This window comes from Sphingobacterium multivorum (genome assembly GCF_900457465.1).
GTDB classification, from domain to species: domain Bacteria; phylum Bacteroidota; class Bacteroidia; order Sphingobacteriales; family Sphingobacteriaceae; genus Sphingobacterium; species Sphingobacterium multivorum.
This window is the reverse complement of record NZ_UAUU01000009.1, coordinates 346028-403698: the sequence shown is the minus strand read 5'-3', so window position 1 is coordinate 403698 and position 57671 is coordinate 346028. Positions and strand designations below refer to the sequence as shown.

43 protein-coding genes, 5 pseudogenes and 1 riboswitch (2 of these 49 running past the window's edge) are annotated in these 57671 nt (G+C 40.9%); of the genes and pseudogenes, 24 read left to right on the top strand and 24 right to left on the bottom strand.

Annotated features, from left to right (window positions below; translation table 11 throughout):
* Positions 1–570, top strand: partial view of a cupin-like domain-containing protein gene (locus DTA23_RS13320; RefSeq protein ID WP_046673643.1) — the 3' portion only. 300 nt of this gene lie to the left of the window's left edge; only the last 570 of its 870 coding nucleotides appear in the window; its start codon lies off the left edge, out of view; its stop codon occupies positions 568–570.
* Between the two features lie 108 nt (positions 571–678).
* Here the strand turns inward: DTA23_RS13320 and DTA23_RS13315 are convergent, their stop codons facing one another.
* From DTA23_RS13315 to DTA23_RS13305, 3 genes are read right to left on the bottom strand one after another with little or no spacing between them, the layout of a single operon-like run.
* A complete protein-coding gene (locus DTA23_RS13315; protein ID WP_112375030.1) occupies positions 679–3558 on the bottom strand; it encodes a PD-(D/E)XK nuclease family protein in 2880 nt (959 codons plus the stop codon).
* Positions 3559–3565: 7 nt separating this feature from the next.
* On the bottom strand, positions 3566–4360 hold the full coding sequence (locus tag DTA23_RS13310; RefSeq protein WP_146753075.1) for a hypothetical protein: 795 nt from the start codon (positions 4358–4360) through the stop codon (positions 3566–3568).
* Between the two features lie 4 nt (positions 4361–4364).
* Positions 4365–6917: a UvrD-helicase domain-containing protein gene (locus tag DTA23_RS13305; RefSeq protein WP_112375028.1), complete on the bottom strand. Its 2553-nt coding sequence runs from the start codon at positions 6915–6917 to the stop codon at positions 4365–4367.
* 442 nt (positions 6918–7359) lie between these two features.
* On the opposite strand from DTA23_RS13305, the gene DTA23_RS13300 reads away from it, so the two are divergent.
* From DTA23_RS13300 to DTA23_RS13280, 5 genes are all read left to right on the top strand, one after another.
* Positions 7360–7881, top strand: a complete 522-nt coding sequence (locus tag DTA23_RS13300; RefSeq protein WP_070570321.1) for a 30S ribosomal protein S16 — start codon at positions 7360–7362, stop codon at positions 7879–7881.
* A 119-nt stretch (positions 7882–8000) separates the two neighbouring features.
* Positions 8001–8525, top strand: a complete 525-nt coding sequence (rimM, locus tag DTA23_RS13295; RefSeq protein ID WP_046673647.1) for a ribosome maturation factor RimM — start codon at positions 8001–8003, stop codon at positions 8523–8525.
* Positions 8526–8624: 99 nt separating this feature from the next.
* Positions 8625–9476: a hypothetical protein gene (locus tag DTA23_RS13290; protein ID WP_146753074.1), complete on the top strand. Its 852-nt coding sequence runs from the start codon at positions 8625–8627 to the stop codon at positions 9474–9476.
* Between the two features lie 229 nt (positions 9477–9705).
* A riboswitch (SAM riboswitch) is annotated at positions 9706–9808 on the top strand.
* 70 nt (positions 9809–9878) lie between these two features.
* Positions 9879–10835, top strand: a complete 957-nt coding sequence (locus DTA23_RS13285) for a methylenetetrahydrofolate reductase (protein WP_046673648.1) — start codon at positions 9879–9881, stop codon at positions 10833–10835.
* 243 nt (positions 10836–11078) lie between these two features.
* The gene (locus DTA23_RS13280) at positions 11079–14108 is read left to right on the top strand and encodes a glycosyltransferase family 117 protein (protein WP_070570319.1); all 3030 of its coding nucleotides are present in this window, start codon (positions 11079–11081) and stop codon (positions 14106–14108) included.
* Between the two features lie 144 nt (positions 14109–14252).
* Here the strand turns inward: DTA23_RS13280 and DTA23_RS13275 are convergent, their stop codons facing one another.
* From DTA23_RS13275 to DTA23_RS13250, 6 genes are all read right to left on the bottom strand, one after another.
* Entirely contained in the window at positions 14253–14918 is a 666-nt protein-coding gene (locus tag DTA23_RS13275) for an OmpW/AlkL family protein (RefSeq protein WP_070570317.1), read from the bottom strand.
* A gap of 456 nt (positions 14919–15374) precedes the next feature.
* Positions 15375–17045, bottom strand: a complete 1671-nt coding sequence (locus tag DTA23_RS13270; RefSeq protein WP_172462415.1) for a glutamine--tRNA ligase/YqeY domain fusion protein — start codon at positions 17043–17045, stop codon at positions 15375–15377.
* Positions 17046–17310: 265 nt separating this feature from the next.
* A complete protein-coding gene (locus tag DTA23_RS13265) occupies positions 17311–18846 on the bottom strand; it encodes an IS1182 family transposase (RefSeq protein WP_112375026.1) in 1536 nt (511 codons plus the stop codon).
* 129 nt (positions 18847–18975) lie between these two features.
* Positions 18976–19623: a carbonic anhydrase gene (locus DTA23_RS13260; protein WP_046673652.1), complete on the bottom strand. Its 648-nt coding sequence runs from the start codon at positions 19621–19623 to the stop codon at positions 18976–18978.
* A gap of 209 nt (positions 19624–19832) precedes the next feature.
* Positions 19833–21374, bottom strand: a complete 1542-nt coding sequence (locus DTA23_RS13255; protein WP_046673653.1) for a SulP family inorganic anion transporter — start codon at positions 21372–21374, stop codon at positions 19833–19835.
* Positions 21375–21598: 224 nt separating this feature from the next.
* The gene (locus DTA23_RS13250; RefSeq protein ID WP_239468770.1) at positions 21599–21937 is read right to left on the bottom strand and encodes a hypothetical protein; all 339 of its coding nucleotides are present in this window, start codon (positions 21935–21937) and stop codon (positions 21599–21601) included.
* A gap of 167 nt (positions 21938–22104) precedes the next feature.
* Here DTA23_RS13250 and DTA23_RS13245 point away from each other — a divergent pair, with 167 nt between their 5' ends.
* The 3 genes from DTA23_RS13245 to DTA23_RS13235 all read left to right on the top strand — a co-directional run bounded on the left by DTA23_RS13245 (position 22105) and on the right by DTA23_RS13235 (position 25474).
* Positions 22105–23646, top strand: a complete 1542-nt coding sequence (locus DTA23_RS13245) for a helicase HerA-like domain-containing protein (RefSeq protein WP_046673654.1) — start codon at positions 22105–22107, stop codon at positions 23644–23646.
* 133 nt (positions 23647–23779) lie between these two features.
* Positions 23780–24691, top strand: a complete 912-nt coding sequence (locus DTA23_RS13240; protein WP_046673742.1) for a sugar phosphate nucleotidyltransferase — start codon at positions 23780–23782, stop codon at positions 24689–24691.
* A gap of 99 nt (positions 24692–24790) precedes the next feature.
* Positions 24791–25474, top strand: a complete 684-nt coding sequence (locus DTA23_RS13235; RefSeq protein ID WP_112375439.1) for a TIGR02117 family protein — start codon at positions 24791–24793, stop codon at positions 25472–25474.
* Positions 25475–25583: 109 nt separating this feature from the next.
* Here DTA23_RS13235 and dnaK read toward each other — a convergent pair.
* The 3 genes and pseudogenes from dnaK to DTA23_RS13220 all read right to left on the bottom strand — a co-directional run bounded on the left by dnaK (position 25584) and on the right by DTA23_RS13220 (position 31183).
* A pseudogene (gene dnaK / locus DTA23_RS13230) lies at positions 25584–27486 on the bottom strand (molecular chaperone DnaK).
* Between the two features lie 132 nt (positions 27487–27618).
* Positions 27619–28503, bottom strand: a complete 885-nt coding sequence (locus tag DTA23_RS13225) for a GLPGLI family protein (RefSeq protein ID WP_112375025.1) — start codon at positions 28501–28503, stop codon at positions 27619–27621.
* The gene (locus DTA23_RS13220) at positions 28496–31183 is read right to left on the bottom strand and encodes a TonB-dependent receptor (RefSeq protein WP_112375024.1); all 2688 of its coding nucleotides are present in this window, start codon (positions 31181–31183) and stop codon (positions 28496–28498) included. Before DTA23_RS13220 ends, DTA23_RS13225 begins: the two co-directional genes overlap by 8 nt.
* Positions 31184–31410: 227 nt before the next feature.
* Here DTA23_RS13220 and DTA23_RS13210 point away from each other — a divergent pair, with 227 nt between their 5' ends.
* From DTA23_RS13210 to DTA23_RS30415, 5 genes and pseudogenes are all read left to right on the top strand, one after another.
* The gene (locus tag DTA23_RS13210) at positions 31411–31965 is read left to right on the top strand and encodes a thioredoxin family protein (RefSeq protein WP_070570305.1); all 555 of its coding nucleotides are present in this window, start codon (positions 31411–31413) and stop codon (positions 31963–31965) included.
* 500 nt (positions 31966–32465) lie between these two features.
* The gene (locus tag DTA23_RS13205; RefSeq protein WP_046673659.1) at positions 32466–32828 is read left to right on the top strand and encodes an MmcQ/YjbR family DNA-binding protein; all 363 of its coding nucleotides are present in this window, start codon (positions 32466–32468) and stop codon (positions 32826–32828) included.
* Between the two features lie 145 nt (positions 32829–32973).
* Positions 32974–33351 carry a hypothetical protein gene (locus tag DTA23_RS13200; protein ID WP_146753073.1) on the top strand — a complete coding sequence of 126 codons (378 nt, stop codon included), beginning with the start codon at positions 32974–32976 and terminating at the stop codon, positions 33349–33351.
* An 8-nt stretch (positions 33352–33359) separates the two neighbouring features.
* Positions 33360–34169, top strand: a pseudogene (locus tag DTA23_RS13195) (PCMD domain-containing protein).
* Positions 34169–34930 (top strand): annotated as a pseudogene (locus tag DTA23_RS30415) (porin family protein). The pseudogenes DTA23_RS13195 and DTA23_RS30415 overlap by 1 nt, the downstream one beginning before the upstream one ends.
* Before the next feature lie 150 nt (positions 34931–35080).
* Here the strand turns inward: DTA23_RS30415 and DTA23_RS13180 are convergent.
* A pseudogene (locus DTA23_RS13180) lies at positions 35081–36572 on the bottom strand (IS1182 family transposase).
* A 198-nt stretch (positions 36573–36770) separates the two neighbouring features.
* Positions 36771–37730, bottom strand: a pseudogene (locus tag DTA23_RS13175) (isopenicillin N synthase family dioxygenase).
* Positions 37731–38005: 275 nt separating this feature from the next.
* On the opposite strand from DTA23_RS13175, the gene DTA23_RS13170 reads away from it, so the two are divergent.
* From DTA23_RS13170 to DTA23_RS13135, 10 genes are all read left to right on the top strand, one after another.
* Positions 38006–38446, top strand: a complete 441-nt coding sequence (locus DTA23_RS13170) for a MarR family winged helix-turn-helix transcriptional regulator (protein WP_046673745.1) — start codon at positions 38006–38008, stop codon at positions 38444–38446.
* Between the two features lie 40 nt (positions 38447–38486).
* A complete protein-coding gene (locus DTA23_RS13165) occupies positions 38487–40916 on the top strand; it encodes a 3-hydroxyacyl-CoA dehydrogenase/enoyl-CoA hydratase family protein (RefSeq protein ID WP_112375019.1) in 2430 nt (809 codons plus the stop codon).
* 30 nt (positions 40917–40946) lie between these two features.
* The gene (locus tag DTA23_RS13160) at positions 40947–42122 is read left to right on the top strand and encodes an acetyl-CoA C-acyltransferase (protein WP_070570298.1); all 1176 of its coding nucleotides are present in this window, start codon (positions 40947–40949) and stop codon (positions 42120–42122) included.
* A 134-nt stretch (positions 42123–42256) separates the two neighbouring features.
* Positions 42257–44038 (top strand): acyl-CoA dehydrogenase FadE, encoded by a 1782-nt coding sequence (locus tag DTA23_RS13155; RefSeq protein WP_112375018.1) that lies wholly within the window; start codon positions 42257–42259, stop codon positions 44036–44038.
* A gap of 122 nt (positions 44039–44160) precedes the next feature.
* The gene (locus DTA23_RS29130; RefSeq protein WP_256603688.1) at positions 44161–44511 is read left to right on the top strand and encodes a hypothetical protein; all 351 of its coding nucleotides are present in this window, start codon (positions 44161–44163) and stop codon (positions 44509–44511) included.
* 1 nt (position 44512) lies between these two features.
* Complete coding sequence (locus DTA23_RS13150; RefSeq protein WP_256603686.1) at positions 44513–45418, top strand: YeiH family protein; 906 nt, start codon at positions 44513–44515, stop codon at positions 45416–45418.
* Between the two features lie 502 nt (positions 45419–45920).
* Positions 45921–46091 carry a hypothetical protein gene (locus tag DTA23_RS27145; RefSeq protein WP_172462413.1) on the top strand — a complete coding sequence of 57 codons (171 nt, stop codon included), beginning with the start codon at positions 45921–45923 and terminating at the stop codon, positions 46089–46091.
* 64 nt (positions 46092–46155) lie between these two features.
* Positions 46156–48753 (top strand): TonB-dependent receptor, encoded by a 2598-nt coding sequence (locus DTA23_RS13145; protein ID WP_112375017.1) that lies wholly within the window; start codon positions 46156–46158, stop codon positions 48751–48753.
* 142 nt (positions 48754–48895) lie between these two features.
* Positions 48896–49444, top strand: a complete 549-nt coding sequence (locus DTA23_RS13140; protein WP_070570290.1) for an RNA polymerase sigma factor — start codon at positions 48896–48898, stop codon at positions 49442–49444.
* Complete coding sequence (locus DTA23_RS13135) at positions 49434–50141, top strand: energy transducer TonB (RefSeq protein WP_174890603.1); 708 nt, start codon at positions 49434–49436, stop codon at positions 50139–50141. The genes DTA23_RS13140 and DTA23_RS13135 overlap by 11 nt, the downstream gene beginning before the upstream one ends.
* Before the next feature lie 72 nt (positions 50142–50213).
* On the opposite strand, the gene DTA23_RS27755 is transcribed toward DTA23_RS13135, so the two are convergent.
* The 10 genes from DTA23_RS27755 to DTA23_RS29125 form a co-directional block, all read right to left on the bottom strand.
* Entirely contained in the window at positions 50214–50576 is a 363-nt protein-coding gene (locus DTA23_RS27755) for a hypothetical protein (protein ID WP_218565386.1), read from the bottom strand.
* A complete protein-coding gene (locus DTA23_RS27750; protein ID WP_218565384.1) occupies positions 50569–50964 on the bottom strand; it encodes a hypothetical protein in 396 nt (131 codons plus the stop codon). Before DTA23_RS27750 ends, DTA23_RS27755 begins: the two co-directional genes overlap by 8 nt.
* Positions 50922–51158, bottom strand: a complete 237-nt coding sequence (locus tag DTA23_RS27745) for a hypothetical protein (RefSeq protein ID WP_218565383.1) — start codon at positions 51156–51158, stop codon at positions 50922–50924. Before DTA23_RS27745 ends, DTA23_RS27750 begins: the two co-directional genes overlap by 43 nt.
* A gap of 32 nt (positions 51159–51190) precedes the next feature.
* A complete protein-coding gene (locus tag DTA23_RS27740; RefSeq protein WP_218565382.1) occupies positions 51191–51436 on the bottom strand; it encodes a hypothetical protein in 246 nt (81 codons plus the stop codon).
* A gap of 77 nt (positions 51437–51513) precedes the next feature.
* Positions 51514–53382, bottom strand: a complete 1869-nt coding sequence (locus tag DTA23_RS27735; protein ID WP_218565381.1) for a TonB-dependent receptor — start codon at positions 53380–53382, stop codon at positions 51514–51516.
* Positions 53383–53591: 209 nt separating this feature from the next.
* Positions 53592–54155 (bottom strand): nitroreductase family protein, encoded by a 564-nt coding sequence (locus DTA23_RS13125; RefSeq protein WP_239468769.1) that lies wholly within the window; start codon positions 54153–54155, stop codon positions 53592–53594.
* A 17-nt stretch (positions 54156–54172) separates the two neighbouring features.
* Positions 54173–55435, bottom strand: coding sequence for a peptidase T (gene pepT, locus DTA23_RS13120; protein ID WP_112375015.1), 1263 nt, complete (start codon positions 55433–55435; stop codon positions 54173–54175).
* A 436-nt stretch (positions 55436–55871) separates the two neighbouring features.
* A complete protein-coding gene (locus tag DTA23_RS13115) occupies positions 55872–56687 on the bottom strand; it encodes a DUF4197 domain-containing protein (RefSeq protein ID WP_112375014.1) in 816 nt (271 codons plus the stop codon).
* 231 nt (positions 56688–56918) lie between these two features.
* A complete protein-coding gene (locus DTA23_RS13110; RefSeq protein ID WP_256603678.1) occupies positions 56919–57587 on the bottom strand; it encodes an endonuclease/exonuclease/phosphatase family protein in 669 nt (222 codons plus the stop codon).
* On the bottom strand, positions 57553–57671 hold the 3' portion of the coding sequence (locus tag DTA23_RS29125) for a hypothetical protein (protein ID WP_256603676.1). It continues 85 nt past the right edge of the window; the window shows 119 of its 204 coding nt (coding positions 86–204); the start codon falls outside the window, past its right edge — the gene reads right to left on this strand; it ends in the stop codon at positions 57553–57555. The genes DTA23_RS13110 and DTA23_RS29125 overlap by 35 nt, the downstream gene beginning before the upstream one ends.

Genomic DNA, 57671 nt, shown 5'->3' with positions numbered 1-57671 from the left:
AATCTGCTCAAAATACGTCCTGAACTGAAAAACGATGTTATTTATAATGATGTCACGGGAGGTAAGGTCTTGCAATGGTTGCCATTTATGTTCTTTGGTGGAGAGGGGTCAAGTACCCGTAATCATTTCGATATCGATATGTCACACGTATTTATCTCTCAATTTCAAGGATTAAAACGTATTTGGCTTTTTCCGAATGATCAATCTGATTTGATGTACAAATTGCCCTACAATTTTCATAGTATTGCCAACCCAAAATATAGTAGTGAAGAGGAATATCCCGGGATTAAGTACCTAGAAGGTTATGAAGCGGTCATTCATCCTGGCGAAACCTTATATATGCCAGCAGGCTGGTGGCATTACATTCAATATGAGACAGAGGGCTATTCGATTTCTGTTAGGGCATTAGCAAATTCGATCAGTGAAAAGTTGAAGGGGGCGCGTAATCTGTTTATCACGAGACATTTTGACAATACCATGCGAAAGATCTTCAAAGACCATTGGTTCCACTACAAAATCAAAACGGCGAAACGCCGAGCCAATAATGCAATCAAAAGAAACAAACGTTAAAATAGAAAGGGGAATGTAAATTCCCCTTTTGTTTTTAAATACAATTTATGTACCACTGATGTACCGCATTTAGTTTTATCTCTCCTAATTAAAAAGCCTTTGTTGTACTTATTCTTCTGCATCAGCCCATTTACTCGCTTCCCGGTAGAATAGTGTATAAGGGTCGCTTGGATAAACTACCGTGTCCGGATTATGTCGAAATGGAATAGCCGGATTAAAGATTTCCTGAAGAGTATCCCGCAAGAATTCGACAAAATTCTCTTTCTGGAAAGCAAGGAATTCATCGGTCAATACCCCTTCTTTACCACTGAATAATGTGCCCTCTTCCCGCATTTTACGCGCAACATAGAGATGGGGTTCAAGTTGTTTTCTTCCTGTCTTCTGTTCGAATACATAGGCATAAAATAGGGTTTGGACCATCGCCTTATTTTCGGTGTTTGGCGCAAATACCTGATCAATTCCTTTAAACATGATCGAATCACCACCTGTTTTGTAATCGACAATTCTACTGATAATACGATCGTCGTGTGTTACGACCTCGTCTACCCGGTCAATAATACCGTAAAGTGTGACCTGTTGTTCTTCTCCATTGATCTGAATAGGAAAGGGCAGTACATAATCGTTGTCGTTCTCGAGTTCAATAATCCGAAATGCTTTGTAGTTGTTGATGTCATATTCGAGATACATCTTGACATACTCGCCGGCAATTTTCAGCATGATCCGCTGCAAGCTGTTTAAATCATTTGTTGCCTTTAATTCGATCTGATATTGCAGGCCTATTTCACGGATCACCTGTGCCTCTACCTTGTCGAACTGCTTCTGCAAGACACTTGTGGGCGTAAAGTCCTGTTGTCCTTTGAACGGTAGGAATATCTTCTCCATCACATTGTGGATGACAGTTCCCAGTTTATTCATCTCAAATTCCTGAGAGATGGAAGGGGGCTCTTTAATGCCGGCAATATGTTTTAGAAAAAATTGCAACGGGGACTGCAGATAAGTCGTCAGTGCCGTTGCAGATATCCGTTTCTGGTTGACGATAAAGTTCTGGTACATCTTTTCCCAAACCTCGCCACGCTTCTCAATAACAATTTCTTGGGCTTTATCCGCAAATTGAATGGTCTGTTGCTGAATTTTTCGGTCAAATCTAAATTTACTTTCAAACTCCAGCTGTTTGATAAAGCGACTTTCTTCGCCAGTAGAACTTTCGTCAACCAAGCCATTGTAGAAAATATGTATTCCTTCACTGTATTGAAAATGGCGATAAAATAAATAGGCCGACAAGGCATCCTGATTTTCTAATATGGGAAGCCCATAAGCACTTCTTAGGCTGTTAGGAATAAAAGTAGGTGAATTTGACGTTTTGGGTAGAATGCCTTCATTTGCTCCTAGAATATAGACGTTGTCAAAATTTAAACAACGACTTTCCAAGAGCCCCATTATCTGAATACCTTCTAGGGGATCACCTTCTATGGCCGAATTTATTGGGGCGATGGCTTTTTTAATCAAGCCGATTTGGAAGCTGATACTTAATGGAGCAACAGTTTCAAAGCCCAATAGCAGCTGATTCAATGTTTTCTTTGTTTCAATCAGGAGGTTGTTGTCAATTTGGCGGATACGCTCCTGAGAAGAAATACTGTGCAGCAGATCATCAACGAGCAGGATGAGCGAGGGTATCAAATAGGCTGAATTGTCAATCGGTACAAAAAATTGAGGCAAAGAGCTTTTGATATGAAGTTCCTCCAATGCGATCTCAAAGAGCTGTTTATCGGCAATCTCCTTCTGAATCTGAAGTTTGTCGGCTAAAGAAACCATACTGAGCGGATGGTTGATGAAGGTTTCTATTATCTGATAAGGAATCTTCCGTTTCTTGAACTGGGATATCTCCAAATGGACTTCCAGCCATAGGTCTAGTATTCCGTAAATAGGAGACTGTGTCAAGGGATATCCTGTTGTGATATTGGGTTTGACCTCGGGTAGACTTTGCAGCAAAGGGACAAGTAGGTTTTCATCCGCTAGGAGAATGGCGGATGTTTGTTCCATTTTATTATTGCGTTCGAGAATGTCATACAGCAATTTTGTTTGGCTGATCTTTCCGGTGCTGGCATATAGATTTACGGTTGAGGTCCTATTGCCAATAATATTCGGGCTATCGCCTAAAGCGTTGACCAAACCTGTTTGAAAAATATTACGTCGAATAAAAAGGCCGGCCTCTTGCATCGTGTCTTCGAGGTAATAGGCATCGGCATCAAAGTAGAATAATGCACGGCCTTCATCCTGCCATTGTTTAAATAATTTTGTTTCGGCCTTGTTCAGTGCATTGAAACCGACAAAAAGGATGCGCTGGAAGGAAGATGCAAACTGCTGATGCGTAGCCTTACCTTCAACCAGATCACGGTAGACTGTCGGATAGTTTGTTTGGCCCTCTGTTTTAAGCTTTTCTTTGAATCGATCATATAATACGGGCAGTCTTTTCCAAAGTTGAAGAAAACGTTCTTGTACTCCACTATGCCCCGCAATAGAAAAAGACTGCCAAAATTGACGGATAAACCCTTGCTGCTCTTGTGTGAGATGTTGGAAAGCGATGTCGATTTTGGTATTGTCATAAAGTTCTAAATAAATCTGCTCGATGGGGACGAGGTCGTAATCCAGTTGGCCGAAGTCGCTCAATATAATTTCGGCAATCGGATAAAATTCTTCCAGCGCTTCTGGTAGTTTGCCTTCAGCGACCAATAACTCATTATGAATATTAAACAGGTGGAAAAATTGGGTTAAAGGACTGGCTTCGGTATCGTCGGTCGAAAGCCTAAGAAACTCTTGGATCGTAAAGAACTGTGGCGACCAAATGGCCTGTCCGTACACTTCAGAAAGATGTTTTTTGAGATAGGTAATTGGCCGTTTATTATTAAACACGATGGCTATTTCACTCAGGTCGTTTCCAAAACGCTTTTGAATGTCTGCTGCTACTAATTTTAGAAAGGCTGTTTGCATCGTGCTGTTATTTTACTTCAGTTAATTGATTTGATTTCGCATAGTAGAGATAGGCTTTAACGTTGCTGTAGCCCAGGTTCTCCAAATTCTTTTTATAATTGTCGACTTGATATTTGTGTCCGATATAATCTGTCTGTGTGAATTTAAAATCCAGTACAATTGTTTCCTCTTTGGAAGTGAAGACTTTATCAGGACGAATGGTCTCTCCTTTGGCGGTAATGATGCTCGCTTCGTTCCAGATTTTATAGTTTCCTGTGAGCCATTTATTGATCATGGGGTGCTGCCAGATCTGATTGATTTCCTGCATGAGAAAAGGCTCTTCTTCCTTGGAGAGGATGCCTTCCTGAATCAGCTGGCGTACCAGTTTGTGGATATCTTCTTCCTTTGAAATTTGGGCCATAATATCGTGGGCCAATATGCCGTACTGCGCGGCTTTCTCCAGCATCATAATATCGTTGATGTTGCGCGTACTGGATTTTTCTAAGGCCATTTCCAATTCTTTGGAAATGGGATAATGGCGAAGGGAAATAATATTGTTTTTTTGAGCCTGACTTTTTTTTCGTTCGATTATCTGATCGATATATATGCCTCTTTCTTCCAGTGTAAACGGGGATGTTGAAGTCTCTAAGACCTGATAGAGTACATCGCTGATATATTCATCTTTGATATCATAACCAGTAATTTCGCCCGTCTTCTTGTCAACAGATTCTTTGAAGGAAGGTGCCGTAATATAGAGGTGTTCAACAGCACGTGTTGTTGCTACATACAATGTATTGAGGGCATCCATGTAGTTGAACAGCATCTCTTCAAAATATTGCTTGAAAAATACTGATTTGCCGACCGTGGAAGTATATTTTATTGGAATTTTTCCCAATTGGGCAAAAGGGGTATCTGATGTCTCGATCCAAAAAATCGCCATTAATCATGCCGTCAAGATCCCACGAACAGAATGGAATCATCACAACATCATAAGCCAGGCCTTTTGATTTGTGGATTGTCGTTACTTCGATCGCATCAATTTCTCCGTTGGAAGGGAGCACAGCTCGATTGCCATCCTCTTCCCAAAATTCCAGGAACTGTATAATGCCACGTTCGCCATTGGTGGAGAAAGCTGAGATCATATCCTTGAAAGCTAGGAGGTAGGGGAGGTGGATATTGTCTTTGGTTGTAAAACCGTAGATTTCAATAAGTTTCTCAATTAAATGGACTAAAGGCTGCTTCTGTGCCATTTCCCAGGAGTCAATCAGCGCCTCAGGGAGATAATCTTTCAGGGTACGGATGTCATTGCTAGCAAATTTTAACCATGCATTTTGATCGATTGTCTTATTTTGAATATGCTGGTAGAGATAGACCATCTTTGCTTTATGGATGGTATGTTTGTCCGAATTATAGACTAAAGCCTTCAACGTTTCGATCAATAATCCTACAGCATCATTGCTCGCTAGGGATAATGCATCGCCTGATATCACTTCAAATGTAAGCTGTTGCTCTTTTTTGAAATCCATGAGCTTTTGGATCACCAATTTAGCCTGCGCATTACTCCGTACCAGGATACCGATCTGCTGCGCCTGATAACGACCGCTGCCGATCCAGTCGCCTATTTTTTGACATAGCTGCAGGAGCGATTCTTCAACAACCTGATTTCTTCGATAGCGTCCATCAGTGACAGGAATGTAGGAGATTTCAATAGATCCTAACTGGTCAAGTTTTCCTTTTTTATGCTCAGGGACCTCTTGTTGACTGTTTTCATAAGCTTTGACCAACATGTTGTCATTGCCGGCAGAAATCCACCACTGTTTACCTTCTTCATCGAGGTTTTCGGATACTTTTTCATTCAGTACCTGCTGTAGATGTTGGGGAATACTACTAAAGAGGTAGTTGTTTAAATGAATGATATTTGGAAGACTTCTAAAGTTGGTGTCGAGGCTTCCGTTTTCGATAAAGGTTGTTTTGCTATCCTCGTCCAGGTGAAAGGTATGACCAATCTGTTGTTCTACCTGTTGGAGTAAAATTCGCCAATCACCATTTCGCCAGCGATAGATACTTTGTTTGACATCCCCAACAATGAGGTGTTCGCTCACTGTGCCCTTGGCATCGGCCAATGCATTAATCAAAAGCGGACTATAGTTTTTCCACTGAATACGCGAAGTGTCCTGAAATTCGTCAAACAAAAAGTAGTTAAAACGATTGCCAATCTTCTCCCAGATAAATGTTGGATCGCTATTTTCATCCAATCCGAGTTTGTTTAATAGAATTTGTGAGTCAGAGATTAATTGAGCGCCATTGTCCCGTCGCCATTGCGTCAGTAAGTCGCTCATTTCCTTGAGCAGGCGTAGATAATAGAGATTATTTTGTACCGCTTGATACGCAATGTAAGCGGATAGATTATCATGTAGCTTCTGGAAAGATGCCAGGATGGGGCTGAGTGCGGCGATAAGATCATAACGTATATTTTTGTCACTATCTGTAAAAGCATCCTCATTATCGATCAATTGGAGGTATTTTTCCAATACTTTGGCGATTTCAGAAGCGCTCAGTTTTTCCGTTTTTTTGTTGGTTTTGCTTGCGGAGATTATTTTGTTGCGCGATTTGCCTTTCAGGTCATTTTCGGAGATGTTAAAATTTTTGAACGTTTCACTAAACGCTTCAATCGTCATGGAGAGCGCTTCGGTAAAGGAGTTTATCTTCTGTTCAACCTCCTGATTCAGGAGATTAAAAACCTCCTTGGGATTAGCAGAGTTGATATAGCCGTCAAATTCCTGGAAGTTTTCAGAGAAAATAAGGCTTGCCAAACTCATTAATTGTTGGCGGTAGTTCCAATTTTCATTTTTTGCTATTTTCTTTTCCGCATACGCTATAATCCAGTCAAGTAAGTCGGGGCGTTCATCCAGCAATTGATTAAGCATGACTGTTAAGTCATTTTTCACTTTATTGACATTCATTTCAATCTTATAAGCTGCATCAAGATTGAGTTCATAAGTAAATGCACGAATGACTTTTTGGGAAAAACCATCAATTGTACTTATGGTAAAATGACTATAGTCATGTAGGATACGACGGTAGACACGGTAAGCTTTCTCTTGTATTAGATGCGGGTTCCAATCTGGCTGTTGCTCGAGAAGAAGCTTTCTGAAATCTTCAATTTTAGGGCTACGATCGCCTGTTGCCAAGCCATGGAGTACCGAAAGGATACGTTCCTTCATCTCAGCGGTTGCCTTATTGGTAAATGTGACCGCCAAAATCTCCTTATAGCTATTCTCGTTGGATAGTAGGAGTGTGAGATAGTGTAAAGTTAAGCTAAAGGTTTTTCCTGAACCGGCCGAAGCTTTGAGTATTTTTAATGGCGCAACAGATTTCATAGAATGAAGGTAGAAAGTAAAAAGTGAATTGGCAAAAATGTCAGTGACTATTTCGAAGGGAAAGTACACAAACGGTTCATCCTGTTTACATTTGGTAAAATAGCTTTTTTTTGAAAGTGTCTTATTTTATTGGCTAGAAAAAACTTTCAGTTTGCTATCATTGCTGTTGGTATCTGCGAAGTCACGAAAGTTTTGAAGAAAAGGGCTATTTTGTACACTGATTTTTTGAAAGACTTGTTTCACCTACAGTATGGTAAGAGCAAAATCTTAACGTGCGTAGGACGTGTTTAACCTGAAAGTGGTTACTGAAAGAAGCTAACCCTGTCGTTTTCAGTGAAGTTTTATTAAATTATAACGCTGATTAAAAAAAAATAACTATCTTTGCATCCCCTCTAGTATGAAGCTCGGGGGATATGTTGAATACATAAAATAAAATTAAAAAATGGCAACTAAAATCAGATTGCAAAGACACGGTAAAAAAGGACGTCCTTTTTACCACGTAGTCGTAGCGGATTCTCGCGCTCCACGTGACGGTAAATTCATCGAACGTATTGGTTCTTACAACCCAAACACAAATCCAGCAACTATCGTTTTGGATTTTGAAAAAGCTTTGGATTGGATGAATAAAGGTGCTCAACCAACTGACACTGCTCGTGCTATCCTTTCTTACAAAGGTGTTCTTTACAAAAAACACTTGCAAGGTGGTGTGAAAAAAGGTGCTTTTGATGAAGCTGCTGCTGAAGCTAAATTTACAGCTTGGACTGACGCTCAAGAAGCTAGAATCTCTGGTAAAAAAGATGGTTTAGCACAAACTAAAGCTGAAGCTAAAAAAGCTGCTTTAGTGGCTGAAGCTAAGAAAAAAGAAGAAAAAGCTGCTGCTGTTGCTGCTAAAAATGCTCCTGTAGCAGAAGAAACTGCTGCTGAAGAGACTGAAGCTCCTGCATCAGAAGAAACTGAAGGTTAATTCTTTCATAAAGTATTCGAGAAAGCCGACTCAATCTTGAGCCGGCTTTTTTTGAAACAGCCAATAGGCTAATCGTTTGCCAAATCATGTCTCACAGCTAATCGCCAAATAAGAAAAATATGACTATTGATCAATGCTTTTACATCGGTTACATCAGTAAAACAAGAGGTCTTAAAGGAGAAGTACAACTGTTTTTTGAATTCGAAGAATACGAGAGTTTGGATATCGATGTTGTCTTTGTGGAAGTGAACAAAAAGCTTGTTCCTTATTTTGTTGATGCCATTAAATTTCAAAAAAATAGCACTGCTTATGTAACATTTGAGGATGTGGATCATATCGATAAGGCTCAGGTACTCGTTCGTAAAAAGCTATATCTTTCCAATGATAAAATGCCCGAGCGCGACCCGGATGATTTTAGATATACTGATTTAATCGGATTTTTAGTGATCGATGAAAACCATGGCGAACTGGGGCAAATAACAGATGTTCAGGAATTCCCACAACAATTTGTCGCCACAGTAGATATGGATGGCAAAGAACTGATGTTTCCGCTGTCCGACGATTTGATCTTAGGAATTGATGGCGAAGAGGAGATCATTGAAGTTGAATTGCCTGAGGGATTGGTCGATCTGTATAAGGAATAGGCATATCCCCAAGCTTATTCAATTGAATATCCTATACTTACTATTGCAGTAATTTCTTATCTTGGTCCTTATACTATTGGCCATAATTATTAATTGATTTTGAAACCGTTATTACTGCTGTTATTCACACTCTCATTGTCTTCGTGTACTTTCTTTGGGAAGAAAAAGGAGTTTCCTGAAGGTAACTACCAAATGATATTGGGCTATCCAAATGATGAGTATCATAAATTAAAAAGAGAATCTCCCCAAAATGTGGAGGCAGATACCTATGGTAATGATCCTATTCTATACCGATCCTTTCTTTCGCTTCATGATAAGGACCAGTTTGTCATGGCGATTGATGATATCTTACTCTTTGGTAAGTACAAATTTGACGGTGATAGATTAGAATTGACGGATGAGAAAAAAGGTAGTGTCGCTTTGGATATTGTTAAAATAAAAAAAGATTTTGTTCAGCTGAGAGGTGATTTTGGACAGTTTAGCTCAGCACGTATACCCACTAGTGAAAGACTTTATATCAACTTTGTGTTAGATAAAACCCTTATCCGGGAAACGCCCAGTAAATTTGATAGCCAAGTGAATTTATGGCGAAATGCTCCGGAAAAATCAGAAAGTGAAAAGGAGATAAAAGCGAGGGCCTTGAATTTCGTAGATTATTCTATCGCTTATTTCCAACACATATCAAGCTCTGGCACCCATCACGATTATCGAATGGATGGTGTCGAATCACCAATTATTTATGCCGAGAATGGCATTGTGCTCAAGGCATGGGCAGATGTTCCTGATTCTTGGAAGGAATTATTTTACAACGAAAAAGAGGCATTAGTCGCCTATCACTATTTATTTGACGGATTTAAATATGGATCGAAAGAAGAGTACCATGTTCGGGGACTCTTATTGATCACATTTTATCTCAAAAATTTACGGAATTCTTTGGCAGCTAATCTTTAGCCAATGTTCTTGTGGCATAGTCAATCTCTTCGCTGTCTATGATCCTCGATCGTTAATTCTACTGGTTTTTCTAGGTCTTTAACTCTTGGTAGGGCGAAGAATCCTGTCGTTGCATGGACACAAAGCTAAAGTGACGTTGAAACATCGTTTATTGAAGTCTTTTTGCTGCTATTTTTGCCTTTTCGAAAAAATATTTTTGTCTTTTGATTTTTTAAAACGATATTAGCAACGCTTATAGAGAAAGGCCGAGGGAATAGACCCGTTGAAGCCTTAGCAACCTGTATTGTTCAAGGTGCTAAATTCTACCCTACTCCATGTGGGAAAGATAAGTTACATGTAGATAAACGATTCCTCGACGTGTGCGTTTCGATGTAAGCCAACCAAACTAAAAACAGTTTTTTAATGAAGATTATCGATCATATCCAGAATGCCAAAGGAAAAACATTGTTTTCTTTTGAGCTATTGCCACCGGCGAAAGGGCAGGGCATCCAAAGTATTTTTAAAACCATGGATGAACTGATGGAGTTTAAACCTCCTTTTATCGACGTCACCTACCATCGGGAAGATTATATCTATAAAGAGCATGCGAGTGGATTACTGGAACGTGTTTCCTATCGTAAACGTCCTGGGACAGTGGCGATATGTGCGGCCATCATGAATAAATATAAAGTGGATGCGGTGCCACATTTGATATGTGGGGGTTTTACAAAAGAGGAAACTGAAAATGCATTGATCGATTTGAACTTCCTGGGGATAGATAACGTTTTGGTGTTGCGGGGTGATGCACGTAAGGGCGATGCCGATTTTATACCAACCGATGGTGGACATGCTTTTGCAACAGACCTATTGGAACAGGTAACCGATATGAATAAAGGAAAGTATCTGCATGAAGACATTATCACGTCGGAAAAGACTGATTTTTGCATCGGAGTAGCCGGGTATCCCGAAAAGCATTTTGAATCTCCAAATTTCAATACTGATTTTAAATATCTGAAACAAAAAGTCGATATGGGAGCAGAGTTTATTGTGACTCAGATGTTCTTTAATGTTGAAAAATACAAGGAATTTGTAACAAAATGTAGGGACAATGGAATCCATGTGCCCATTATTCCGGGATTAAAACCACTGACAACAAAAAAGCAATTGGTGACCTTGCCAAGAATTTTTCATTTAGATATTCCAGAGGAACTGAGTGACGCTGTCGCGGCATGTAAAACGAATGCCGACGTCAGACAGGTAGGTGAAGAGTGGTTGGTACAACAGTGTCAGGAGCTGATTAAATTTGGCGCTCCGGTATTACATTTTTATACGATGAGTAATCCTGGTCCAACAAAGAAGATTGTTGAAAAACTAGCCTAACTCATAAAATGATAAAAAAGGGAGCAGATAAGCTCCCTTTTTTATGATAATATTCATTGTGAAAGCCTGAAATAGGTTGAAAGTCTCGGCAGCGTGGTTTAGGTCGATCTCTATATTCAGTGTTGAATAGCCTGTTTACAGTCAGGTACTGGTGTTAAATAGTGTTAATTCGTGTGTCGGAGTCAGGATAACTTTTTAACTTAAAGTGCTAAAAAGGATTTTAACAATAGACCAATTGACCTTATGACGTACAATAGATTAAATTCTCTACTCGGTTTTGCTTGCGGACTAATTGCCACCTGTGTATATATCGCTACAGTTGAAAAGACGGTAAGCTGGTGGGATTGCGGTGAATTTATAGCCTGTGCCTATAAATTGGAGGTGGCACATCAACCGGGAGCACCATTGTTTCTTCTTATTCAGAATATATTTTCTAATCTCGCTTTAGGGAATAAGGGGCAGATCGCCTATTGGATGAATATAGGTTCTGCAGTTTGCAGTGGAATTACTGTTACCTTTTTATTTTGGACAATAACCGCCATTGCTAAAAAGCTACTCAACAAAGACAAACAAGCTTCTTTGTCAACCTACCTGCAGATCTTCGGCGCAGGAGTTGTCGGTGCAATGGCATTTAGTTTCAGCGATTCATTTTGGTATTCGGCAGTAGAATCTGAAGTTTATGCAATGTCTTCCTTATGTACAGCAGTTGTATTTTGGGCAATTTTAAAGTGGGAAGTCCGTGCAGATGAAGACGGTAGCGATCGTTGGCTGGTTTTTATTGCTTTTGTTATGGGGCTTTCGATCGGAGTGCATCTATTAAATCTTTTAGCAATCCCGGCTATCGCGATGGTTGTTTATTTCCGAAGAGCGAGACAGGTTAATGCGAAAGGGACAATAAAAGCTTTCCTCGTCGGAGTGCTGATCTTGGGGGCCGTTTTGTGGGGAATTATTCAATGGTTAGTCGGTCTAGCGGCTAAAGTGGATCTCGTATTTGTGAACTCATTGGGAATGGGATTTGGTACCGGAATTTTTTTCTCGTGCCTATTATTGGGGGGATTGATAATTTACGGTCTATATTATTCCTATAAAAAGCAGAAATATACACTCAATACAGCCTTGCTGGTTCTTTGTTTTGTTTTATTTGGATACAGTTCCTACACCATGGTCATGATCCGAGGGAAAGCAAATCCATCCTTGAACAATAATGCGCCGGATAATGTATTTTCTTTTTTAGGATATTTGAGCCGTGAACAATATATACGGGAACCGTTACTCAAAGGACCTTATTATGACTCGCAAGTGGTTGGCGTCGATAGTAAGACGAGCTATCGGAAAGATAAGTCGGAGTATGTTCCCTTCACACAGGTAGACAAATATCAATTTGATAAGGAAACCTTTTTCCCGCGTATCTATAGCCAAGATGGAAGCCATCAAGCTTATTACAGAAGTTACCTCAATTTGAAAGAAGGGCAACAGCCAACGTTTTCCGATAATTTTAAGTTCTTTTTTAATTTTCAACTGGGAGATATGTATACCCGATATTTCTTATGGAATTTTGTGGGTAGACAGAATGACAGGCAAGGATATGGGACCTATAGTGACGGCAACTGGTTGTCGGGGATCAGACCATTGGATAATTGGCGTTTAGGGGGGCAAGATAAAATATCTCGATCGCAGGAGCATGACCCGAGCCGGAACACTTATTTTTTTCTTCCACTGCTACTCGGAATAGCTGGTGCGATCTGGTTGTACCGAAACAATAAACCTTATACCTTGGTACTGACCTTGCTGTTTGTGTTTACGGGGGTAGCGATCGTAGTTTATCTCAACCAAACTCCTATGCAACCCCGGGAACGAGATTATGCTTACGTGGGGTCTTTCTATGCTTTTGCGATCTGGATTGGGCTGGGAGTAATAGCATTTGTTCGGTTTTTCAACCGTTTTGTACAAACACGTTACGCTTTAGCGACAGGTATTTCTTTTGCGCTGTTGGGAGGCCCTATTATTTTGGCTCATCAAAACTGGGATGATCATAATCGGTCCGAAAAATCGTTGGCAAGGGATATGGCACGCAATTATTTGGAATCCTGTGCTCCAAATGCTATTCTATTTACCTATGGCGATCATGATACATTTCCTGTATGGTATTTGCAAGAAGTAGAGGGCGTACGTCCGGATGTTCGGGTTGTCGTGTTAAGCTATCTCACAGGCGATTGGTATATGCAACAGGCCAAACAACCCACGTATCAAGCGGCAGGGCTCCCCGTGACGATTCCCGCTGAAAAGACGAAAAAAGGCGTTCGTGATTATATCCCTTTCGTAGATAGACAACTTGACAATGCGGTAGATATACAGCAGTTATTGCAGTTTGTCACATCGGATGATCCGGAGTATAAAGTTCAGCTGAATTCCGGTGATATGGAAAACTATTTCCCTTCCAAGAAAGTCCAATTGCGCATTGATAAAGACGAGGTGGTTAAGAAAAATGCGGTTCCGGCGTATTTTCAGGGAGCTATAGTTTCTGCAATGGAATGGGAAATTCCGAATGATCATCTGACCAGGTCGGATTTAACCCTGTTATCCGTGCTTGAAAATAATCATTGGGACAGACCGATATATTTTTCGAATATGCTGCCAAGTGATATTAAGTTGGGACTGGATAAATACCTGGTCAATGAGGGCTTTACTTCTCGATTGATGCCTGTCACTGCTACAGATCAGTCGACAGGAAAACGAAGTGAGCAGGGTGGGCTAGTTAATATGGAGGCGTTATATAGCAATATTATGCATACGTATCATTGGGGTAATGTTAAAAATGCACAATACTTGGATACAGATTCGTTCCGCTTTGCAAGCATGTACGCCCGTGATATATTTGGAAAAGCTGCCCGAATGCTTTTAGCCAATGGCCAGGTCAAACAAGCTGGGGAGGTGGCAAAAAAAGCATACGATCAATTGCCCGATCGCGTATATGCGATGTCGGACGCCATCAATTATGCCGATATTATCGATAGTCTGTATCGCTCGGGGCAACCTCAGCTGGCCAACAGGATGATGGACCGTAACCTTGACTATGTCGCTGAAAATATGGAATACCTACATCAATTGGTAATGGATAAGAAAAACCTGAGCTTTGAGTGGAATGATATTCAGACCGGCTTGGACTCTGTAGACCGGTATAAGGCTATTTTATTGGAAGCAAAGGATACCAAACGATTGGCACGTGTTGAGCAGTTGAGGCAGCAATATCAAAATTGGTACGGCGTAGAATAATTTTGATGATGAACTGAACCAAATTACCAGGCACGCCTAATGGGGCATTGGATTAACGTATTTGAGATAAGAAACCAGATGAGGCCTCTTCTAAAATATTGGAAGAGGCCTCGATACATATAGGATAGGGAATGAGCCGAGTTATTAAAATTTCATGCCGACTCCAAAGCCGAGCAGGAAGGGGTTGATGTCAACTTTTGCCGGTATGGATAGGTTGGGGGCGAGGTTTGACGCATCCACATTGACATCGGTCTTTAAAAGAATATACTTAGCATCTAAATTCACGAAATATTTTTCAGATAGCTTAAAATCAATTCCCAGTTGAGTCGCAAAGCCGAAAGCATTATCATATTTTACATTTTTAACCGTTTGCCCCGCATTGACGCTATAGAATATGGTGTAATTTATTCCCGCTCCTACATAGGGTTTAATGGCACCGTCGGGGAGGAAGTGATATTGCGCTGTCAGTGTGGGAGGGAGGAGCCATACACTCCCAAGATCCACATTGCTGGATGGACTGCCACCAATGGCAGTTAAATTTGAACCTGTTGTATTAACTTTATGTTTTGTAGTCCCAAGGATCAATTCCGCCGCAATGTTTTTTGTGAAGAAATAGGTGAAGTCAAGTTCAGGGATAAATTTCGTATTGATGTCGACGTCTCCGCCTATGGTATTAATCTTGGCCGATTCGTTTGGCATGACTGTCACACCTCTGAGTCTCATTTGCCAGCGTTGATTAGGGATTGTTTGTGCCTGTAAACTTAGTGCGCCTAGGGTAAGTGTTAGTGCAATTAAAAGTAGCTTTTTCATATCATTAAGGGTATTTTGTTTGCTGTAAAACTATTGCTAAAATCAGGGCAAAAGAGTGACGATAATCAGGTTGAAAAATGAATGATACGATGTTTTTCCTATTGCAGATGATGTACCTTTATAAATTACTGTTGTAAAAAATAGGAAAGTATGGGTAGGTGTAAATCCGCTGTAATAGTTTTTCAAGCCACATTGGGATAATAGGGCTATTACACGCATTTGTCTCGCCTGAGGACGAGCAAACGTTATGAAAGTATGTCATTCGCGCAACTGCGGATTGTGCACCAGAATAACTGCTAGGAGAGTTGGGGGCAAGTGGGGGACTGGAGTCTCGTTTAGCAGGGCTAATGGGGATACAAATCCGGTATGTCAATGCATATTGAATGGAATAGGAACGCTCCTAAAATAGAACAGGTCGGAATGAATCCGACCTGTTCTATTTTAGAAGTTACGGTTTTACGCATTTTTCTTCACTTCCTTACCCCAGGAGTCTTTTAATGTAACCGTACGGTTAAAGACTAGATGGTCTGGCGTTGACTGTGTGTCTAATGTAAAATAACCCAATCGTATAAATTGATATCCCTTTCCAGGCGTAGCGTTAGCCAGATCCGGTTCAATGTAAGCACGTTGGATAATATGTAAACTTTCAGGGTTGATCGATGCTTTAAAATCTTCTGCAGCGGCAGGATTTTCATCATTGAACAATCTGTCGTACAATCTTACTTCGGCTTCTTTCGCATGTGGAACCGAGATCCAATGGATTGTTCCTTTAACTTTTAATCCTGAAGTATCTTCTCCTGATTTTGAGTTTGGAACATAGGTACAATGAACTTCCGTCACGTTTCCGTTTTCATCTTTCACAAAATCATGACAGGTAACGATGTAAGCATGTTTCAAACGTACGGAAAGCCCAGGGCCCAAGCGGAAGAATTTTTTTGGTGCATCTTCCATAAAATCATCGCGCTCTATCCAGAGCTCTTTTGAAAATGGAATGGAGCGTGAACCTTCACCGCCTTCGACTTCAGGGTTATTCTCACCAATAAGATCCTCTACCTGACCATCAGGATAGTTTGTGATCACCAATTTGATTGGATCAAGGACAGCCATTCTGCGCCATGCCGTTTTGTTGAGATCCTCACGGATACAGAATTCCAAAAGACTGACATCGATCATGTTTTCACGTTTTTGAACACCGATTTTTTCACAGAAGTTGCGGATACTCGCCGGTGTATACCCCCTTCTGCGCAATCCTGAGATCGTAGGCATGCGCGGGTCGTCCCAGCTTTCAACAAACTTATCATTGACCAGTTGCAGTAATTTACGTTTACTCATGACAGTATAGGTCATATTCAAGCGTGCAAATTCGTATTGTTTGGAAGGGAAAATCTCCAATTTATCTATACACCAATCATAAAGTGGGCGATGTGGAATAAATTCCAATGTACAGATGGAGTGTGTAATTTTCTCAATGGAGTCTGATTGGCCATGTGCAAAATCATACATCGGATAGATACACCATTGATTCCCCGTTCTGTGGTGATGAGCGTGCTTGATGCGGTATAATAAAGGGTCGCGCAAGTGCATATTTGGGCTAGCCAAATCAATCCTTGCCCGAAGTACTTTTTCGCCATCTTGGTATTTACCGGCGCGCATATCTGCGAATAAGGTCAAATTTTCTTCAATAGACCTGTCGCGATATGGTGTCGGAACACCGGGTTCTGTTGGGGTACCTTTTGCTGCTGCAATTTCTTCAGCAGTGCTGTCGTCCACATAAGCTAGACCTTTTTTTATTAGCTCAACGGCATAACGATATAGTGTCTCAAAATAATCTGAAGTATATAATTCCTCTGCCCACTGGAATCCAAGCCATTGAATATCTTTCTTGATGCTTTCAACATACTCGGTATCCTCAGTGACAGGGTTAGTGTCATCAAAACGTAGATTAGTCTTGCCATTATACTGCTGTGCTAATCCAAAATTCAAGCAGATGGATTTGGCGTGACCAATGTGGAGGTAACCATTTGGCTCAGGAGGAAAACGTGTCAATACACGTCCGCCATGCTTTCCTGTTCGAAGATCCTCTTCGACAATTTCCTCGATAAAATTTAATGATTTTTCTTCACTCATAATACAAAGTTAATTATTCGTAGCGAGATATTAGCTAGGAGATCGTAGATATTCGCCTTAGTATGAGTGATTGAATGTGCTGGCTGTATCGGTAAGAATGGGAAGACGTAATAAGGTTTGGACCCACAATAAAAAAGAAGCTGTCTCAAATTTATTGAGGCAGCTTTTTTTATTAAATATGGCTATGCGATAGATTTGTGAGTTGTTTGTTGATTATTTCACAGAACTGTTCATTTGGGAAGAAAAAAGAACAAAAAGTAGCTTTTTAAGCTGCTTTTTTCCTTAGATTTTGCGCTATAGCCAATAAACCCCATTCTATGGACACTTTTTCCTTACCGCGGAGCATAAATCTTCGGAACCCGTGGTTCTGTTTTATGTTTCCAAAGACTGGTTCGACATCGTGACATCGCTGTTTTCTTTTGGCTATACCGACATCGCTGTTAAGCAATCCGTATGCTCTATCTTTATAAGCCTCAAGCTGTTCATTTATCTGGATGATTCTATTGCCCTGTGATTTGTGGCAAGTACCGTTCAATGGGCAGTTTGTGCAGTTTTTTGCCTGATATCTTTTTATTTTTTGCTCGAAACCTGTGGAGGTCTTTTGTGTAAATAGACCTATGCAGTTCATTTCCTGTCCCATTGGACAGATATAGCAATCTTTTGCAGGGTTATAATGTAGTTTATCAACGGAGAATGGCTTCTTGCCCGAATAACTCTTTTTCTGCTCCTTGTCAAACATACCATATTTCACATAGGCCCCAATGTTTTTCCCTTCTAGTAACGCATAGTTCTCCTGGCTGCCATAGCCAGCATCTGCGGTAATGGTTTTCAGTATTTCCCCAAAGCTCGCCTCATGTTGTGCCAGATGACCGGGTAGCGTTGTGGTATCTGTGGGGGTGGGATGTATGGTGTAATTGACGATGTATTGATTGGAAGTAGATATCTGAATGTTATAACCTGGTTTGAGCTGGCCATTTTTCATATGATCCTCTTTCATGCGCATAAAAGTAGCATCGGGATCTGTCTTGCTATAACTATTTCTATCTCCAAGCGTTACTTCCTGCTCTTCATATTGAACAATCTTGGCCGGGTAGTTTTTAGTCGCATAGCGCAACTTTGCCCTCATCTTCTTGCTTACCGAAGGTTTATCGGACAAGACCCGGTTCAGGTTATCGACCGTAGCCTGAACTTTTTCGCGGTCAATTGTTGTCAGATCGGGAGGTTCCGGAAGGTTGTCCTCTGCTTTGGCGATACTTTGGGCGTATTCCCAAATATCTTTTAAGGCAGCTTTCATCTTCTCCTTATTGGTCTGGATAGCTTTTTTCCAGACAAAGGTGTATTTGTTAGCATTGGCTTCAATCTTGGTGCCATCGGTGTAAACATCTTCTATACTCAGCAGACCTTCTTCGGATAGGAGTTTGACAACTTCTTCAAATACACTACGAAGTGCTTCTTTCAAACGAACGCCTCGAAATCTGTTGATGGTATTGTGATCGGGATAGCTCATGCCGCTCAGCCACATGAAATTGATGTTCTCCCGGCACGCCGTTTCCAATTTGCGACTGCTGTAGACATTGCTTACGTAGCCAAACACCAAAACTTTCAACAACATCTGCGGATGATAACTGGAGCAGCCTTTTATCTTATAAGCGTCCAATAGGGACTGGATGTTGATCCGGTTGATTACATCGTTAACGATACGTACCGGATGACCTTTGGACACCAGTTCGTCCAAAGTTGGAGGAATGGCCATGATCTGGTCCTGATAGTAAGGCTTAAAAGTAGCTCTTTGAGATGGCATATATCCTTTTTGTTTACACTATAAATATATGAAAATCAAACCGTTAAAACAAATAATAAACCTTAGATAATGCAAAAAAAGAGACTGCCTTTTTGAGACAGCCTCTTTTTACCGATTTTTATTACTACGCTATTTATAAGCGAAGACTTCACCTAGCTCGTCATTATTGGTAAACGTACAGTGTTGATCGATCAATTCTCCAGTGCCGATATTGATAATCATGCCATGCACGGCAAGATCATCACGCTCTTTCCATGCATTTTGAATGATTGACGTCGCGCACAGATTGAAAACTTGCTCTTGTACATTGAGCTCGATTAAACGATCTACTTTTTTATCATGCTCTTGGATCGCATCAATCTCTGCACTGTGTAAGCGATATACATCTTTGATATGACCCAACCAGTTGTCAATAATACCGTACTGCTTGCGGCTTAAAGAGGCTGCTACACCACCACAGCCATAGTGACCTGCGATAATGACATGTTTTACTTTCAAAACATTGACCGCATAGTCTAAGACGGAAAGCATACTCATATCGGAGTGAATGACCATGTTGGCAATATTACGATGAACGAATACCTCTCCAGGCTTTGTACCTGTCAATTCATTTGCAGGTACTCGGCTATCGGCACAACCGATCCAAAGAATTTCTGGATTTTGACCTTTAGAAAGCTGTTGGAACCGCCCTGTAGCATCATTCTTTACAAACTCCATCCACTCTTTATTTCCCTTAATGATATTGTCAAATCCTATTTTTAAATCTTTATTTTCCATATTCTTCTTATTTCACTCTTGCCCGAAGGCATCGTTTCAATTTTATTATAATAATACAAATGTCTAAATTCATTGTTTACTTCAAACAACTTATTTTTATTGAATAGCTGTTCTTGCTATTCAATAACCGTCTCCCCCCCATTTCAATCCAGCTTGCTAGCCGACCAATGGAAGGGAATGGCCTACGAGATACGTCAAAGGTCCGTATCCTATGAAGGTTTCTTATAGACCACCTGCAAAAGTTCGATGTCTTTGCCTTTACTTCTGGCATTCTGTTCAAAATCTTTGATGACTTCGATGACATCCTTGTCTATAAATTTACTGAATGTCCCATCGATTCGGATCTTACTGATCGATTTTGGTAAGCTGTACAATTTTTGTTGGATAGGAACCTTGTTCAAAAATGATACTTCCTCCGCTAATGTAATGACAGCCTTATCTTCTTCATTGTCTTTTTCAATATTATATTTAAAAGCATTTTTCATATTGGCTCTTAAGATATAGAATGTCGCCACGACAATACCTATCCCTACCCCCATAAGGAGATCGGTAAACACAATCGCTACAATGGTGACAAAAAATGGGATAAATTGATCTAAGCCTTTTTTGTACATTGAGGTGAATAGACTTGGTTTAGCCAATTTATATCCTGTATGGAGAAGGATGGCCGCCAGACAGGCCAAAGGAATCATGTTCAGCATTGTTGGGATAGCGAGCATAGCGACCAATAGCCATATACCATGCATGATGGCAGATTGCCTTGTTTTTCCGCCTGCATTGACGTTTGCTGATGAGCGTACAATGACGGAGGTCAACGGCAGACCGCCCAGAAGTCCACTGGTCATATTTCCGATGCCTTGTGCAACAAGTTCGCGGTTGGTTGGCGTATTTCTTTTGTAGGGGTCTATTTTATCAACGGCCTCGATGCTCAATAAAGTCTCTAAACTTGCAATAATTGCAATCGTAAATGCAGCTATCCACACATCTTTGTTGACAATCTGTGTAAAGTCCGGGAGGGTAAATAATCCTGTGAATTCAGCAAAAGAACCGACAATAGGGACTAGTACAAATTGCTTGTCATGCAACTGGAATGCTGAGCCGTTGAAAAGATAAGCTAAACTTACGCCTAGCATCACGACAACCAATGGGGCTGGCACCTTGTTGAGCTTTGGAATAGATGGCCAAAAGATTAGGATCGCCAATGACAAGGCGCAAATGATCAATGCACCAAAGTTGATCGCAGAGGCTATCGTGTCAAAATAGGCACCGATACCATGACCATTGTCCATTTCGAAGGCATGTGTTTCCACTAAGCCCAATGCCAAAGGAATCTGCTTCATGATAATTGTGATACCGATCGCAGCAAGCATACCGACAATGACTGCTGAAGGGAAATAGTTTCCGATCATCCCTGCTTTTAATATACCGAGAATAACTTGTACTACACCGGCAATCACGACGGCAAGTAGAAAGGTTTCATATGCCCCTAGGCTCTGAATAGCACCTAAGACAATAACTGTAAGACCAGCAGCTGGCCCACTTACACTGAGTGGTGATTTACTGATTGAAGCGACAACGATTCCACCAATTACACCAGTCAATAATCCTGCAAACAATGGCGCACCAGAGGCCATTGCAATTCCCAAACATAATGGAAGTGCCACCAAAAACACCACAACACTAGCAGGGAAGTCATATTTTAAGTCTCTTTTCGATAGTTTCAGAAAAGCCGACGTACGAGTTCCAAACATAAAATTTGTGTTTATCTGTAAAAAATTTTCATCAGGCGACCTTTAACTGGCGTTGTATCATGTATACCGTTTGGCGTTCAACAGCATAACAAAGCGTTAGTGCCGAGCCAAATCAACGATAACATCAACAGAGCCAAAGCCGATTACTTCAGAAAAATCAAAGATTACCGCACATACTTTACCTTTAGCATGCGGGTTGACGGGATACATCCCTAGGGATGCCTTTATGAATAGTTAGGAGGCGGTGTTGGAACCGTAGGATGGAAAGGTAAAATGCTTTTCTCATTTTTAAGATAATTCTTCTGTTTTCCTTGGTTCTCAACGAGAATGGTTTCAAATACAATAGGTTCTTCTGTTTTTGTATTGAAAAATTTTGAGGCAGTTTCAAGTGTATCATTACTTGCGCCGTTATTGTTTTCGATTTCCAGTTGTAAAACGACCTGTAAGATGGTACTTTGATCTAAGCTGTTTGAAAAAATAGGCGAAATAGAGATGGCCATCTTTGTGAAAAAGATGATAGCACAAAGGAATGCTGCCACAAATCTAAACTGCTTATTTAACATTTTTTATTACCTTTAATCTTACTGTTTACATCGTAAAAATAGTAATTCTATGTTAAATTCAAATTAATAGTGCACTAAAAATAAAATTTGGCACGAAATTGTGACGAAGAGATTATTTTTTGAAAAGTTTTCAATTTTTATTGATTTATAAATATTAAGCCTTTTGTATGGCAAATAAAGAACAATTTATAGAGAAGGTTCAAGCTTCCTATAATCCCAAAGGAGCGTTTATCTATCTGGGAGCGGGAATGCTTAATGGCGAAATTTTGGCTGAGGCAAAAGTGAATTTAGCCTTGAAAATGATGAACCGTCACGGACTTATTGCAGGGGCTACCGGAACCGGTAAAACACGTACGCTACAATTGATCGCTGAACAATTGTCGGATGCCTCTGTACCAGTATTTATGCTGGATGTTAAAGGTGACCTATCGGGCCTAGCAGTGCCAGGGGTGACCAACCAAGCCCTTATTGATCGGGGAAATGCCGTGGGGGTGCCGTTTGAGCCATCGTCGTTTCCGGTAGAACTGTATTCACTGTCCGGCAATAAGGGGATTCCGATGCGGATTACTGTAGAAGATTTTGGGCCCGTCTTGTTGGGCCGGATACTCGAACTTAATGAAACACAGACCGGCGTATTGGCTGCGATGTTCAAATATGCACAGGATCACCAAATGCCGTTGATTGATTTCTCAGATACGAAGAAACTGCTTACTTACCTTTCTGAAGGACCCGGCAGCGAAGAAATCAAAGGTGATTATGGTAAGATTAGTTCGGCAAGCTCGGGAACCATCCTGCGTAAGATCGTCGCATTGGAACAGCAGGGGCTAGCGCATATCTTTGGTGAGAAAGAATTTGATATTAACGATCTATTTCAGAAGGTAGATGGTAGGGGTGTGATTAGCCTATTGAATATTTCTGACGTGCAAGATCAGCCGGTTCTTTATTCTACATTCTTATTGAGCTTATTGGCACAGCTATTTAAAAATATGCCTGAGGTGGGTGACTTGGACAAACCCAAGTTGGTCTTCTTCTTTGATGAAGCCCACCTGCTGTTCAATGGGGCTCCTAAAGCCTTTTTGACTCAAGTGGATCAAATCATTCGCCTTATCCGTTCGAAGGGGATCGGCGTTTTCTTTTGTACACAGTCTCCAACCGATGTACCTGAATCTGTATTGGCCCAGCTGGGTAACCGTGTGCAACATGCATTGCGTGCCTTTACGCCCAACGATGCTGAAAATTTAAAGAAGACTGTAAAAACCTATCCAAAATCCGATTTTTATGAAATTGATCAGGTCCTGACTTCTTTGGGTACTGGACAGGCATTAATCACAGTATTGAATGATAAAGGTATTCCTACAGAGGTTGTCGCTACACATTTGGTGCCGGCGCGTGCAGTTATGGGACCTGCAGATGATGCAACGGTTAGCCAAATTATCAATCAGTCTGATTTGCGGGCAAAATATCAGGAGCGACAAGAAAATCGCTCTGCGGCTGAAATCATAGACGAAAGAATGCAGGCTGCAGCACAGGAAGAACAACGCGCGGCCCAGGAAAAAGAAGCGGAAAAAGCAAGTCGGCCAAGCTCCAGAAGACAGACACCTCTAGAAGCTGCCCAACGAACGGCAACAACGACCTTAGCAAGAGAGGGAGTTAAGTTTTTGGGCAAACTAGCGACGGGTTTATTAAACGCATTCTTAAAAAAGAAATAATACTAATTTTTGGATTCTTTTCGTTTCAATACTATACTTTTGAAGGCGGAGCCGAACTTAGCTAAATTTGCTTTTGAGGGCAATTTTAGCTAAGTTTGCGGACGAAAAGAAAATTCTATTAACGCAATTAAATATGAGTAAACCAACCCTTTTGATTTTGGCAGCAGGAATGGCTAGCCGGTATGGTTCTTTAAAACAAGTAGATGGTTTTGGCCCACACGGCGAGACAATTATTGACTATTCAATTTACGATGCTATTCGCGCAGGATTTGGAAAAGTTGTATTCATTATCCGGGAAGAATTTCTGGAAAAGATGAAAACAGTATTTGATGAAAAATTGAAAGGTAAAATAGAAGTAGATTACGCTTTTCAAGATTTTGACTTAACAAAATTCGGTGTTAATCACGTTATCGAAAGAACAAAACCTTGGGGTACTGCCCATGCGGTGATGAGTGCTAAAGATAAAGTGCATGAACCATTTTGTGTAATCAATGCAGACGATTTCTACGGATCGGATTCTTTTCAGAAAATGGCCGAGTTCTTAACAACCGAGGTTTCTGATCAACAAATGTCGTTGATGGGCTTCCAGGTTGGAAATACCATGTCCGATTATGGCTACGTTTCACGCGGAGTATGTGAGGTTACCCCTTCTGGACATATGGAAAGTGTAACTGAACGTACAAATATATACTACAAAGGCGAAGGCGACGATCGCAAAATCGTTTATGAGGAAAATGGGGTGGAGACAGATCTAGATCCTAAAACCCGTGTTTCGATGAACTTCTGGGGTTTTACACCAAAGATTTTCGAAGTAGCCCAGGCGATGTTTCCTGCATTTGTTGAGGAAAATAAGGAAAATTTAAAAGCAGAATTTTTCATTCCTTCTGTACCAGATTATATGGTGAAGCATAAATTGGCTGATTTTAAGGTAATCCCAACTTCTTCGAAATGGTTTGGCGTAACTTATAAGGAAGATAAACCTATCGTACAAGAATCAATTTCAAAATTGGTGGCTGATGGAGTATATCCAGAAAAGTTATTTTAAGAGCTAAAAGAAATAGCTTATCTTTCACCTGTATTGTCAAGCAATACAGGTTTTTTTTTGACCTGTGCGCTAGATTACTTGAGCGGAAATAAATCTTTGATGAAAAAAATTCTTAAAGTGTTTGGTTATCTTATTTTAGGATTGTTGTCTTTTTGTGTGCTCTATATTGTTGCTGAATACAGTTTGTCAAGAATTTCGGCTCCAAGGAAAAATATAGACGAAGAGAAGACGATTCAGGTTTTTGTTCAGTCCAATGGTGTTCATACCGATATCGTATTGCCTGTCGTTAACGAAGAGATGGATTGGTCGCAACTATTTCCTTATGGGAATACGGTGGGGAAACATAGCGGATATCGGTATGTCGGTATCGGTTGGGGGGATAAAGGATTCTATTTGGATACACCAGAATGGAAGGATCTTAAAGCATCGACAGCCTTTGTGGCTGCCTTTGGATTAGGGGAGTCTGCCATTCATGTGACCTACTACAATTCGGTTCAGCAAGATGAATTCTGTTTTGCTTATCAGATCAGTAAATCCCAATACCGTGATCTGATAAAATATATAGAAGATTCGTTGGATCGAAATCAAGCGGAAGCTATTTTGGTGAAAACAGATGCGCAGTATGGCGACTCAGACGCCTTTTACGAAGCAAAAGGAGCCTATAGCATGTTTTATTCGTGCAATACCTGGACCAATAATGCCTTAAAGAGAGCGGCGATGCCAGCAGGTATTTGGGCTACTTTGGACAAAGGAATCTTAAGTCACTATAAGGATAAGAAGTAGCTGGAAATGCATAAGTGTATTGCGGTGAAGGTTAAACGAGATAGTGAAAGTAATAGACATAAAAAAGCTCCGGGAATAATCCTGGAGCTTTTTTTATGAGGAGGAGTGATTATTTCACTTCTTCGTAATCTACGTCAGTTACATCATCACCACCTTGGTTTCCACCTTGAGCTTGACCTGCATCACCTTGAGGTTGTTGTGCACCACCTTGAGAAGCAGCGTACATTTCTTCAGAAGCAGCATTCCAAGCATTTTGCAATTCTTCAGAAGCAGCATCGATATCAGCAAAGTTTTTCGCTTCGTAAGCAGCTTTTAATTTTGTTAAGCCAGCTTCAATTGGCGCTTTTTTATCTGCTGAAATTTTATCGCCATATTCTTTCAATTGTTTTTCAGTTGAGAAGATTAAAGCGTCAGCTGCATTTACTTTGTCAGCTTCTTCTTTTATTTTTTTGTCAGCATCAGCATTTGCTTCAGCTTCTTCTTTCATGCGTTTGATTTCGTCGTCAGACAAACCTGAAGATGCTTCGATACGGATGTTTTGTTCTTTTCCAGTCGCTTTATCTTTCGCAGATACTTTGATGATACCATTGGCATCAATATCAAAGGTAACTTCGATTTGAGGAACGCCACGAGGTGCTGGTGGAATATCGTTCAAATGGAAACGGCCGATTGTACGGTTTTGGTTTGCCATAGGACGTTCACCTTGTAAGATGTGAATTTCTACAGATGGCTGATTGTCTGAAGCTGTAGAGAACGTTTCCGATTTTTTAGTTGGAATTGTTGTATTTGCTTCGATCAATTTAGTCATCACACCACCCATTGTTTCAATACCCAATGAAAGTGGAGTAACATCCAATAATAAACGTCTTTTACTTCACCTGTCAATACACCACCTTGGATAGCAGCACCTAAAGCGACAACTTCATCCGGGTTTACACCTTTAGAAGGCTCTTTTCCGAAGAATGCTTTTACAGCATCAACGATTGCAGGGATACGCGTAGAACCACCTACTAAGATAATTTCGTCAATATCAGATTTGCTAAAACCAGCATTTTTCAATGCAGACTCACAAGGAGCAATTGTTCTCTTGATCAAGTCAGCTGCCAAAGCCTCAAATTTAGCACGTGATAATGAACGAACTAAGTGTTTTGGACCAGTTGCATCTGCAGTGATATACGGCAAGTTGATTTCTGTAGAAGTTGCGCTTGATAATTCGATTTTCGCTTTCTCAGCAGCTTCTTTCAGACGTTGCAATGCCATTGGATCTTTTTTCAAGTCAAAGCCATTGTTTTCACTTTTGAATTCTTCATTTAACCAGTTGATGATTACGTTATCAAAGTCATCACCACCTAAGTGTGTGTCACCGTCAGTAGATTTAACTTCAAATACACCGTCACCTAATTCCAATACCGAAACGTCATGTGTACCACCACCACAGTCAAACACAACAATTTTCATGTCTTTGTGTGCTTGTCCAAACCGTAAGCTAAAGCTGCTGCTGTAGGTTCGTTAATGATACGTTTTACAGATAAACCAGCGATTTCACCAGCTTCTTTTGTTGCTTGACGTTGTGCGTCGTTGAAATATGCAGGAACTGTAATGACAGCTTCAGTTACTTCTTGACCTAAGAAATCCTCAGCGGTTTTCTTCATTTTTTGAAGAATCATAGCAGAGATCTCTTGTGGTGTATATTTGCGGTCGTCAATTTCTACACGCGGTGTATTGTTGTCACCTTTAACGATTTTATAAGGTACGTGTTCAGCTTCTTTTACAGCTTCATCGTATGAAAGTCCCATAAAACGTTTGATGGAATAAATAGTTTTATGTGGGTTAGTAATTGCTTGACGCTTTGCTGGGTCCCCAACTTTGCGCTCGCCACCTTCTACGAAAGCTACGATCGAAGGAGTTGTACGTTTACCTTCGTTGTTCGTAATTACTACAGGCTCGTTACCTTCCATTACGGCAACACATGAGTTTGTAGTACCTAAGTCAATTCCTATAATTTTAGACATATCTTGTGTTTTAATTTTTTACTTAAATAAATTCTATCAGTCTATTATCAACCCTTATGCCAATCCAAAAGTTTTGTGAAAAAAACACTATTTGTCATCAATTTGTCTTTAGGTACTGCCAAACTGACATTTTCAATACACCAGTTGCTCTAATATCCTTTTTTTAGCTGACTCGTTTTGGCGATTGCGTGGCATATATCTGCCAAAGATTTCCGAAAATTCAGCAAGTTTCATTTTTTTTGATTTTTTATCCCGCCAATCAGAAGGAACAAGTTTATTGGTATAGGCGATATTTGTAGCCCAATATTGAATATGCATTTCAGGGATGACAAGACCCAATATCATGCCCGGGAGACCATGGCTTAATGCTGGTCCTGCCGATATTGGAATCTCTTCCGAATAGTAAGCGATCAGATAGAGTGAGTCTTTGGTAGCACCATTGACTCTGCGGCAGTTTACTCCGGCGATATTTCGGAATTCCTCCGTGAAACGCCAAGTAATGCTGTCCAAAGTTTCCGAAAGAATGTATTTTTCGTCGATGTCAAGCTGAATGTCTGCTGTGCCGGTTTTCAGATCCTGGTAGAGGACTTTGCCGTTCTTGTTGGCGCCACCCCTAAATTGCCCTCTTTGGTTTCCTCCGATTCGGACCGCACCCTGAGATCTGCCCCCTCTGCCTGTGCCCGAAGTTATCGTAGGTGCGGCCATTTTGACTTCACCACGTTGTTTTTCGTTAGCTACGCTTTCCTCAGGCATCAACACGGTAGAATTCTCATCAAAGTAGAAGTTTAATTTTTCCGTATGTGAATCCGGCATCTTGTCGAGATATTCCATCATGCCCATCCCTCTGTCCATTCCTTTCGAGCTCATGTCGTTGGATAGCTGCCGCATGCGTGCTTTTGTGTACGTGACTTTGTCAAAACTGATCGTACCCCTACTTCCAAAATAGGCATATTGTGCCTGAAGCGATAAACCACACAGGCAGCAGATGATAACGGTCAAATATATTTTTTTAATCATTTCCTTTCCCTAGATATTTGTTGAAATCCCATTTTACACCGACCAAAAAATATTGTGTCAATACCTGTTGAACGGACTCTGAATAGTTGGTGTCACTCGCGTTACGACGTGTGTTGTTAAATGTATTGAACAGGTCAAAGGCCTTTAAGCTGAGTGTCATACTTTCATCTTTCAGTACTTTTTTCTCTAATTCAATATTGGTATAAAATTGATTGATTGATTTTTTATAAAGTTTCGTAGGTCCTGTATAGCTATAGTAAATGTTTGCCATGACATTAAACTTCTTCGGTAGAAAGTATTTGATGTACGCCGAAGTCCCACCTTGAAAACTTGTTGCGTTGTATTGGGTGTTGATCGAGTTTTGCTGTACATTAAAACCAGCATTCGCCGAAAGATCAAAGTCGAATCCTTCTGAGTCCTGCTCATTTAAGCTAGAACCTAAACTAAAGTTGGTATTCTTTGCATTATTCAGTAGAAACTCGCCGCCGGACTGTCCGCCTTCAAATTTGGTATAGCTGTAGCTGTTGTTAAACCTGACGTTTGCACTCTTGTTAAAATTGATGCGACGATTGGCCAATGGCTGCATATGATTGATGTTCAAGCCGCCATTCCAGTTGGATTTACCCGATAGGTTTTCATAAGAACTGATTTGAGCCGAGTTGTCTAGTATGGTTGTTTTGTTGACAATAGGATTATTAACAAATGACAAGTTCCCGTTGATATTGATATTCGTTCCTTTCAATAAACTGAACGCGTTATAATTGGCCGAAATGTTATTGTTCACCGCGCGTTTTAGGTCGGGATTACCGACTTGTTGAAACAACGGATTGGTCTGAGGTTGCAGTGGTTGTAACTGATCAAACGATGGGATGATATTGGAACTTTGATAAGCTAAACGTATATTTTTGCTATTTGAAAGGCGATAATTGGCATCAACATTTAAATTGTTATCCCAGAAATTCCGGGCAAGATCAATTGATCTATAACTATCATTTAACTGTTGATTCTTGTAGAACGTACGGTTGGAAAAATTGATCTCCAACTTTTCTTTGCGATAGGAAAAGTGCACGTTCACACCTTGATTGGTATTATTGTCGATCTGGTTTTGAGAATATAGTGAATCAAACTTTTGGGTAATATTGTTTATTGAATTTTGGGTATTTGTACTCTTCGAATGATTGAAGCTGTAGCCTAAAGCCAGATTGATATAGTCACTGATACGGTTGTTGAAATTGATCGAAGAGTTGAAGTCATTGCCTTTATTCCGGCCATGTCGCGTTTGGTTGATAATTGTACTATCCCCGGTTTTGTAAAAATAAGTCCGTGAATTGACTTTACTCTCTGAATCTGACTCTTTGTGATTATTGCCGACCATCACATTTAAAGAACGCCCCGCTTTTAATCGTTTTCTATAATTTAGGCGAAAATTATTGTTGGAACTTGAGGAGTTCGATTGATTGTTCTCCCTAAAGTCACTGATTGGGTTGCCCGATCCATCGCCCGTTTTGCTGTCTGTGTAAGTTAGATTAGCGTTGGTAGCCCAATTGGCATTGGATTGGAGTTCCATATTTTGCGTGGAATCCAGTCGCATGTTAAGGTTTGACCTGAAACCATTACTTCGGCTATGTCTCTCGCTATCGTTTTTACTGTTTTTTTCCTGAATGGATTGATCAGGCAGCACATTTTTATTGTAAGTCTCCGAGTGGTTCTTGTTGCTGTTGTTGTCGTAACCATAGTTGGCGTTTACTTTTAAGGCCTTTTTGAAGAACTGATTTTCATAGTTTGCTCCAAGATTTGTATTCAGTGGTTCGCCCGTAATCTGGTTGTTCATCCGTAAAGAACCTTCACGACCACTTGAACTGCCCATGTTGTTGTGACTCGCGGTGATGCCAATCCGCTCAGTCTTATTAAATTTCGCCGCAAAGAGATTTCCCGCATACAATTCTTTTGATCCAGCCAATGCTTCCATGTTTCCAAAGACACCCTTTCTTGCTTTCTCTTTGAGTACAACGTTAACAGTTTGGATCCTTACTCCGTCATCGATGCCCGACAGCTCCGCCTCCTCCGATTTTTTCTCATAGAGCTGCACCTTGTCAACGGCATCTGCCCGTACATTGCGAATGGCTATTTTAGGATCATAACCAAAAAATTCTTCCCCATCGATAAACACTTTCTGTACAGATTTTCCTTGAGCCGTGATACTTCCATCTCCGGTAACCGTAAAACCGGGTAGACGACGTAGTAAATCCTCTAGCTTCGCATTTTTTTCTGTTGCAAAACTCGCCGCATCATATTCGATGGTGTCGCCTTTCAGTGTAATTGGAAGACGTCGGGTGACAATCACCTCCTGCAAAACATTTCTTTGGGAATTTATTTTGATATCATGCAAATCGAGATCTTTATCTGCAATTTGGATCGTATCACTGTAGAGTTCAAACTTGGGGTATGTGGCTAAAATAATGTAGCTTCCGGGCTTGATATTTTTTACCTGAAATTTTCCCTCTTCATTGGCTCTGTTAAAATAACGGAGGACTGAATCGCGGTTCAGTAAAATAATGGAAGCATTGGTCAGGGGCTTGTCATCCGCCTTATCTAGAATCCTCCCCTTGATGTTTATTTGGGAGTAAGCACTGTTGACGACGATAAATAGTAAAAGTATTAATTGAACTAATCTTTTCATGTACGGGTTGTATCTTTCAAAGATAATTTACTTAATCGTTAATAAATGTAAAACATCTCTTCTGAATGTAAAATCTTTGGTATATAAGGCAGAGGAAATCACATTTTTTCTTGCTCTACATGTGCTTTTTGAGCATCATTTTTTTTATTGCATTCAATACAGATTGTTGGCGGAAGGTTGTTTGAGAAAGTTGGAAGTAAAATTTACCTTTGCACAAAATTGGTATTATGACGTTTGAAAATTACTTACAACAATTCGAAGATATCTTAAATCATCCTGAGAATCACCCTACCTATCAAGATGATGAATATTATCAGTACACAAAAATGAACTGGACAAGAATGGGCCGTTGGTTAAAACGCTTCGAACCAACGTCGACTTTTGAACAATTTGTTGAGTCAATTACTGAAAAGCAACAATGGATCATTATTACTGAACCTTGGTGCGGGGATGCGGCGCATTCGGTACCTATGTTGGCGAAGATGGCCTCAAAAAATCCCAATATCACGGTGGATATCCAACTGCGTGATAGTGCTCCGTTTCTGATCGATTCTTATCTAACAAACGGAGGCAAATCTATTCCAATTCTGGTGATACGCAACGAACAGGGGCAAGATTTGGCTGTCTGGGGCCCAAGACCTCAAGCCTGCCAGGAGCTGTTTTTGCATATGAAAGCGCAAGGGGCAGATTTCTCCGAAATCAAAGAGGAGATTCAAAAGTGGTACAATGCCGATAAAGGAACCGAAATCCAAAAGGAAATCCAGGCACTGTTCGAAAAATAAGAAAATTCCATCCTTATAATAAACTGGCAATTTTTAAGTTTAACCGGATCATCATCTCAGGAATAGACCTGGTCTTTCCTGAGCATGGTTTGAAAAACTGCTGTTAAACCCGGAGCTATGTAAACCTATCTCAATATAAGACAAGTATACGATATTCGGAGATTAGTCGGAGCTTGTTCGGTGCTTCCTCGGTACTTGTTCGTTACTTCTTCGGTTGCAAGCGAAGAAGTAACGCTGAAGCTACGTTTCATGTCCGTAGCTAATCCCTGTAAAGGCTGAAGTTATCTGACTCTTGCTATTGTCTAGTTCCAGCTTATTTTGGACCTATTTTCGGCGTAACGTAATTTCTTTAGGGCAAATAGACCTAATGTCGCCTTTGCGAAAGATCAAAAGATTTTAAGTAAAACGATCCAGTGTTTTTGTTAGCTTTATATGAATTATGGACCATTTTTATGGTGGCTTTTTCAGTTTGCTTGAGCGACAACTAAAACTAAAAAAATATGAATATTGAGGATCTAAGAGATTATTGTTTATCGATTGGGCCGGTGATGGAGGAGACTCCCTTTGGGCCAGATACATTGGTATTTAAGGTAGGCGGTAAGATTTTTTTGTTGGTAGGCCTGGATCAGGTTGATGGATTACGATTTAATGTTAAGTGTAACCCCGAAAGGGCCATTGAATTGCGGGAACGTTATGAGCATACCGTACTACCGGGCTATCACATGAATAAAAAGCACTGGAATACCGTGGTTGCCAATCAAGAGATTGATGATAGAAAGCTGGAGGAATTGATTTTACACAGCTATCAGCTTATTGTTGAAAGTCTGCCCAGTAAAATCAGATCGGAAGTCAAAGGGCTATAACCGGACTTTGCGTGTAAAGAATTAGTTGTCTATTCAGAAAAAGTCGTTTAAATGACTTTTTTTTGAGGCTAGGATTGGTAGCTTTGCTAAAATCAGTGCATTGCTCAAAGCATTGGTCGATAAATTTACACTAAATATTATTTTTATGAAACGAACACGAAGTTACTCGTGGATAATCTGTTTTATGCTTCTTTTCAGTTTGGGAAGTTGTATAAAGGAAGAAGCGCTCAATATGGAAGCGGATATTATCGCTCTTCATGCCGATGAAGATATCTTTTTGCTGAACCCGGTCATCTCAAATACGCAAGTTACACTTTACCTTCAGCCCAATATTCATGATCTTACCAAATTGAATATGACTTTTGACCTGACTCCTGGTGCCTCCATTGAGCTTTTGAAGGATTCTTTGAAAATGCCTGCCGGAACTCAGGATATGAATAAAGTAATTATTGATGAATTCCTAAAAAACGGCGTATATTATAAAGTTACGTCCGAAGATCATCAGTTTACAAAAACTACCTGATTAAAATTGTGAAAACAGATGGTGGATTTGTTCCAACAGCATATGGTTTTGAAGATACGGCGATTGATAAGGATGATAAATACACCATATTTTATAATAAAATTGATGGCCAGGATTTCTATAATTGGGCTTCCGGAAATCCAAGTTTCTCCTTGACATTGAGCTTAGGAGGAGGTACCAAGGATCCCGAATCATACCCCACTAAAACGAGTTCGGATGCACATTCAGGATCGAAAGCGGCTTTATTGGAAACGAAGTTGACCGGTGCTTTTGGGGCGATGTTCAAGAAACCTATTGCTGCCGGAAATCTTTTTATAGGAGCGTTTGATACAGGACCTGTATTGACAGACTCGTTATCGGCAACGCAGTTTGGCCTTCCTTTCAATCAGATACCGCTGGCCTTGGAAGGTTACTATAAGTATAGTCCTGGCGCAACGGTGACGGATGAAAACATGAAACCTGTTAATACCAAGGATTCCTGTGATATCTATGCTGTTTTCTATAATCGCAAGCAGCTTATGGACTCGCAATCTGATCCCAACAAGAAAGTTTCCTAATTGACGGGACATAATATTTTAAAAGATCCAAGTATTGTGGCTATTGCCAGGTTGGAAAATGGGGGCGCAACCAAGGCTGGTGATTTTGTCAAGTTTACATTGCCATTTAAGTACACGGCGAAAGTAAACGAAGCTGATGTTGCCAATTTGGATTATAGCATTGCGATTGTAATGTCTTCGAGTAAATATGGTGATAATTTTATAGGTGCTGTCGGTAGTAAGTTGACGGTGGATGATCTCAAAATTGTAACGAAGAAGTAATGAAAATGATAAAATATACAATCGCACTGGCTGCGATGGTTTTGATAGGATCTATTGCCAATGCGCAGGAAAACACAGCGGATGAGGGTAAATTGGGTTTTGATGTGACGGTAGGCGGTAAGATCGGCGGCGCAGCCCCCCTATCATTGCCACGTGAAATTCGAAAGATTAAAAGCTATAATCCGAATGTTCCCTTTTTTGTCGGAGCAAGGGCAAACTATCATATTGATTCCCAATGGGGAGTATCTTTGGGAATCGTCTTCGAAGGAAAGGGAATGGATACATAGGCGAGTGTTAAAGGATACAAGACGACATTCAATGCGGTGAATGATGCAAAAGAGGAGCTGAGAGGTTATTATACGGGTGATATCACAACAAAAGTACATAACCTGTATCTGACTGTTCCGATCCAAGCTACCTATCAGCTTTCAAATCGTTGGAATGTACAGGCAGGTCCTTACATTTCTTTTGCGGTAAAAAAGGAATTCTATGGCGAGGCCTACAACGGCTATCTTAGGCATGAGGAGCCTACCGGAAATAAGATTGTTGTGGATAATGCTGATTATGATTTCTCGGAGAGTGTTAGAAGTATTGATGTTGGTATGAGTTTGGGCGCACATTATGCTATCGACAGAAGATTCTTTGCGTTGGCACAGTTGGATTATGGCTTCAATAATATTATGAAAACCGGATTTGAAAGTATTAGCTTCGGGTTACATAATATCTTTATGAATGTTGGTATAGGTTATAAATTGAAATAGCTTTAATATCCATAAAAAAGAAAGAAGCTGTCTCAAATTTATTGAGGCAGCTTTTTTATTAAATATGGCTATGCGATAGATTTGTGAGTTGTTTGTTGATTATTTCACAGAACTGTTCATTTGGGAAGAAAAAGAACAAAAAGTAGCTTTTTAAGCTGCTTTTTTCCTTAGATTTTGCGCTATAGCCAATAAACCCCATTCTATGGACACTTTTTCCTTACCGCGGAGCATAAATCTTCGGAACCCGTGGTTCTGTTTTATGTTTCCAAAGACTGGTTCGACATCGTGACATCGCTGTTTTCTTTTGGCTATACCGACATCGCTGTTAAGCAATCCGTATGCTCTATCTTTATAAGCCTCAAGCTGTTCATTTATCTGGATGATTCTATTGCCCTGTGATTTGTGGCAAGCACCGTTCAATGGGCAGTTTGTGCAGTTTTTTGCCTGATATCTTTTTATTTTTTGCTCGAAACCTGTGGAGGTCTTTTGTGTAAATAGACCTATGCAGTTCATTTCCTGTCCCATTGGACAGATATAGCAATCTTTTGCAGGGTTATAATGTAGTTTATCAACGGAGAATGGCTTCTTGCCCGAATAACTCTTTTTCTGCTCCTTGTCAAACATACCATATTTCACATAGGCCCCCAATGTTTTTCCCTTCTAGTAACGCATAGTTCTCCTGGCTGCCATAGCCAGCATCTGCGGTAATGGTTTTCAGTATTTCCCCAAAGCTCGCCTCATGTTGTGCCAGATGACCGGGTAGCGTTGTGGTATCTGTGGGGGTGGGATGTATGGTGTAATTGACGATGTATTGATTGGAAGTAGATATCTGAATGTTATAACCTGGTTTGAGCTGGCCATTTTTCATATGATCCTCTTTCATGCGCATAAAAGTAGCATCGGGATCTGTCTTGCTATAACTATTTCTATCTCCAAGCGTTACTTCCTGCTCTTCATATTGAACAATCTTGGCCGGGTAGTTTTTAGTCGCATAGCGCAACTTTGCCCTCATCTTCTTGCTTACCGAAGGTTTATCGGACAAGACCCGGTTCAGGTTATCGACCGTAGCCTGAACTTTTTCGCGGTCAATTGTTGTCAGATCGGGAGGTTCCGGAAGGTTGTCCTCTGCTTTGGCGATACTTTGGGCGTATTCCCAAATATCTTTTAAGGCAGCTTTCATCTTCTCCTTATTGGTCTGGATAGCTTTTTTCCAGACAAAGGTGTATTTGTTAGCATTGGCTTCAATCTTGGTGCCATCGGTGTAAACATCTTCTATACTCAGCAGACCCTTCTTCGGATAGGAGTTTGACAACTTCTTCAAATACACTACGAAGTGCTTCTTTCAAACGAACGCCTCGAAATCTGTTGATGGTATTGTGGTCGGGATAGCTCATGCCGCTCAGCCACATGAAATTGATGTTCTCCCCGGCACGCCGTTTCCCAATTTGCGACTGCTGTAGACATTGCTTACGTAGCCAAACACCAAAACTTTCAACAACATCTGCGGATGATAACTGGAGCAGCCTTTTATCTTATAAGCGTCCAATAGGGACTGGATGTTGATCCGGTTGATTACATCGTTAACGATATGTACCGGATGACCTTTGGACACCAGTTCGTCCAAAGTTGGAGGAATGGCCATGATCTGGTCCTGATAGTAAGGGCTTAAAAGTAGCTCTTTGAGATGGCATATATCCTTTTTGTTTACACTATAAATATATGAAAATCAAACAGTTAAAACAAATAATAAACCTTAGATAATGCAAAAAAAGAGACTGCCTTTTTGAGACCAGCCTCTTTCTGTTTTTATACTGTTATGCTCATTTAAATGATGCGGAGTTTACATTTTTAATCCGATTCTCTTAAGCGTTCATCCAGGTACTGACCAGCGGTATAATCTTCGTAGGCCTTCGGGTGTTCCGCATCGATGCAGGAATCCAATGAAGCCAAACTCATGGCGGATTTTGGATGTAAAAAGAAAGGAATAGAAAAACGGAAGTACCCATCTTCTCACGTGGTGGGTTTACTACGCGATGCGTAGTAGATTTCAACTTATTGTTTGTTAACCGTTGCAACATATCACCTACATTGATGACGATATCTTCACCCTTGGCTTTGATAGGAAACCATTCCCCGTCTTTTGTCATCACTTCAAGACCATCCGCACTAGCTCCAATCAATAAGGTGATGAGGTTAATATCTTCGTGGCGCCTGCGCGTACTGCGTCAGGGGCTAAGGCGTCAGGATCGTTTATTGGGAAGTAATGGATAGCACGTAGAATAGAATTACCGTTGATGACATATTGTTCAAAGTAATTTTCTTCCAGATCGAGGTAGGTCGCGATCGCTTTCAATAAGTCGCGGCCTGTATCTTCTAGTTTTTTATAAACCTCAGCGGTTACGCCATTAAAGCGAGGAATTTCAGCCACTTCAGGATTGTCCGGAAAATCAGCTTTGGAATATTCTTCACCAACAATCGTTTGACCGCGTTGCCAGAATTCTTTTAAGTCAGGTGTTTTCGCGTCTTTGGCTTTTTCTCTTCCTTTTGCGGTATAGCCACGTTGACCTGCAAGTTCTGGAAATTCATATTTTTCCTTGATCTCAGTAGGCAAAGCAAAAAATTCAGGAACCACCTGATATAATTCCTCAATCAGCTCTTTTGATAAGCCATGATTTGCAATCGTTACAAAGCCTGTTTCATTGAAAGCTTTGCCAATATCTTGGATAAATTGATTTCGTTGTTCTTGGGTTCCTTGTGTATAATGTAGCAAGTCCAAGCGAGGTATGTTTACTAAAGCCATACAGTGTTGATGTTTGTTCAGGACAAAGTTAACGGAATTAATTTTGATTATTAAACAGGGACTGTTAATAAAAGTTTTGTGTTTCTGTTTATTTTGCTGTATGTCAGTGTTTAAAAGTTTTCCACATTTCACAATTGACGACAAGTATCGTTAGGTATGTGTGCCGAATTATGCTGACGAACATATGACAAAATTTATAATTTCGAGCTTGTTATTCTAATTGCTAACTGGTATATTTGTTATGCAAGCATAATAAATAGCTTGTGGGTACGCTTATGAACCAAAATCAGACAATCGATTATTTTTTAAAAACAGGCTGGCAGACAATAGCCAATAAATATAATCAAATTGCTTCGCAGTACGGTTTTACCCAGGCTGCGGGATATATTTTGATTAACATCCATAAAGAGGGTACACCTGTTTCTCAGATTGCAAATTTGACAGGAGTTAAAACAACTAGTTTGTCTCGGGTGTTGAATAATTTGGAGTCATTGGGATTTATATACCGCGAAACGAGTGAGACCGACAAGAGGTCCGTAAAAGTGTATTTAACCGAATTGGGGCGAGAGAAAAGACGGATTGCTAAAGATGTTGTTCGTAATTTCAATCAATATTTAGCGGACAATTTTTCAGAAAATGAACGGGATCAATTGATTGCTTCTTTAGCGAAACTCAATGAGCTCGCAACAAGTTACAAAGAAGAAGTAATCATCTAGGAATTAAACCAAATGTACAGAAGTGCATGATAAATATGTTATGATGAACAGAAATATTAGAAAAGTGGCAGTTCTCGGATCGGGTGTTATGGGCTCGCGAATTGCTTGTCATTTTGCTAACATTGGTGTTGAAGTTTTGCTGTTGGATATTGTTCCGCGCGAACTGCTTCCGGCAGAACAAGCCAAAGGCTTAACTTTGGAGAGTAAGATCGTTCGGGACCGAATTGTCAACAGCTCCTTAGAAACGGCTTTAAAAACAAACCCTTCGCCAATTTATAGCAAGTCATTTGTAAGACGTATCAAAACAGGGAATTTTGACGATAATCTAAAAGACATTGTTTCTGTGGATTGGATTATCGAGGTTGTTGTTGAGCGGCTCGATGTTAAAAAATCTGTTTTTGAGCGTGTTGAGCAATTTCGAAAACCTGGAACATTGATTACTTCCAATACTTCTGGTATCCCTATTCATTTAATGACAGAAGGGCGAAGTGAAGATTTTAAAGATCATTTCTGCGGCACACACTTCTTCAATCCGCCGCGCTATCTCCCTTTATTGGAAGTTATTCCAACACCGCATACCAAGCCAGAGGTTGTTGACTTTATACTTCACTTTGGTGACAAAATGCTGGGTAAATCGGTTGTGTTATGTAAAGACACTCCGGCGTTTATTGGTAATCGTATCGGTGTTTATTCGATGTTGGCGGTTACTCATTTAGTGGAACCTCTTGGATTGACCGTTGAGGAGGTCGACAAATATACCGGTCCTGCAATGGGGCATCCCAAATCGGCGACTTTTCGTACAGCCGATGTGGTAGGACTTGATACTTTGGTGAATGTTGCCAATGGACTGGCGCAGAATGCCCCAGAAGATGAAGCCAAAGGCGTTTTCCAGCTTCCTGCATTCATCAGCAAGATGGTCGAGAATAAATGGTTGGGTGAGAAAACCAAGAAAGGGTTTTATGAAAAAGTAAAAGCTGCCGATGGTAATTCGGAGATTTTATCTTTAAATCTAAAAACACTGGAATTTGGTTCACAGCAAAAAGTGAAATCCACTACCTTGGAAGCTACCAAGCCTGTGGAGGATATCCGCAAGCGGATGAAAGTATATGAACAAGGGAGCGATAAAGCGGCGGAACTCTTCCGTGCCATGCATTATCCATTGTTTGAATATGTATCCCGCCGTGTTCCCGAAATTACAGATGACTTCTTCCGGATCGATGATGCCATGCGTGCTGGATTTGGTTGGGAGTTAGGACCATTTGAAGTATGGGATGCGCTAGGTGTTCGCGAGACTTTAGCTAAAATTAAGACCGAAGAAAAACGACTTCCGGGTCAGGACGGGGAGGTTGCTTCCTGGGTACACGAGATGTTGGAAGCCGGATGTGAATCATTCTATAAAATAGAAAATGGTGTACGTCACTATTATGATATTGCGACCAAATCGTATAAAGCTATTCCCGGTACCGAAGATCTGATCGTATTGGATCACATCCGGGAAAGTAAGACAATCTGGAAAAATACGGGTGTTTCTATTATTGATCTGGGCGATGGTATCATTAATTGTGAATTTCATACCAAGATGAATACCATTGGTGGGGATGTTATCCAGGGATTGAATAAAGCCATTGACCTTGCTGAAAAAGAGTATCGCGGTTTAGTGGTGTCCAATGATGGAAAAAACTTTTCTGCTGGAGCGAATATCGGAATGATTTTCATGATGGCCGTCGAACAGGATTTTGATGAATTGAATATGGCCGTTCGTGCATTTCAAAATACATCCATGCGCTTACGCTATTCGTCAATACCTGTAGTCGTTGCGCCATTTCAAATGACGCTTGGTGGGGGCTGTGAATTCTCCATGCATGCCGATTTTGTGCAGGCTCACGCCGAAACCTATATGGGCTTGGTTGAACTGGGGGTTGGTGTTATTCCTGGTGGTGGCGGAACTAAAGAATTTACGCTACGTGCCTCGGAGGAATTTAAAGATGATCAAATTGTCCAAAATACGTTAAAAGATAAATTCCTGACTATTGGTCAGGCAAAAGTTTCGACTTCTGCCTATGAAGCCTATGAGCTCGGCTATTTGCAGAAAGATAAATTTGCAATCACCATGAATCGTGCCCGTCTTCTGGCGGATGCCAAGGCAAAGGCATTGGAATTGGCAGATGAGGGGTATGTTCAGCCTGCTCCACGCAATGATATCAAAGTTTTGGGAAATCAAGGATTAGGAATCGTTTATGTGGGCGCTTCATCAATGCGTGAAGGCAATTACATCTCTGATTATGATCGTAAGATCTCAGAGAAACTAGGCTGGGTAATGTGTGGTGGAAATTTATCGTCACCGACGGAAGTGTCTGAACAGTATTTACTGGATCTTGAACGTAAAACATTCCTTGAGCTTTGTGCTGAACGCAAAACGCTTGAAAGAATTCAATTTATGTTGACCAAGGGTAAGCCTTTACGGAACTAGAACTCACTACTCACGAAAAAATTAAAAATAATGGAAGCATATATAGTAGCAGGATTTCGTACAGCAGTAGGCAAAGCGCCCCGGGGAGTATTTCGCTTTATGCGGGCCGATGATTTAGCCACGGATGTTATTAAACATCTTGTATCCACTGTGCCGAATTTAAATAAAGAAGATATAGATGATGTCATTGTTGGGAATGCCATGCCGGAAGCGGAGCAGGGACTCAATATGGCCCGTTTCATTTCACTGATGGGATTGGACACGGATAAGGTCCCGGGAGTAACCGTTAATCGGTACTGCGCTTCAGGTTTGGAGACTATTGCAACAGCCGTAGCAAAGATTAAGACTGGGATGGCAGATGTTATCATTGCCGGTGGTGTTGAGGTGATGTCCGGAATGCCTTTTGGAGGTTGGAAGATTGTGCCTAATCCTGTTGTAGCAAAAGAGCACCCCGATTGGTATTGGGGTATGGGATTGACTGCCGAAGCTGTAGCCAAAGATTACAACGTTTCACGCGAAGATCAGGATGCTTTTGCACTTAAATCAAATCAAAAGGCAGTTGCAGCTATTCAAAATGGTCATTTGAAAGATGGCATTGTGCCTATCACGGTAAAGGAAAATTACTTGAAAGACGGCAAGATTGCAACACGTGAATATGTTGTTGATACGGATGAAGGTCCTCGAGCCGATACTTCCTTGGAGGCTTTAGGGAAATTAAAACCAGTTTTTGCAGCGAATGGTTCCGTGACAGCGGGGAATTCCTCACAAACTTCTGATGGGGCTGCATTTGTCTTGGTGATGTCTGAAGCAAAAGTGAAAGAGCTTGGTGTAAAACCTATAGCAAAGCTCGTTAGTTTTGCTGTAGCAGGTGTTCCACCTCGCATTATGGGTATCGGACCTATCTATGCCATACCCAAGGCTTTGGCGAAAGCTGGGCTTAAAAAAGAAGATATTGATCTATTTGAACTGAATGAAGCTTTTGCGTCTCAATCGTTAGCCGTTATTCGCGAACTCGGATTAGATGAAGAGAAAGTGAATGTCAATGGTGGTGCTATAGCATTAGGGCATCCACTTGGTTGTACAGGCGCGAAATTGACAGTCCAGGTCCTAAATGAGTTAAAGCGCAGAGGCAAAAAATACGGCATGGTGACGATGTGTGTTGGAACTGGCCAAGGAGCAGCTGGTATTTTTGAGTTATTGGACTAAATAGGTCTTTAAAAACAGCGATATAATTAAAATATGGATCTCTGATCTCATAGCGAATAGAAGTATTTAACAACATTGTGGACAGCATTCGTCGCATAGTAAGATTTTGCTGCCCATACAAATCTAAAAAGACAATGAGCGAAAATAAAGCAATTAAAGGCGGAGAGTTCGTGATTAGGGAGACGCCCTATACAGCCGTTTTTATTCCGGAAGAATTTGATGAAGAAGCCAAAATGATTCGTCAAACTTGCTTGGATTTCTTAGATACGGAGGTATTGAACAAACTTGATCGTATAGATGCACAAGAGGAGGGGCTTATGCCTAGTTTGATGGATAAGGCCGGTGAACTCGGGATGCTGGGAGTTTCTATTCCCGAAGAATATGGTGGTTTCGGCAAAAATTTTAACACGTCTATGCTTGTTGCAGATGCGGTAGGTGGTGGGTTTTCTTTTGCTGTCGCATTGTCTGCTCATACGGGAATCGGAACACTGCCTATTTTGTATTATGGTAATGATGCCCAAAAGGCGAAATATATTCCAAAGCTTGCTACCGGTGAATGGAAAGCTTCATATTGTTTGACAGAGCCCAATGCCGGATCGGATGCAAATTCGGGTCGTACCTCGGCAAAATTAAATGCTGAAGGAACACATTATTTGATCAATGGTCAAAAAATGTGGATTACAAATGGTGGTTTTGCAGATATCTTTATCGTATTTGCAAAAATCGATGATGATAAAAATCTGACGGCATTTATTGTCGAAAAGGATTTTGGTGGTATCACGATGAATCCAGAAGAACATAAATTAGGCATCAAAGGGTCGTCAACACGTCAAATCTTTTTTAATGACTGTGCTGTGCCCGTAGAAAATATGCTTTCTGATCGTGAAAACGGATTTAAGATTGCTGTAAATATCCTGAATATTGGACGTATAAAACTGGGCGCTGCCACAATTGGTTCGGCACGTATGGTGATTAATCATGCGGTGCAGTATGCCAATGAACGTGTGCAGTTTAATCTGCCGATTTCTAAATTTGGTGCCATTCGTTATAAGCTCGCTGAAATGGCAACACGTTTGTTTGCTGTGGAATCGGCATCATATCGCGCGGGTCAAAATATCGATGATGCCTATGATGCACTGATTGCTGGTGGTATGGATGAAGCGAAAGCAAAATTGAAGTCTGTAGAGCAGTTCGCAATTGAGTGTGCTATCATCAAGGTATGGTGTTCGGAGATGTTGGATTATGTGGTTGACGAAGGGGTACAGATTTATGGTGGAATGGGTTACTCAGCAGATGCGCCGATGGAACGCGCTTATCGGGATTCACGGATCAACAGGATCTTTGAAGGTACGAATGAAGTGAATCGATTGCTTGTCGTTGACATGATGTTAAAACGGGCCATGAAAGGTGAATTGGATCTGATGGGACCTGCCCAAGCTGTAGCTGGAGAGCTTCTAGCTATTCCAGATTTTGGTGAAGAGGACGATGCACCTTTCGCTGCAGAAAAGAAAATTGTGGCAAACCTTAAAAAAGCTGGGTTATTGATTGCGGGAGCAGCAGTGCAAAAATTGATGATGTCTCTTTCCAAAGAAGAGGAAATCCTCATGAATATTGCGGATATTATCGGGTATGTTTATATCACCGAGTCAGTTTTGTTGCGCGCAGAAAAATTGCTGCATACAGGATCTGATAAAGCAGACTATGCAAAAGATATGGCTAAGATCTATCTGTATGGTGCTATTGATAAAATCAGCGCTGCCGGTAAAGAAGCATTATATTCTTTTGGTGAAGGTGATGAGCTGAATATGATGTTGGTTGGTTTGCGCAGATTCACAAAAGCACGGCCATTTAATGTGAAAGATGCACGTCAGCGAATCGCAAAGAAATTGATAGATGAGAATAAATATTGTTTTTGATTGATAATAGATTATTGGTTTTGGTTAATGGCCGGAGAGAAATCTTCGGCCATTTTTGTGTTACAATCCTAGAAAGTCACTGTAATTATGCTAAATTTAACCTTTTAAACCCTAACCATTATATGACATCTTCAAGATCATTTACATTTACAGAAGACTGGGTAGTCGTCATTTTGGGGATCGCTACCATATTTCTCGCACTCTCAGGAATTGTTGCGCCAGTACCTAGTTTTTCGTGGAGTAATTCCGCCGAACTCGTCGCAACGGTTTTCGACCCGACAAATTTAATGAAGCTTTTTGAGCAGTTTATTTTTGTATTCGTTACCGCGATATTGGGCGCCTTTCTTTTGGGGAAATCTGTAAGACAATTATTCGTTGTATTTCCTGTTGTATTTATCCTTACCGTATTTGCATTGGTGCTGGCAGGGAATGCAACAGTTAAAGAATACAATCTCGAAGCTGTAATTTTTTAGTTTGATTATCGGTTTAGTCATCAGCAATTGCTTTAAACTGCCTAATTGGTTTAAAGAGGCGCTCAGTACCGAGCTGTATGTCAAGATAGGCCTAATTCTGCTCGGGACTACCGTGATCTTCGGGGATATCCTGAAAGCGGGATCCTTGGGGCTTATTCAAGCACTGGCCGTTGTGCTGTCTGTTTGGTACTTCGCGTTTTGGATCTGTAAAAAGCTAAAGATTGACAAGGAAATGTCCCTGATGCTGTCGAGTGCGGTTTCTATTTGTGGCGTCTCCGCCGCAATAGCAACATCTGGAGCCATCAAAGGCGATAGCAAAAAACTTTCCTATGTGATTTCGTTGGTCCTGATTACAGCAATTCCAATGATGATTTTCATGCCCTATATGGCGGAGTGGATGGGCTTGTCGCAAGAAGTTACCGGAGCTTGGCTTGGAGGAAGTATTGATACAACCGGAGCTGTAGTAGCTTCTGGCTCCTTGGTCGGTGAAGAAGCGTTGAAGATCAGTACCATTGTGAAATTTTCCCAAAATGTATTGTTGGGGCTGGCTGCTTTTGCCATTAGCATTTATTGGACCTACGCTAAATCTGTTGATGATGAAACCAAGCGCGATAAACCGACATTGAAAATTATATGGGAACGTTTCCCGAAGTTTGTGTTGGGATTTGTATTTGCATCGTTGCTCTTTTCATTCGTGATATCTCCTGAGAAGATTGATGCCGTCAAAGGAAGTTTGAAAAACTTACAGGGCCTCTGGTTTACCTTGGCATTTACATCCATTGGTTTGGAAACGAACTTTAAGGATCTTTTTGCTCAAGACAATAAGAAACCGCTATATGCTTTTCTGATTGCCCAGACTTTTAATGTTATTATTACCTTATTGATTGCTCTGGTGCTATTTCGCTAAGACGGTAAGTGTTTCAAGGTGAAATAGATCGTTAAAATATGACTGTAAAGATGGCCGTCTAACTAGGACGGCCTTTTTTATGCTTTTTCATCAAGGGTTTATGCGTGAATTTTTTTCTGATTCGTAGCACAGATCTTCGTTTTTTATACAATCGCTTGCTTCTTGATTTTCGCTGGGTAGTTGGTGATTAGGATGGTTGCCTTCGCGATTTTTTTCATGCTGAAAGAAATTTGAGCCGCTTTTTATTTGCTTTAAGTGTCTTAAAATTAAGGTTTAATGGCTTTTTGAAAAAAAAATATCATTAAATCTATCAAATTAGTAGTCTTTTAAAAAATATTTATATATTTGTATCGTTATCTGATTTACAGGTAAATAGGAAGGCGAGCAAAAAGGACTGACTTGATTATGAATCGAACTAGCCATGAAATTGATTTTATAACAAAGAAATGTGATGAAAGTTGTTTGAAATTGCCGCCTGATAAGTGCATATACTGATTCGTTTATGCAGCAGGAAATAAAAGAAAATAACAAGATAAAAAGAATGAAACAAAATTACTCTCCAAAAACAAGTTTATTGGTTGCTTCGGTAGAAGGAGCTGTTGTTAAAATTTCTCTCTTACACTCTCTTATATTAGAAAAGGGAAGCCGAGGCTTCCCTTTCACAAAGTTTTAACAATGAAGCAAGTATCGATTGGCGTTGGCACTTGTTTAGATTCACCATTAAACTGAATAAATTTATGAAAAAAAATGCTATTTTTCGAATTAGCGTCGTTTTTAGCTTGCTTTTAACGGGTTCTTACCACAGCTATGCGCAAGTAGAAAATCCTAAACCTATTATAAATGCCTCATTAACAGGTACCGTAATTGACGCCGTAACAAAAGAACCATTACAGGGAGTAACGGTTCAGCTGGAAGCCGTTACACACCAGGTGAAAACCGACAGTAAAGGTGTTTTCCAGTTTGTAACTGGACAAAAATTGCCATTTTCATTGGTCGTATCCATTGTTGGTTATCAAACCCGTCATATCGTGGTGGACCATTCTCCGGCAGTGATTGAACTTACCCCACGATTGGAAGCATTGGATCAAGTAGTGGTCACCGCACGCCGTCGTAAGGAGCAGTTACAGGATGTTCCGATTCCCGTATCGATTATTCGTGGCGCTGCATTGGAGGATGCAGGGGCATTTAATGTCAATCGACTAAAAGAGCTTGTACCTACAGTTCAGTTATATGCATCGAATGCACGTAATACGACGCTTAATATCCGGGGGCTGGGCTCTACTTATGGGCTCACCAATGATGGGATCGATCCGGGTGTAGGATTTTATCTTGATGGTGTATATATCGCCCGCCCTGCCGCGACTTGGCTGGACTTTATTGATATCGACCAGATAGAGGTGCTGCGTGGACCTCAAGGTACACTCTTTGGAAAGAATACAACAGCAGGTGCATTTAATATAACCTCACGTTTACCACAATTCACACCAGAGGCCAATGTAGAAGTCAGCTACGGAAACCAAGGTTTTATTCAGGCGAAGACATCAATCTCAGGGCCATTGGCCAAAAACCTGGCTGCGAGAGCCTCTTTTTCTGGCACACAACGGGATGGAAATTTGTTTAATGTACATACCAATAGGAAGATCAATGATATTAACAACCTGGGCTTTAGAGGGCAATTGCTGTTTACCCCAACCGAGAATATCAAACTGGTGCTTTCGGGTGATGTGTCATCACAAAAACCCGATGGTTACGGCTGGGCGGTTGCCGGAGTTGTAAAAACACAGCGTGCGGACTACAGACAATTTGATGCAATTATTAAAGATCTGGGCTACGAGTTGCCTTATAAAAGTGCCTTCGAGCGTAAGATAGATTTGGATACGCAATCCAAAGCTGATAATAAATTGGGTGGGGTCGCATTGAATGCCGATATCAAGATTGGAGAAGGGACACTGACCTCAACTTCTGCGTGGCGGACATGGACATGGGCTCCGCTCAATGACCGCGATTATTTAGGACTTCCGGTATACACCGTTTCAGCAGGTAATTCCGTCCATAACCAGTGGTCACAGGAGTTCAGATACTCTGGTAAAATCAGTGAAAAGGTCAGCGGGGTTGTTGGTTTATTTGGTCTTTGGCAGGATCTGGGCACAGACCCTGTACATACCGAAGAAACAGGATCTGCCTTTTGGCGTTTTCAAAAAAGCTCTACCAGTGCTTTGTGGCAGACACCGGGATTATTTGATAATTTTGGAATCAAGACCGTTTACGGGATTAAAAGCACAAGCTTGGCAGCCTATACACAGATTGATTGGGCTGTAACGCCAAAATTACATATCCTCCCAGGGCTGCGCTACAACTACGATAAAAAGGTTGCAAACTACGATAGACAGACCTATGGCGGCTTGCAGACATCAGACCCCGCATTGCTTGCCTTAAAGAATGGTGTGTATACAAACCAGACTTTTGATGTCAATGCTGATGCCGATAATTTTTCAGGCCAGCTCTCGGCAAGATATCGCTTCAATCCGAAGATAAATGCTTATGCAACTTATTCCATTAGCTATAAGCCAGTCGGTATCAATGTCGGTGGATTGCCGACAGCAAATGGAGCAGTGCTGCTGAATCTCGCCGAAGTAAAACCGGAGGCTGTCCGTCATAAGGAAATTGGTGTGAAGACGAATCCAACACGCAATACACTCCTCAATCTGACCGTCTACCAAACGGATATCAAAGACTATCAGACGCAAGTGCAGACACCAGAGCCTGGGGTAAACCGTGGTTATCTGGCCAATGCCGAAAAGGTACGTGTAAAGGGTGTTGAATTGGATGGAAATATCAACATCGGACATTTTCTCCGATTGAATGGAGCATTGGCCTATACTGATGCCAAATATGTTAAATTTACCAACGCACCTGTTCCCTTAGAAGAGGTTGGCGGAGCGCAAGCTTTTAAAGATATCTCTGGTGGCGTCCTTCCTGGTGTTTCCAAATGGTCCTGGTCCTTGGGTGGCGAAGCGAATAAAAGTGGGAAGCTGATCGGAATTAATGGATCTTACTTTTTGGGCGCAGACCTATTTCACCGGTCTAAATTCTCATCCAGTTCCTCACCATCACAGTACCTAAACATTGATGCCTATTCGGTATTGAACGCTCGGCTAGGATTCAGGGGATCGAATGGTATTTCGGTGTTTGTGTGGAGTAGAAATCTAACCAATAAAGATTACTACGAACAATTGCTGGCAGCACCTGGAAGCTATGGACAGTATGCAGGAGTAGTTGCCGATCCGCGGACTTACGGTGTTACACTGCGATACAATTGGAAACAAGGAAATTAAATCCGTAATTCATATTATATTTTTATCGACCGTCTCCATTTCGTTATGGGGACGGTTTTTGTTTTGCGCTAATTTTCAATAGCTCCTTTTTTATATATGGAAATTTGTATCTTAAATCATCATTAAGGTGAATGATTTGCGCATGAACGAAAAAGAGCTTTTACAACACTATAAAACAAGCGGTGACTTGTCTACGCTGGGGAAACTATATTCGCCCTATATGTCCTTGCTTTATGGTGTGTGCTTTAAATATTTACAAGACCCCGACCGTAGTCAGGATGCTGTGATGCAGATATTTGAAGAACTTATCACGAAGCTTCGGCAATATGAAGTCGATAATTTTAAGAGCTGGTTACACGTTTACAGCAAAAATTATTGCCTGATGCAGTTACGTAAAGATAAGCGGACAACACAGGTTGATATTGAAGACAATTTGTTCGAAAGTGAACAAAAGTTAAATGATACCAGTGAAGTCAAATGGGAAGAAAAAGACTTTGAGAAACTGGAGGGATGTATGCAGACTTTAAACCACGAACAACAAGAATGTGTACGTTTATTCTATCTTGAGCAAAAATGTTATAAAGATATTGCAGATTTGACCGGATATGACTTGAATAAGGTCAAGAGTGCTATTCAAAATGGAAAGCGCAATCTAAAAATCTGTATGGAAAGGAAAGAAAATGGAAAATAATTATCAATTATCACGGATTCATAATTACATCCATGGTTTGATGACTAAGGAGGACATGTTTCAACTGGAACGGGAAGCATTGGAAGATCCCTTTTTACAAGATGCTATCGATGGTTATCGATTACAAAATGGTGTGGATGCCCGACAATTGAGTCTATTGCAGCAACGTCTCAATCGTCGTGTAGAAGATACCGTTGCGACAAGACATGCCCAATATTTCACTTGGCAGCGTCTGGCGATAGGTGCTACCGCAGGGGTACTTTTTGTGACTTTATTGGCCTTGCTCTATTTTAAACATTTTAGCGGTAAAGCGGAGCGTACAACGGATGTAGAGTTGAGCGAGCCTGAAAATAAGGTGTCTGTTGAACCATTGTTGGATGGAGGTGATGCAACGCCGCGTGAAGGATGGAAAATTTTTGAACAGTACCTCAATCAGAAGTCCGTTACATCTGTAAGAGGAGGCGAAATTATTGTCAATTTTACAATCGACAAAAATGGAGTGCCTACTCATATCAGTGCTGAAGGACAACCCGATCAGGCTCTCGTTGATGAAGCGGTTCGACTTCTGCAATTTGGGCCAAAATGGCAGGGAACAAAAGGGCGTCTGAAAATTGTGTTCCCCGTCAAAGAGGAACGGAACTCGGCACAAGTAATTGTAATTAAACCGCCGCATTGTTTTGGAATCGAAAAAAAATAATAGTGATAAAAAGCAGCGAGCCATTTCTTTCATAGGAAATGGCTCGCTGCTTTTTTTTATAGTCTGAATTACTTAAAATGCATATCTCAGGCCTAATTGTACTTGATAAGGATTACCATTTAAATTGGATACTCCCACACCAGAACTCATATTATAAATATATTGTTGACTGGTTGCATCAAAGCTTTTGATGGCATATAGATTTTGCTTACCCAGATTGTGTCCTACACCCCAAGTTTTTTTCAATAGGTTGGCTACATTGAAAATGTCTATCGAAGCTTCAATGCCATGTTTCTTGTAAACTTTTAGATTTTTAGCCAAATGTAAGTCAAATACGCCGTAAAAACCGTTGATGCCGCCGTTTCTTTCGGCGATGCGGTCGAGGTTACCATTGATGTATTTTTTAATGCTCTGTTCTGCCTTTGGATCATCCAAATGGCTTGAATGCCCGATTTGATGTAATCGGGTGTGTTTTATTGCTGGGGTTGTAAACGAAGGCAAGATCGTTGGAATTTACAAAATCACCATTAACATTCCCGTTAACCGCTAGGGAATAGCGCGTTCCTGCAATTCCGCTAAAACGTAAACCCATAGATACACCCCATAGCGATGGCATAGTACCATAAAAAACAACTTTATGGCGGAATTGATTGTCCGAATACGTCATCGTACTCAAGTCGCGTGGATCATCTTTCACCATCAGCGAAAGGGTAGCGGAATTTGCGACGTTGCCGTTGTAGGAGGTATTGTCTTTTGTGTCGTTCCAGGTGTAAGATACGGTTATCTGCCCGTCTTTATAATAACGATAAGTTCCGTCCAGCACAACCGTATAAGAATTGTTTTTTCCTTCATGTTCATTTCCAGTACGCGGCCTATTTGTTTTGTTTTACGGCTATTGGTCCAGTTGGCGGCACCATTTGTCGTATTGATGCTTGATGCCGGAACATACACCCCACGGTTACCTTCGGCGGTCAGCCTAAAGTAAGGATCCTCCACCATATTGCGATCTACATACATATAATTGTTGCGCCCCCAGGTTCCGTAAGCGCTTAAACCGATGCGTAGCGAAGGTGTGAAAAGTGATTGATGGAAATATTCGCTTTATATACAGTTGGCACTTTTACATCCTTGCTATTGGTATTGATGGTAACAAGTTTTTCGATCTTCGGGTTGTCCAGCAGTTCGCGCCCTGGAGCTGTATCGGGGTCTTGGCGATATCCTGCAAAATTTGGTTTGGGAATTAAAGTAGGGTCAGTAATATCTACACCGGCAATGCGTGAGCCATCAAACAACAATATTGTTTAACATAGAATAGGGGTTGAGGGCCGAACCGAATATACCAGCGCCAAAACGGATTATATTTTTCTTTTCTTCATTGATATCCAGTTGAACTGCACGCGGGTTGTATCTGAAAAGTGTTGATACCATTATCGGTTGAAAGGCCCAGTTCGTCATAGACTGTTTGGTTGAATGTAGCCTTCTTTAGGTATTTCGTATTGTCCAGACGTAGGCCGCCGACAACATCAAGACCCCTAGCGATTTTAGCTTCCATCTGTCCATAGAGACCTACAGCTAGATTGTTGACCAAGGTGTTTTCTTTGTCAGTCATATATACATCACGGGCATAGCGATAAGGAGTCAGGTTATCGAAATTTTGTAGACCAGTAAAATAGAAACGACCATTCATTTCGCTGCCGTAGCGGAAATCCATGTTCGTATACATGACATCTGCACCGAAGGTATATTTGATTTTATCTGTGTTATAATAGAGGTTGTTGACCAGTTGTAACATATTTCCGTTGAACCATTCTGGTGCATAACGCTGACCACCAAGCTGTATTGAATTGGTATATTTATTTGTGCCGTCCACCGATTGAACAGATTCAACGATCGCACGTGGAATACTGTGTGACTGATCAAATCCAGCTACATTGTGCTGTGCTTCAGAACGCTCATAAAAATGTTGCACCTTCAAATCGTTGGTCAATTTGGAACTGATCGACGTGCGCAAGGAGGCCATGAGGCTGTTGTTAATATACCTTCTGTTAGTGTAGGATTCAAAAGCATTGATGCCTGTATTGTCTCCCTCTTGTTGATTGTCCATGTCGTAGACAAAGTTGTTCCGAATAGTCAATAAGTTTTTATCGTTCAATTGCCAATCAATGCGGGCGAAGGCCGCGTCGGTCTTTTTCTTCTTGTCAAAGGAACCAAACAGGCGATCGGCACTTGCGCCATATTTACCTACAGCAATGCGGGTAAACTCATCTAATGTAGCCTGCGTTACTTTGTACCGTGCAATGTCCTCCGTTGTTTGAATGTCTGCGATCTGAAGAGGACGGGTGTCCATCTGACGGTCCCAAGTTACAAAGAAGTGAGCTTTGTCTTTTATGATTGGACCTCCAAGTGAGAATCCATATTGATAGGTGGAGAATTTTTGTTTTCGGGCTGTTCCATTGAGGTTGTACTTACTCGAAAGCCAACCTGCCCGGGCAAAAGTAAATGCACTTCCAGTTAACGTATTTGTACCGGATTTGGTTACGGTGGTAATGCTGCCCCCTCCGCTGCGACCGAATGTGACATCGTAGTCATTGGTCACTACTTTGAACTCTCGAATGGCTTCCATAGAGATTGAATAAGCTCCGCCGCTATTTCCACCGGCCACTGTACTGCGTGAATTCATTCCGTCTACCGTAAAATTGGTCGATGAAGCGCGCTGTCCAGCAAGATTTGTACCACTGCTGACAGGCGATAAATCAATCAGAGAGGAAAAATTACGTCCATTTACAGGCATTTTTTTGAGGTCATTGGCCGTAATGGCGGTAGATGCACCCAATGTCTTGATCTTGTTTTTTAGGTCAGCCGCAGTGCCCTGAACGATAACTTCATCCAATTTATTTTCAGCTGACGATAAGGTGAAATCCACATTGAGTTCGTCACCATAGCTCAATTTATAGTCGGTCTTTTTTTGTTCTGCATAGCCAACGTGGTTGATTGTGATGCTGTATGGCGAACCCAAAGGTAATTGCTGAAAGGTATAGACACCATTTTGGTTGGTCAGTGTCGTTTGTTTAAATCCTGTTGATTCATTCCTTACCGATACAGATGTTCCTTTTACAGGCCCATTGTTGTCTATGATCCGACCTGTAATCGTCGCTTCGGTACCCTGAGCCCAACTGTTGGTTGGAATTTGGAAAAATGTAATAATGGTTAATACCATTAACCAAACGATGTTTCTTTGCATAATAATTTCACTTTTTAGTTGATTAGCGTCTGTCACAAGTATGTTGCGAAATTATCTCTGCAAGATTGTTAAATGGTTAAGATCTCATTATGAAATATTTAATAAAAATGGGTTTTGATGGTCCGTCATGCATAATTAATTAACCTATAAACAGCGAGCGGCTCAGATACCTCTAAGCCGCTCGCTGTTTATTATAAAGTTGAGAAGATTTATTCTTCCCAACGAATTTTATCTGCAATTGGTGTGCGGATAGGTTCGCGTGCCTCAGATTGATGGTGTCCTAAGTAGAATAGACCAATACATTTTTGATTTTCTTCGAGATTTAAGAAACCACCCAAATGATTGATTAAACCGGGAGTCGCCCAGTATCCACCAATGCTTAGCGAGTGTGCAGCTAACCACATGTTTTCAACTGCTGCAGCTGTACAGGCCAATTCTTCCCATTCGGGAACTTCACCTGTATAATTGACAACAATAGCGATCGCAACGTTTGACTGTGTTGCTTTTTTGCCCATTGTTATTTCTGTTGCTTCAGTGTACTTCTCTGCTGGTGTTACCGATTTGTAAATCCGTGATAACTCCGTGCCCAAACGTTCCAATCCCTCTTTGCGGAAGATGACAAAACGCCAAGGTTGTGTCCTTTTATGTGTTGGAGCAGCATTGGCCGCTTCCAAGATACTCAAGATATCTTCTTTACTGACTTCTTCTTCAGTGAAGGAAGCTTGAAATACTGATCTTCTGTAGTGTATTGCCTTTAATACGTCGTTTTTCATTATAATTTATTTTTCCTTTATGCTTTTTCTTCCCATAAAGATACAACATGCAAAATTGTTTTGACGGCTTTTTCCATATCTTGTACAGCTACCCACTCTTGTTTTCCATGGAAAGCATGCCCTCCGGCAAAAATATTTGGACAAGGCAGCCCCATAAACGAAAGACGGGAGCCATCTGTTCCACCACGGATACTTCTTCTTTCGGCTACCATTCCTGCTCGGTTGATGGCTTCCATCCCGATTTCCATAATTTCAGGATGCTGATCCAGCACTTCTTTCATATTACGGTATTGTTCTTTTACAACAAAAGTATAAGTACAGTTTGGATATTGCTCCACGATTGATTTTGCTATACCTTCCAGTTCATCTTCATGTTTCTTGAGATTGGCCGTAACGTGATCACGTACGATAAATTGAATTTCTGCTTTTTCCACAGATCCACTGATATGAACAGGATGTACGAAACCGTCTTTTTTGTTGGTGCTTTCAGGTGAAAGCCTATCTTTCGGTAGCGCCTCAATTATTGCACTGGCGATTTTGATGGCGCTTTGCATCTTCCCTTTAGCAAAACCTGGATGCACCGATACGCCATGAATAGTTAATGTAGCTCCATCTGCGGAAAATGTTTCATCTTCGATGGTTCCGGCTCTTTCACCATCCATGGTATAAGCGAAATCTGCTGCTAAACGTTTTAAATCTGCTTTATCAACACCTCTACCAATCTCCTCATCTGGCGTAAAAAGAATTTTGATGTCACCATGTTTGATTTCAGGATGTTTCATTAATAAACGGGCAGCATCCATGATTTCGGCCACACCTGCTTTGTCATCTGCACCGAGTAAAGTAGTGCCACTCGCTGTAATGATATCATGGCCAATTTGATTGGCTAGATCGGGATGTTCGGCATATTTGATGATAATACTATTGTCATCAGGAAGCACAAGATCTTGGCCCTGATAGTTAGCATGAACCAGTGGTTTTACATCTTTTCCAGAAGAGTCCGGAGATGTATCCATATGAGAACAGAAACAGATAACGGGAACTTGCTTTGTGGTATTGGATGGAATAGTTGCGTAAATATATCCATTTTCATCCATTGCCGCGTCTGAAATACCCAATGCCAGCAACTCCGTTACAAGTAACTTTCCTAGGTTCTTTTGCTTTTCTGTAGAAGGACATGTTGGTGAATTTGCATCAGATTGTGTGTCAATCTGTACATAGCGTTGAAATCTTTCGGATACCGAAAAATCACTTATGTTGTTGATCTCAAATGTGCTCATTTTCTAATAGCCCTAATGTGATAAGGGTGGTCAAACTTAGATAAATTGCTTTTTATTTGCAATTTAATTTGGTTGCATTTACAAACAATTTACCCTTCATACATGCGTTTGACGCTATTGTAACAAATGGGCAATAACAGAAAGGGATCGGAGCGGATAGAATCCTAATTTTCCTAAAGAGAATGTACCGCTAAAGAAAATGTATCGCTAGATAGCATTGTGCTGGAGATCTTTTGAGCTGTTTGGTTTATCCATGGATAGGAAAAAAGAAATCATGATGGTCCTGCATCAATTAAAACCTTCATGACTTCGCAGACACCAACAGCAATGAAAGCAAACTGAAGGTTCTTCCTGGCCAATAAGACCAGACAATTTCAGATAAAAAAAGGACCTATCAAATTGTTGACAGGTCCTTTTTTTACATGTAAATCGTGTTCTATTTCTTTTGATCAGCGTAACCAAATACCTTCTGCAGGATATTGGTATTTCTACTGCCATCTATGTTGTGTCTAATTTTTGACTCCTGGTCGGCAACTTTGATAAATAGACCATCTATTGCTTTCTGCGTAACATATGCCGTAAGATTTGTCTCCACTTTATTGCCTAAAGGAAGGTTGTTGTAAGCTGTTGTCAATTGGGTCCAGTACTGGTCCACATTGTTTGTACCCATGGCAGATTTGATAACAGGACTAAACTTGTTTGTTAATTCGGTCGATGTGTTTGTTTTAAAAAACGTTGTCGCGGCGTCTTCTTTGCTACCTAAAAGAATGTTGGTTGCATCTGTAATCGTCATCTTCGAAAGTGCATTGACAAATACTGGGGCAGCCTCTTTAACGGCTCCCTCCGCAGCTCTGTTCATGCTCTGTATAAACTGATCGCACAATTTCCCCATCCCAACAGCACGAAGCGTTTTTTCTACTTTCTGTGCTTCGGCAGGCATCAAAATCTTTACTGCTGCATCTCCCAAAAAACCATCCTTCTTGGCTAGAGATTCGATACTCAGATTTAAGCCGTTGCTTAAAGCCTGTTTGATTCCCAACGATGCATCCTTATTGGACAAAGATGCCAAGGTATTCGATTTTGATGCTATTGCGGTCGTATTTGTTGTTGTCGTTGTTTTGGTACTGTCGGTCTGGCCCTGATTTGCTTTTGCCAATGTCTCACTGATTTTCTTAAAAATCTGTGCTTCGCTTGCATTGGAATAAAGCAGTCCGGAGACAAATAGTGTACAATATAATAGTGGAAATTTCATTATGTTTTTGTTTTGCTGTCAAAATTAAACATATCGACTGTTAATTTATGTGAAAGTTTAAACCAATTGCCAGGAAACATAGCTATTGTCTGGAATCGTAGCAGATACGCTACAGCGTGCTGAGTCGCTATTCCTGATGCGGTGTAAATAAAAGCTGTCCCACAAAATAAAACAGCAGATCCTAAGCGAACCTGCTGTTTGTGTTATAGGGTTGTTGTAATTAACAAGACATTATTTCCAGGAGAGTGTCGTTGCTACTGGAAAGTGATCCGATGGAAATTTATTCATGTAGGTGTCGGTCAGGATACCATATTTTTTTACTTGGAAAGGTTTGGTGATAAAAATATGGTCTATGCGGCCTGTTGGTCTAATGCTTTTGCCCCAACCATTGAAAGAAGAATTGGGCTCATATTTAAATGTTGCCAATTCATGTACATCAGTGACCACTTTGCTATTGGCAAGTGTAAAATAAGCCTCATCTTGTTCATCCACATTGAAGTCTCCGGTTAAAATGAGCGGTAGATCTTTGGCAAACTCTTTTGCTTTTGTCAGAATCAATTTTGCACTTTCGGTACGTGCAGTACGACCGATATGGTCAAAATGTGTATTCATAAAGATAAAGCGTTTTTTGTTGGCCTTGTCTTCAAAGATACCCCAGGTACAGATTCGCGGTAGTGCTGCATCCCAGCCTTTATTCGGGTGTTCGGTATCTGAGGCTGAAAGCCAGAAATTTCCACTCTTTATCGCTTTAAAGCGATTTGTATTGTAATAAATCGCCGAGTGCTCGCCCTCTTGTGCACCATCGTCGCGACCTACACCCACGTAATCAAATCCAGGAAGGAGCTTTTTGAGATCTTGAACCTGATCAAAAAAAACCTTCTTGGATACCAAAGATATCAAAACCATGGTATTTGATCAGATTGGTAAGCGGGACTTTCCGGTCGTTCCACATGTTATCGACATCGACGGTATTTCTTTGGCGTA

Coding starts and splice junctions, on each gene's coding strand:
- DTA23_RS13305 (WP_112375028.1), bottom strand. CDS start 6,917: ATGAAATCTGTTGCGCCATTAAAAATACTCAAAGCTTCGGCCGGTTCA.
- DTA23_RS13125 (WP_239468769.1), bottom strand. CDS start 54,155: ATGAAAAACGACGTATTAAAGGCAATACACTACAGAAGATCAGTATTT.
- DTA23_RS13210 (WP_070570305.1), top strand. CDS start 31,411: ATGACGTTTGAAAATTACTTACAACAATTCGAAGATATCTTAAATCAT.
- rimM (WP_046673647.1), top strand. CDS start 8,001: ATGACTATTGATCAATGCTTTTACATCGGTTACATCAGTAAAACAAGA.
- DTA23_RS27745 (WP_218565383.1), bottom strand. CDS start 51,158: ATGTATGTAGATCGCAATATGGTGGAGGATCCTTACTTTAGGCTGACC.
- DTA23_RS13270 (WP_172462415.1), bottom strand. CDS start 17,045: ATGAGTGAAGAAAAATCATTAAATTTTATCGAGGAAATTGTCGAAGAG.
- DTA23_RS13115 (WP_112375014.1), bottom strand. CDS start 56,687: ATGAAATTTCCACTATTATATTGTACACTATTTGTCTCCGGACTGCTT.
- DTA23_RS13265 (WP_112375026.1), bottom strand. CDS start 18,846: ATGCCATCTCAAAGAGCTACTTTTAAGCCTTACTATCAGGACCAGATC.
- DTA23_RS13170 (WP_046673745.1), top strand. CDS start 38,006: ATGAACCAAAATCAGACAATCGATTATTTTTTAAAAACAGGCTGGCAG.
- DTA23_RS13250 (WP_239468770.1), bottom strand. CDS start 21,937: ATGTTAAATAAGCAGTTTAGATTTGTGGCAGCATTCCTTTGTGCTATC.
- DTA23_RS13310 (WP_146753075.1), bottom strand. CDS start 4,360: ATGCTGTTCAACTACATGGATGCCCTCAATACATTGTATGTAGCAACA.
- DTA23_RS13260 (WP_046673652.1), bottom strand. CDS start 19,623: ATGGAAAATAAAGATTTAAAAATAGGATTTGACAATATCATTAAGGGA.
- DTA23_RS13135 (WP_174890603.1), top strand. CDS start 49,434: ATGGAAAATAATTATCAATTATCACGGATTCATAATTACATCCATGGT.
- pepT (WP_112375015.1), bottom strand. CDS start 55,435: ATGAGCACATTTGAGATCAACAACATAAGTGATTTTTCGGTATCCGAA.
- DTA23_RS13280 (WP_070570319.1), top strand. CDS start 11,079: ATGACGTACAATAGATTAAATTCTCTACTCGGTTTTGCTTGCGGACTA.
- DTA23_RS13205 (WP_046673659.1), top strand. CDS start 32,466: ATGAATATTGAGGATCTAAGAGATTATTGTTTATCGATTGGGCCGGTG.
- DTA23_RS13235 (WP_112375439.1), top strand. CDS start 24,791: ATGAAAAAAATTCTTAAAGTGTTTGGTTATCTTATTTTAGGATTGTTG.
- DTA23_RS13200 (WP_146753073.1), top strand. CDS start 32,974: ATGAAACGAACACGAAGTTACTCGTGGATAATCTGTTTTATGCTTCTT.
- DTA23_RS13165 (WP_112375019.1), top strand. CDS start 38,487: ATGATGAACAGAAATATTAGAAAAGTGGCAGTTCTCGGATCGGGTGTT.
- DTA23_RS13220 (WP_112375024.1), bottom strand. CDS start 31,183: ATGAAAAGATTAGTTCAATTAATACTTTTACTATTTATCGTCGTCAAC.
- DTA23_RS29130 (WP_256603688.1), top strand. CDS start 44,161: ATGACATCTTCAAGATCATTTACATTTACAGAAGACTGGGTAGTCGTC.
- DTA23_RS13275 (WP_070570317.1), bottom strand. CDS start 14,918: ATGAAAAAGCTACTTTTAATTGCACTAACACTTACCCTAGGCGCACTA.
- DTA23_RS13300 (WP_070570321.1), top strand. CDS start 7,360: ATGGCAACTAAAATCAGATTGCAAAGACACGGTAAAAAAGGACGTCCT.
- DTA23_RS13285 (WP_046673648.1), top strand. CDS start 9,879: ATGAAGATTATCGATCATATCCAGAATGCCAAAGGAAAAACATTGTTT.
- DTA23_RS27145 (WP_172462413.1), top strand. CDS start 45,921: ATGCAGCAGGAAATAAAAGAAAATAACAAGATAAAAAGAATGAAACAA.
- DTA23_RS13225 (WP_112375025.1), bottom strand. CDS start 28,503: ATGATTAAAAAAATATATTTGACCGTTATCATCTGCTGCCTGTGTGGT.
- DTA23_RS13160 (WP_070570298.1), top strand. CDS start 40,947: ATGGAAGCATATATAGTAGCAGGATTTCGTACAGCAGTAGGCAAAGCG.
- DTA23_RS13315 (WP_112375030.1), bottom strand. CDS start 3,558: ATGCAAACAGCCTTTCTAAAATTAGTAGCAGCAGACATTCAAAAGCGT.
- DTA23_RS13255 (WP_046673653.1), bottom strand. CDS start 21,374: ATGTTTGGAACTCGTACGTCGGCTTTTCTGAAACTATCGAAAAGAGAC.
- DTA23_RS27735 (WP_218565381.1), bottom strand. CDS start 53,382: ATGCAAAGAAACATCGTTTGGTTAATGGTATTAACCATTATTACATTT.
- DTA23_RS13155 (WP_112375018.1), top strand. CDS start 42,257: ATGAGCGAAAATAAAGCAATTAAAGGCGGAGAGTTCGTGATTAGGGAG.
- DTA23_RS13145 (WP_112375017.1), top strand. CDS start 46,156: ATGAAAAAAAATGCTATTTTTCGAATTAGCGTCGTTTTTAGCTTGCTT.
- DTA23_RS13140 (WP_070570290.1), top strand. CDS start 48,896: ATGAACGAAAAAGAGCTTTTACAACACTATAAAACAAGCGGTGACTTG.
- DTA23_RS13245 (WP_046673654.1), top strand. CDS start 22,105: ATGGCAAATAAAGAACAATTTATAGAGAAGGTTCAAGCTTCCTATAAT.
- DTA23_RS13240 (WP_046673742.1), top strand. CDS start 23,780: ATGAGTAAACCAACCCTTTTGATTTTGGCAGCAGGAATGGCTAGCCGG.